The 57,671-nt window shown below is 35.2% G+C and carries 54 protein-coding genes, 1 pseudogene, 2 riboswitches and 1 other annotated feature; of the genes and pseudogenes, 16 read left to right on the top strand and 39 right to left on the bottom strand.

Annotated elements, in window-relative coordinates; all coding sequences use genetic code 11:
• Nucleotides 1–199: 199 nt before the first annotated feature.
• The 5 genes from ACTXGU_RS14865 to ACTXGU_RS14845 all read right to left on the bottom strand — a co-directional run bounded on the left by ACTXGU_RS14865 (nucleotide 200) and on the right by ACTXGU_RS14845 (nucleotide 6,418).
• Nucleotides 200–2,656, bottom strand: coding sequence for a DNA translocase FtsK (locus tag ACTXGU_RS14865; RefSeq protein WP_443482307.1), 2,457 nt, complete (start codon nucleotides 2,654–2,656; stop codon nucleotides 200–202).
• A gap of 388 nt (nucleotides 2,657–3,044) precedes the next feature.
• Nucleotides 3,045–3,848 (bottom strand): DUF1444 domain-containing protein, encoded by an 804-nt coding sequence (locus ACTXGU_RS14860; RefSeq protein ID WP_443482362.1) that lies wholly within the window; start codon nucleotides 3,846–3,848, stop codon nucleotides 3,045–3,047.
• A 176-nt stretch (nucleotides 3,849–4,024) separates the two neighbouring features.
• Nucleotides 4,025–4,342, bottom strand: a complete 318-nt coding sequence (locus ACTXGU_RS14855) for a thioredoxin family protein (RefSeq protein ID WP_443482306.1) — start codon at nucleotides 4,340–4,342, stop codon at nucleotides 4,025–4,027.
• A 467-nt stretch (nucleotides 4,343–4,809) separates the two neighbouring features.
• Nucleotides 4,810–5,328 (bottom strand): DUF84 family protein, encoded by a 519-nt coding sequence (locus ACTXGU_RS14850; RefSeq protein WP_443482305.1) that lies wholly within the window; start codon nucleotides 5,326–5,328, stop codon nucleotides 4,810–4,812.
• 19 nt (nucleotides 5,329–5,347) lie between these two features.
• On the bottom strand, nucleotides 5,348–6,418 hold the full coding sequence (locus ACTXGU_RS14845; RefSeq protein ID WP_443482304.1) for a M42 family metallopeptidase: 1,071 nt from the start codon (nucleotides 6,416–6,418) through the stop codon (nucleotides 5,348–5,350).
• A 318-nt stretch (nucleotides 6,419–6,736) separates the two neighbouring features.
• Here ACTXGU_RS14845 and ACTXGU_RS14840 point away from each other — a divergent pair, with 318 nt between their 5' ends.
• Entirely contained in the window at nucleotides 6,737–7,054 is a 318-nt protein-coding gene (locus tag ACTXGU_RS14840; protein WP_443482303.1) for a PepSY domain-containing protein, read from the top strand.
• A gap of 373 nt (nucleotides 7,055–7,427) precedes the next feature.
• On the opposite strand, the gene ACTXGU_RS14835 is transcribed toward ACTXGU_RS14840, so the two are convergent.
• From ACTXGU_RS14835 to ACTXGU_RS14820, 4 genes and pseudogenes are all read right to left on the bottom strand, one after another.
• Entirely contained in the window at nucleotides 7,428–8,279 is an 852-nt protein-coding gene (locus tag ACTXGU_RS14835) for a YtnP family quorum-quenching lactonase (protein ID WP_443482302.1), read from the bottom strand.
• 86 nt (nucleotides 8,280–8,365) lie between these two features.
• Nucleotides 8,366–9,004 (bottom strand): tRNA (guanosine(46)-N7)-methyltransferase TrmB, encoded by a 639-nt coding sequence (gene trmB, locus ACTXGU_RS14830; protein ID WP_443482301.1) that lies wholly within the window; start codon nucleotides 9,002–9,004, stop codon nucleotides 8,366–8,368.
• A 163-nt stretch (nucleotides 9,005–9,167) separates the two neighbouring features.
• The gene (locus ACTXGU_RS14825; protein WP_443482300.1) at nucleotides 9,168–10,286 is read right to left on the bottom strand and encodes an RNA-guided endonuclease InsQ/TnpB family protein; all 1,119 of its coding nucleotides are present in this window, start codon (nucleotides 10,284–10,286) and stop codon (nucleotides 9,168–9,170) included.
• 47 nt (nucleotides 10,287–10,333) lie between these two features.
• Nucleotides 10,334–10,435, bottom strand: a pseudogene (locus ACTXGU_RS14820) (IS607 family transposase); the annotation flags it as partial.
• A gap of 305 nt (nucleotides 10,436–10,740) precedes the next feature.
• Between ACTXGU_RS14820 and ACTXGU_RS14815 the strand changes: the two are divergent.
• The gene (locus ACTXGU_RS14815; RefSeq protein ID WP_443482299.1) at nucleotides 10,741–11,019 is read left to right on the top strand and encodes a YtzH-like family protein; all 279 of its coding nucleotides are present in this window, start codon (nucleotides 10,741–10,743) and stop codon (nucleotides 11,017–11,019) included.
• Here ACTXGU_RS14815 and ACTXGU_RS14810 read toward each other — a convergent pair whose 3' ends face one another.
• From ACTXGU_RS14810 to thpR, 4 genes are all read right to left on the bottom strand, one after another.
• Complete coding sequence (locus ACTXGU_RS14810) at nucleotides 11,020–11,793, bottom strand: phosphotransferase (RefSeq protein ID WP_443482298.1); 774 nt, start codon at nucleotides 11,791–11,793, stop codon at nucleotides 11,020–11,022.
• A gap of 476 nt (nucleotides 11,794–12,269) precedes the next feature.
• Nucleotides 12,270–14,420 (bottom strand): type I pullulanase, encoded by a 2,151-nt coding sequence (gene pulA / locus ACTXGU_RS14805; protein ID WP_443482297.1) that lies wholly within the window; start codon nucleotides 14,418–14,420, stop codon nucleotides 12,270–12,272.
• A 689-nt stretch (nucleotides 14,421–15,109) separates the two neighbouring features.
• The gene (locus ACTXGU_RS14800) at nucleotides 15,110–16,093 is read right to left on the bottom strand and encodes a nuclease-related domain-containing protein (RefSeq protein WP_443482296.1); all 984 of its coding nucleotides are present in this window, start codon (nucleotides 16,091–16,093) and stop codon (nucleotides 15,110–15,112) included.
• Between the two features lie 33 nt (nucleotides 16,094–16,126).
• Complete coding sequence (gene thpR, locus ACTXGU_RS14795; RefSeq protein ID WP_443482295.1) at nucleotides 16,127–16,687, bottom strand: RNA 2',3'-cyclic phosphodiesterase; 561 nt, start codon at nucleotides 16,685–16,687, stop codon at nucleotides 16,127–16,129.
• Between the two features lie 286 nt (nucleotides 16,688–16,973).
• Here thpR and cysK point away from each other — a divergent pair, with 286 nt between their 5' ends.
• Together cysK and ACTXGU_RS14785 are read left to right on the top strand one after the other, a co-directional pair.
• Complete coding sequence (gene cysK, locus ACTXGU_RS14790) at nucleotides 16,974–17,900, top strand: cysteine synthase A (protein ID WP_443482294.1); 927 nt, start codon at nucleotides 16,974–16,976, stop codon at nucleotides 17,898–17,900.
• A 616-nt stretch (nucleotides 17,901–18,516) separates the two neighbouring features.
• Complete coding sequence (locus ACTXGU_RS14785) at nucleotides 18,517–19,149, top strand: vWA domain-containing protein (RefSeq protein WP_443482361.1); 633 nt, start codon at nucleotides 18,517–18,519, stop codon at nucleotides 19,147–19,149.
• 170 nt (nucleotides 19,150–19,319) lie between these two features.
• Here ACTXGU_RS14785 and dat read toward each other — a convergent pair whose 3' ends face one another.
• The 4 genes from dat to ACTXGU_RS14765 form a co-directional block, all read right to left on the bottom strand.
• Nucleotides 19,320–20,177, bottom strand: a complete 858-nt coding sequence (gene dat, locus ACTXGU_RS14780) for a D-amino-acid transaminase (protein WP_443482293.1) — start codon at nucleotides 20,175–20,177, stop codon at nucleotides 19,320–19,322.
• 72 nt (nucleotides 20,178–20,249) lie between these two features.
• Nucleotides 20,250–21,665 carry a dipeptidase PepV gene (gene pepV / locus ACTXGU_RS14775; protein WP_443482292.1) on the bottom strand — a complete coding sequence of 472 codons (1,416 nt, stop codon included), beginning with the start codon at nucleotides 21,663–21,665 and terminating at the stop codon, nucleotides 20,250–20,252.
• Nucleotides 21,666–21,753: 88 nt separating this feature from the next.
• Nucleotides 21,754–22,896 (bottom strand): ABC transporter permease, encoded by a 1,143-nt coding sequence (locus tag ACTXGU_RS14770; RefSeq protein ID WP_443482291.1) that lies wholly within the window; start codon nucleotides 22,894–22,896, stop codon nucleotides 21,754–21,756.
• A complete protein-coding gene (locus ACTXGU_RS14765; protein WP_443482290.1) occupies nucleotides 22,889–23,599 on the bottom strand; it encodes an ABC transporter ATP-binding protein in 711 nt (236 codons plus the stop codon). Before ACTXGU_RS14765 ends, ACTXGU_RS14770 begins: the two co-directional genes overlap by 8 nt.
• A 103-nt stretch (nucleotides 23,600–23,702) precedes the next feature.
• Between ACTXGU_RS14765 and ACTXGU_RS14760 the strand changes: the two genes are divergently transcribed.
• Nucleotides 23,703–24,158, top strand: coding sequence for an NUDIX hydrolase (locus ACTXGU_RS14760; RefSeq protein ID WP_443482360.1), 456 nt, complete (start codon nucleotides 23,703–23,705; stop codon nucleotides 24,156–24,158).
• A gap of 261 nt (nucleotides 24,159–24,419) precedes the next feature.
• Here the strand turns inward: ACTXGU_RS14760 and ACTXGU_RS14755 are convergent, their stop codons facing one another.
• Entirely contained in the window at nucleotides 24,420–25,703 is a 1,284-nt protein-coding gene (locus ACTXGU_RS14755; protein ID WP_443482289.1) for a M48 family metallopeptidase, read from the bottom strand.
• A gap of 431 nt (nucleotides 25,704–26,134) precedes the next feature.
• On the opposite strand from ACTXGU_RS14755, the gene ACTXGU_RS14750 reads away from it, so the two are divergent.
• On the top strand, nucleotides 26,135–26,356 hold the full coding sequence (locus ACTXGU_RS14750) for a DeoR family transcriptional regulator (RefSeq protein ID WP_016202849.1): 222 nt from the start codon (nucleotides 26,135–26,137) through the stop codon (nucleotides 26,354–26,356).
• A gap of 352 nt (nucleotides 26,357–26,708) precedes the next feature.
• Here ACTXGU_RS14750 and ACTXGU_RS14745 read toward each other — a convergent pair whose 3' ends face one another.
• The 3 genes from ACTXGU_RS14745 to ACTXGU_RS14735 form a co-directional block, all read right to left on the bottom strand.
• Nucleotides 26,709–27,554 (bottom strand): polysaccharide deacetylase family protein, encoded by an 846-nt coding sequence (locus ACTXGU_RS14745; protein ID WP_443482288.1) that lies wholly within the window; start codon nucleotides 27,552–27,554, stop codon nucleotides 26,709–26,711.
• Between the two features lie 357 nt (nucleotides 27,555–27,911).
• Entirely contained in the window at nucleotides 27,912–28,631 is a 720-nt protein-coding gene (locus ACTXGU_RS14740; RefSeq protein WP_443482287.1) for a pseudouridine synthase, read from the bottom strand.
• A 37-nt stretch (nucleotides 28,632–28,668) separates the two neighbouring features.
• Nucleotides 28,669–30,297: a putative polysaccharide biosynthesis protein gene (locus ACTXGU_RS14735; RefSeq protein WP_443482286.1), complete on the bottom strand. Its 1,629-nt coding sequence runs from the start codon at nucleotides 30,295–30,297 to the stop codon at nucleotides 28,669–28,671.
• Between the two features lie 256 nt (nucleotides 30,298–30,553).
• On the opposite strand from ACTXGU_RS14735, the gene ACTXGU_RS14730 reads away from it, so the two are divergent.
• On the top strand, nucleotides 30,554–31,831 hold the full coding sequence (locus ACTXGU_RS14730) for an NAD(P)/FAD-dependent oxidoreductase (RefSeq protein WP_443482285.1): 1,278 nt from the start codon (nucleotides 30,554–30,556) through the stop codon (nucleotides 31,829–31,831).
• A gap of 120 nt (nucleotides 31,832–31,951) precedes the next feature.
• On the opposite strand, the gene ACTXGU_RS14725 is transcribed toward ACTXGU_RS14730, so the two are convergent.
• The 5 genes from ACTXGU_RS14725 to ACTXGU_RS14705 form a co-directional block, all read right to left on the bottom strand.
• Nucleotides 31,952–32,134 carry a sporulation protein Cse60 gene (locus ACTXGU_RS14725; protein WP_443482284.1) on the bottom strand — a complete coding sequence of 61 codons (183 nt, stop codon included), beginning with the start codon at nucleotides 32,132–32,134 and terminating at the stop codon, nucleotides 31,952–31,954.
• Between the two features lie 394 nt (nucleotides 32,135–32,528).
• Complete coding sequence (locus tag ACTXGU_RS14720) at nucleotides 32,529–32,831, bottom strand: rhodanese-like domain-containing protein (RefSeq protein ID WP_443482283.1); 303 nt, start codon at nucleotides 32,829–32,831, stop codon at nucleotides 32,529–32,531.
• A 186-nt stretch (nucleotides 32,832–33,017) separates the two neighbouring features.
• Entirely contained in the window at nucleotides 33,018–35,438 is a 2,421-nt protein-coding gene (gene leuS / locus ACTXGU_RS14715; protein ID WP_443482282.1) for a leucine--tRNA ligase, read from the bottom strand.
• 64 nt (nucleotides 35,439–35,502) lie between these two features.
• Nucleotides 35,503–35,726 (bottom strand) — a binding site (T-box leader).
• A gap of 159 nt (nucleotides 35,727–35,885) precedes the next feature.
• Nucleotides 35,886–37,055, bottom strand: a complete 1,170-nt coding sequence (locus ACTXGU_RS14710) for an amidase (protein WP_443482281.1) — start codon at nucleotides 37,053–37,055, stop codon at nucleotides 35,886–35,888.
• 44 nt (nucleotides 37,056–37,099) lie between these two features.
• On the bottom strand, nucleotides 37,100–37,669 hold the full coding sequence (locus ACTXGU_RS14705) for a histidine phosphatase family protein (protein WP_443482280.1): 570 nt from the start codon (nucleotides 37,667–37,669) through the stop codon (nucleotides 37,100–37,102).
• Nucleotides 37,670–37,872: 203 nt separating this feature from the next.
• On the opposite strand from ACTXGU_RS14705, the gene ACTXGU_RS14700 reads away from it, so the two are divergent.
• Complete coding sequence (locus ACTXGU_RS14700) at nucleotides 37,873–38,244, top strand: DMT family transporter (RefSeq protein ID WP_443482279.1); 372 nt, start codon at nucleotides 37,873–37,875, stop codon at nucleotides 38,242–38,244.
• Between the two features lie 46 nt (nucleotides 38,245–38,290).
• On the opposite strand, the gene ACTXGU_RS14695 is transcribed toward ACTXGU_RS14700, so the two are convergent.
• Both ACTXGU_RS14695 and ACTXGU_RS14690 read right to left on the bottom strand, forming a co-directional pair.
• Nucleotides 38,291–38,470, bottom strand: coding sequence for a glycogen biosynthesis protein GlgD (locus ACTXGU_RS14695; RefSeq protein ID WP_443482278.1), 180 nt, complete (start codon nucleotides 38,468–38,470; stop codon nucleotides 38,291–38,293).
• A gap of 15 nt (nucleotides 38,471–38,485) precedes the next feature.
• Nucleotides 38,486–38,749 carry a YtzC family protein gene (locus tag ACTXGU_RS14690; RefSeq protein WP_443482277.1) on the bottom strand — a complete coding sequence of 88 codons (264 nt, stop codon included), beginning with the start codon at nucleotides 38,747–38,749 and terminating at the stop codon, nucleotides 38,486–38,488.
• Between the two features lie 203 nt (nucleotides 38,750–38,952).
• Here ACTXGU_RS14690 and ACTXGU_RS14685 point away from each other — a divergent pair, with 203 nt between their 5' ends.
• Both ACTXGU_RS14685 and ACTXGU_RS14680 read left to right on the top strand, forming a co-directional pair.
• The gene (locus tag ACTXGU_RS14685) at nucleotides 38,953–39,918 is read left to right on the top strand and encodes a TIGR01212 family radical SAM protein (protein ID WP_443482276.1); all 966 of its coding nucleotides are present in this window, start codon (nucleotides 38,953–38,955) and stop codon (nucleotides 39,916–39,918) included.
• The gene (locus ACTXGU_RS14680) at nucleotides 39,915–40,487 is read left to right on the top strand and encodes a class I SAM-dependent methyltransferase (protein ID WP_443482275.1); all 573 of its coding nucleotides are present in this window, start codon (nucleotides 39,915–39,917) and stop codon (nucleotides 40,485–40,487) included. The genes ACTXGU_RS14685 and ACTXGU_RS14680 overlap by 4 nt, the downstream gene beginning before the upstream one ends.
• Nucleotides 40,488–40,617: 130 nt before the next feature.
• Here the strand turns inward: ACTXGU_RS14680 and thiH are convergent, their stop codons facing one another.
• The 3 genes from thiH to ACTXGU_RS14665 all read right to left on the bottom strand — a co-directional run bounded on the left by thiH (nucleotide 40,618) and on the right by ACTXGU_RS14665 (nucleotide 44,305).
• The gene (gene thiH / locus ACTXGU_RS14675) at nucleotides 40,618–41,724 is read right to left on the bottom strand and encodes a 2-iminoacetate synthase ThiH (protein WP_443482274.1); all 1,107 of its coding nucleotides are present in this window, start codon (nucleotides 41,722–41,724) and stop codon (nucleotides 40,618–40,620) included.
• A 257-nt stretch (nucleotides 41,725–41,981) separates the two neighbouring features.
• A riboswitch (TPP riboswitch) is annotated at nucleotides 41,982–42,079 on the bottom strand.
• A 313-nt stretch (nucleotides 42,080–42,392) separates the two neighbouring features.
• Complete coding sequence (locus tag ACTXGU_RS14670) at nucleotides 42,393–43,487, bottom strand: tetraprenyl-beta-curcumene synthase family protein (protein ID WP_443482273.1); 1,095 nt, start codon at nucleotides 43,485–43,487, stop codon at nucleotides 42,393–42,395.
• A gap of 14 nt (nucleotides 43,488–43,501) precedes the next feature.
• Entirely contained in the window at nucleotides 43,502–44,305 is an 804-nt protein-coding gene (locus tag ACTXGU_RS14665; protein ID WP_443482272.1) for a lysophospholipase, read from the bottom strand.
• Nucleotides 44,306–44,652: 347 nt separating this feature from the next.
• On the opposite strand from ACTXGU_RS14665, the gene ACTXGU_RS14660 reads away from it, so the two are divergent.
• Nucleotides 44,653–45,501, top strand: coding sequence for a C39 family peptidase (locus ACTXGU_RS14660; RefSeq protein WP_443482271.1), 849 nt, complete (start codon nucleotides 44,653–44,655; stop codon nucleotides 45,499–45,501).
• Here ACTXGU_RS14660 and asnB read toward each other — a convergent pair.
• The 5 genes from asnB to ytkD form a co-directional block, all read right to left on the bottom strand.
• Nucleotides 45,491–47,389 carry an asparagine synthase (glutamine-hydrolyzing) gene (asnB, locus tag ACTXGU_RS14655; protein ID WP_443482270.1) on the bottom strand — a complete coding sequence of 633 codons (1,899 nt, stop codon included), beginning with the start codon at nucleotides 47,387–47,389 and terminating at the stop codon, nucleotides 45,491–45,493. The two genes, ACTXGU_RS14660 and asnB, sit on opposite strands and share 11 nt — an antisense overlap.
• Before the next feature lie 680 nt (nucleotides 47,390–48,069).
• The gene (metK, locus tag ACTXGU_RS14650) at nucleotides 48,070–49,272 is read right to left on the bottom strand and encodes a methionine adenosyltransferase (protein WP_443482269.1); all 1,203 of its coding nucleotides are present in this window, start codon (nucleotides 49,270–49,272) and stop codon (nucleotides 48,070–48,072) included.
• Nucleotides 49,273–49,565: 293 nt separating this feature from the next.
• Nucleotides 49,566–49,759, bottom strand: a riboswitch (SAM riboswitch).
• Between the two features lie 69 nt (nucleotides 49,760–49,828).
• On the bottom strand, nucleotides 49,829–50,071 hold the full coding sequence (locus tag ACTXGU_RS14645; RefSeq protein WP_443482268.1) for a DUF2584 domain-containing protein: 243 nt from the start codon (nucleotides 50,069–50,071) through the stop codon (nucleotides 49,829–49,831).
• Nucleotides 50,072–50,100: 29 nt separating this feature from the next.
• Nucleotides 50,101–50,889: an alpha/beta hydrolase family protein gene (locus tag ACTXGU_RS14640; RefSeq protein ID WP_443482267.1), complete on the bottom strand. Its 789-nt coding sequence runs from the start codon at nucleotides 50,887–50,889 to the stop codon at nucleotides 50,101–50,103.
• Between the two features lie 117 nt (nucleotides 50,890–51,006).
• Complete coding sequence (ytkD, locus tag ACTXGU_RS14635) at nucleotides 51,007–51,483, bottom strand: RNA deprotection pyrophosphohydrolase (protein WP_443482266.1); 477 nt, start codon at nucleotides 51,481–51,483, stop codon at nucleotides 51,007–51,009.
• A 312-nt stretch (nucleotides 51,484–51,795) separates the two neighbouring features.
• Between ytkD and ACTXGU_RS14630 the strand changes: the two genes are divergently transcribed.
• Nucleotides 51,796–52,053 (top strand): DUF6154 family protein, encoded by a 258-nt coding sequence (locus ACTXGU_RS14630; protein WP_443482265.1) that lies wholly within the window; start codon nucleotides 51,796–51,798, stop codon nucleotides 52,051–52,053.
• Between the two features lie 70 nt (nucleotides 52,054–52,123).
• On the opposite strand, the gene ACTXGU_RS14625 is transcribed toward ACTXGU_RS14630, so the two are convergent.
• Both ACTXGU_RS14625 and ACTXGU_RS14620 read right to left on the bottom strand, forming a co-directional pair.
• The gene (locus ACTXGU_RS14625; RefSeq protein ID WP_443482264.1) at nucleotides 52,124–52,891 is read right to left on the bottom strand and encodes a sulfite exporter TauE/SafE family protein; all 768 of its coding nucleotides are present in this window, start codon (nucleotides 52,889–52,891) and stop codon (nucleotides 52,124–52,126) included.
• Between the two features lie 143 nt (nucleotides 52,892–53,034).
• Entirely contained in the window at nucleotides 53,035–53,508 is a 474-nt protein-coding gene (locus tag ACTXGU_RS14620) for an S-ribosylhomocysteine lyase (RefSeq protein ID WP_443482263.1), read from the bottom strand.
• A 247-nt stretch (nucleotides 53,509–53,755) separates the two neighbouring features.
• Here ACTXGU_RS14620 and yidD point away from each other — a divergent pair, with 247 nt between their 5' ends.
• Nucleotides 53,756–53,998, top strand: coding sequence for a membrane protein insertion efficiency factor YidD (gene yidD / locus ACTXGU_RS14615; protein ID WP_443482262.1), 243 nt, complete (start codon nucleotides 53,756–53,758; stop codon nucleotides 53,996–53,998).
• A 3-nt stretch (nucleotides 53,999–54,001) separates the two neighbouring features.
• Here the strand turns inward: yidD and ACTXGU_RS14610 are convergent, their stop codons facing one another.
• Complete coding sequence (locus ACTXGU_RS14610; RefSeq protein ID WP_443482261.1) at nucleotides 54,002–54,571, bottom strand: beta-class carbonic anhydrase; 570 nt, start codon at nucleotides 54,569–54,571, stop codon at nucleotides 54,002–54,004.
• Nucleotides 54,572–54,845: 274 nt separating this feature from the next.
• Between ACTXGU_RS14610 and ACTXGU_RS14605 the strand changes: the two genes are divergently transcribed.
• The 3 genes from ACTXGU_RS14605 (at nucleotide 54,846) to ACTXGU_RS14595 (ending at nucleotide 57,564) form a co-directional block, all read left to right on the top strand.
• Nucleotides 54,846–56,207: a cytochrome ubiquinol oxidase subunit I gene (locus tag ACTXGU_RS14605; RefSeq protein ID WP_443482260.1), complete on the top strand. Its 1,362-nt coding sequence runs from the start codon at nucleotides 54,846–54,848 to the stop codon at nucleotides 56,205–56,207.
• 12 nt (nucleotides 56,208–56,219) lie between these two features.
• Nucleotides 56,220–57,260 (top strand): cytochrome d ubiquinol oxidase subunit II, encoded by a 1,041-nt coding sequence (locus ACTXGU_RS14600; RefSeq protein ID WP_443482259.1) that lies wholly within the window; start codon nucleotides 56,220–56,222, stop codon nucleotides 57,258–57,260.
• Between the two features lie 148 nt (nucleotides 57,261–57,408).
• Entirely contained in the window at nucleotides 57,409–57,564 is a 156-nt protein-coding gene (locus tag ACTXGU_RS14595) for a DUF1540 domain-containing protein (RefSeq protein WP_443482258.1), read from the top strand.
• The last annotated feature ends 107 nt before the right edge of the window (nucleotides 57,565–57,671 follow it).

Below are 57,671 nucleotides of genomic sequence, written 5' to 3'. Positions count from 1 at the left end.
TTTCGCTATGTTAGCTGTAAGATGATTTAACTTTTTTTTCCTGTTGTATTCGCATTTATTCATTATACCATCTTTTATAAAGAAAAACTATGCAACAATTTTTATCATCCTCAAATTAACTTTCACTCTCACGTTTCCCCCGTTATTAACGGGCAAAAACAGGCTACATTTGAAATAAAACTTGATGTGAATGATTTTATTATACATTTTCTTGCATTTGAAGAAATTCTCCTTCTGTAATTAAAACATCTCGAGGTTTCGTACCTTTCGCTTCTGAAATAAACCCTTGTTTTTCCATCATATCAATTAATCTTGCGGCACGATTATAACCGATTTTAAACCTTCTTTGCAGACTAGAAGTAGAAGCTCCCCCTTGTTCAATAATAAATTCACAAGCTTCGTAAAATAACTCATCTTCTTCTTCTGTCATTTGTACCTTTTTCAGCAGCTCTTCTTGTTCAAATAAATATTCTGGTTTTTGTTCATTTCGTACATGACGAACTACATCATCTATTTCTTCATCGGAGACAAATGTTCCTTGCAATCGAACAGGCTTAGACGTACCATTTTCTAAAAAAAGCATATCTCCTTTTCCTAATAGTTTCTCTGCACCACTTATATCAATAACGGTTCTAGAATCAATCTGTGATGAAACAGAAAAGGCAATTCGGGTTGGCACATTTGCTTTAATAAGTCCTGTAATAACATCTACAGATGGTCGTTGTGTTGCAATAAGCAAATGAATCCCACAAGCCCTCGCTTTTTGTGCAATCCTGCTTATCGCCTCTTCCACATCAGCTGGTGCCATCATCATTAAGTCGGCTAACTCATCAATAACAATCACAATGTATGGTAGCTTGTCGGAATAACGCTTATGCTCTTCTGCCAATTGATTATATTTCGTTATGTCCCGAACACCTGAATGCGCCAGCAATTCATATCTGCGCTCCATTTCTTCAACCGCCCACTTTAATGCAGCAGTTGCAGCTTTCACATCTGTAATAACTGGACTGGCTAAATGAGGAATATAATTATACGGAGCGAGTTCCACCATTTTTGGATCGATTAATAACAGCTTTAATTCTTCCGGCTTTGATTTATATAATAAACTAACTAGCATCGTATTAATACACACACTTTTTCCAGAGCCTGTTGCACCTGCTATGAGCCCATGTGGCATCTTTCTTAAATCGGTCACAATCGGCTTCCCTGCAATATCTAATCCCAACGCAACGGTTAAAGGAGAAGCGGATTCTTTAAAAGCAGCACTATTTATGATTTCACTTATTAACACTGGTCTGCTTGAATGGTTAGGCACTTCAATGCCAATAGTGTGTTTTCCAGGAATAGGTGCTTCTATACGAATATCTTTTGCAGCAAGACTTAGTTTGAGATCATCGGAAAGATTCGTGATTTTACTTACCTTTACGCCTGGTGCAGGCTGCACTTCATATCTTGTTACAGAAGGTCCTTGCGTTACATTTACAACTTTTGCTTGCACATTAAAATTTGTAAATGTATCGTCTAACACGCTTGTTTGTTCTTGTATCCAATCATCGTTTTCTACTTTCATGATTGGTGGATGCAATAAATTTATTGCTGGAAAAGCATAATAAGGGATATCCATCTCTTCTATTTCAACAGGACGTTTTTCAATAGACTGTTGTTGTATCGATTTATTGGCTGAATTCTCTTCTAACTTCTTCTTTTGCATGTATTGTCGATCTTTATTTAACATGAGAACATTAAAAGGAAGTGGGCCACGTTTAATAGATGTTCCTTTTGGCTTAATCTCCTCAGTGTTTGTACAATTTTCTTTCTTATCACAAACATCATTCGAAGAAAGCATAATATTTTCTTTTTCTACTATTTCTACGATACTATCTTCTTCTGTTAATTCCGTTGAAGTAGGGTCCTGTTGCAAGATAGCTTCTTCTATTTCCACCGCCTCTTCTAGCAATCTATCTGTTGACTGTTCCATTTCTTCTTGGACTTCTTCTGTTATAACAAAATCATTTTTAGGATCAGTTTGCACCAAAATGTCTGCTTCTTCATCATCAAAAAAAGATTGCTTTTCATCTACTTTTTTGCTTATCTCTCTTTCTAGAGATACATCATCCTGTATCTGTAATCCAGCCGATATTTCCTCTTCAAACAACAGGAAATTTTCTTCTTGTTTATCTTTATCTTGTATAGAAGCGACATATTCCTTTACTGGTGCCACTATTTCCTTATTATTTTGGGTTTTTCCTTTTTGCACCGGTCTATTATATCCATATATAGGAGAGATTGTTTCTGTTAATCGAAACGGTTTTTTTATTTTATTCAGATTCTCCTTAGGAGTAGTATTTTTTAAGACTGGTTCATTTTGTGGTTGTTTCCTCTCTATATTAGATGTTTGAGAAACCGGTCTATTTCGTTCTTTCGTAAACTCTCGTTGTCTGTTTTCTCTTCTATTTTCTTCCGTTGTGTTATCTGGAATAACCGGGAAGCGAAACTTTCCTTTTGGATATTGATAAATAACCTTCGAATCGATTTCCTTTTTCCATTCATTCGAAGGGGCAGAATCCTTTTCTTCTATATAGGATTCCACTTGGTCCAATTCATTTGGATTATCTTTTATTATCTGTTTTAAAACTTTTTTGAACCAATTCAATTTAAATCACTCTTTCTGTACATTCTCTTTCCAATATTACCAATAAAAAAAGCAAATGGCGTACTAATTTTCATTTACTTTATTCCTTTATCGTACCATATTTTACGATTTTTTTATCATGATTCTAAACATATAAGAAAAGCGCAGGCGCCGGAGCTAGACACTAAACTAGGTCCGAAATTTTATGCTTTCTTATCTTTTTAAAAAAAGGATAACTTCCAAAAAAGTTTTTCCAAAAAGCAGGATGTATGACGCAAGAAGAATGTTTCTTCATGGAATACAACCTGTTTTGATAAACGATTATTGGAAGCCACCCTCATTTTAGTTCTCTTATATTACATTTTATTTTCAAAGTAAAATCTATTTCATTAAACTTTATAGACAAATTTTATTTCTTTTCTTGCTTTTTATTTTTACCAAGAATAAAAATAGGCTCTAAACTGCCTTCCTCGTATAAAAAGGATAATGCCGTTATAGGCACTCGACCACTAGCAAAAAAGCTCATTGTCATTTGCGCTAAAACATCATAGCCCGTATCATTTTGAACATCCGCTATAATTAATACGTCTTGATGAGGAACTGCAATCGCCATCGTTCCTTTTATCTTTTCACTCATTTCCTTTAAAAAAGCATCATTTAGTATTCTGCTTGCATCATATCCATCGTTGCTGTTAAGAAAATAAAAACGATTCCCCGCCACCGTATCTTCTTTTAGTACGGTCGATAACGATCTAGCATTAAAAAGGGCAATTTCTTTTATTCGATGATGCTCCCAATTTTCCTTTTTCATTAATTGTTCATCAATTAAACGGTATGTTGTCCCCATATCCAACGCATAATAAATTCTTGTTTCAGCTGTATGCTCATCTGTTACGAAAGGAATTTCTTCCTTTGATTGCACAGGGAAAGAAGTAGAACGAATAACAGGAAAAATATTCTTTTCTTTTCCTTTTAATTCCGTATCTTGTTCTATTGCCTGCAACCCTTGCTCAATATAATAAACTACTTCATCTACCGCCTTATCCTTTTCCACTTCCCATTTGGCAATAATACCTGGAAGTGTTACGGTTACACCTTTTCCAGTTTCTTTACTCTCGATGCGAATTTGATCTTTTTTGGCATCAAAAGTAAACGTCCTATCGCTTGTATCTAATCTTGTTTTTAATAACTCTTTCATTTTTTTACTATTCATTTTCATTTATGCACCATTCCCCTTTATAAGTTGGTGTCTAATAACACTATATAAAAATTTCACCAATACGATTTTTAGAAACACTTGTTTATTATAAAGGCTACATCCCTTGTTTTCAAAAGATGTAAGCAAAAAAAAAGCAATACCTATGAAGTACTGCTCTTTCCTACTATTTTTTATGATAACGATTCAATAAATTTTTCTATCTCTTCTTGTGTTTTGCGATCCTTGCTGACAAAGCGGCCTAATTCTTTTCCGTTTTCATAGGCAATAAAACTTGGAATCCCAAAAACATCTAATTCTATACAAGTATCAATAAATTTATCTCGGTCAACATGAACAAATGTGTAATCACTATATTTTTCTTCCACTTCTGGCATAAAAGGTTCAATAAAGCGGCAATCCCCACACCACTCTGCTGAAAAAAGAAATATATGTTTTTGATTACTGTTTTGTAAATCCTTTATCTCTTCTTGTGATTGCAATTCTTTCATTTCTGTTTCCTCCCTAACCATGCATTATTATCTTTTGATAGTATCAAATTTTTTTCTTACTTCCTAATAAAATGCTCCAGCTAATTTTGGATAGAAAATCTTACTATTGCTTTTACAATAAAAAAAACAAAACACTATTTATACAATAACCATCATATCAATTAGCATCTTCCTTATTATTGCCTTGTCCATTATTAGTGTTTATCTATTAAAAAATATTACAAAAGCAGCAACTGAGCTTAATCAAATTTCCAATGAACTTCACAATGAAGTAAATCATTTTAATTTACAAAACGATTCTGACTATGATAGTATGACAAGTTTTTCGCCAAAAAAAATAAATTTCTTATCCGCTTTAAAAAAGCTTATTTCCACTAAAAATAAAGCTTTCCTCCAAAGATAAAACGCAAAAATCATTGATTATGCAACAAAGGCTGTCCAAATTGGACAGCCTTCTCTCTTTAACCTTATTTTTTATGTTTAAAATATTCATACTGTCCAATTAATACATGAATGACATGCAAAAACATGGAAGTACGCGAGACTTTTCCATTTGTTAAAATTCCAATAGCACCCTCATGATGACGGACATTATGCTTATTGGCATATCGATCCATAACCGGCCCCAATTCTTCTCCTGCCAATAAATATTCCGCCAATTCACTAGGCAGAGGCAATCGTGCACCTCCAACTATAAAGGACTGCCCCTCTTTTGTAACAAGCGCTCCCCAATTGCATAAAAGCAAACCATCCTTTGTGCGATGCACACCACCTTCCAAGCCGATGCCAACATCGCCATTCCCTTCAAGAACTGCGCCTTTGGCTCTATTTATCGCTCCTTGAATCGTTTCTTCATCCGAAAACGGCTGTTCCCTTACACCAGAAGAAATATTTAATGCAAGGAAAGTCGTATCTTCATATGATTGAAAACCTTCCTTTACTGCAGACACTTTTGCAGGATTTTTTGTACCTATACATATTTTCATCTTTCATTTCTCCACTTTATTACAGCGATATAATTGAATCGACTGTTGCTTTATCGGTTGATTTTACAAGGTTGATTAATAATTCTTTTGCCGCGGCATAATCATCAATGTGAATAATAGATGCACTTGTATGTATATATCTAGAGCAAATTCCAATTACAGCACTTGGAACCCCTTCATTAGACAGATGCACTCTTCCTGCATCCGTACCACCTGGTGAAACAAAATATTGATATGGGATATCATTACTTTCTGCCGTATCCAAAACAAATTCTCTTATTCCTTTATGCGTTACCATTGTTCGATCAAATATACGAAGAAGTACACCTTTTCCAAGCTGGCCAAACTGCTTTTTATCCCCAGATGTATCATTTGCAGGACTGGCATCTAATGCGTAAAATATATCTGGTTTAATCATGTTTGCTGCAGTTTGAGCACCTCTTAGGCCAACCTCTTCTTGAACAGTCGCACCAGAATATAAATTATTCGGTAGATCTACTCCTTGCAGCTCCTTCAGCAATTCAATCGCAAGACCGCAACCATAACGATTATCCCATGCTTTCGCCATAATTTTCTTTTTATTTGCCAACGGAGTAAAAGGACAAATCGGCAAAACTGCCTGCCCTGGTTTAATGCCAATCGATAATGCATCCTCTTTATCATCTGCCCCAATATCAATTAACATATTTTTTATTTCCATCGGTTTATTGCGCTGTGCTTCATCTAAAAGATGGGGAGGAATAGATGCAATAACCCCTATAATTGGTCCGTTATAAGTCATTACTTGCACTCGCTGTGCTAATAATACTTGATTCCACCATCCCCCTAAAGGCTGAAAACGCAGCATGCCGTTATCTGTAACAGAGGTTACCATAAATCCAACCTCGTCCATATGCCCTGCTACCATTACTGTTGGATCGTCTTCTTTTCCTTTTTTGACGCCAAAAATACTACCAAGTTTATCTTGAATAATTTCATCGCTGTACAAACTTAATTGTTCACGCATAAAATGGCGAACTTCATGCTCATTTCCAGAAGCACCTCGCAGTTCCGTTAACGTTCGAAATAACTCTAAAGTTTGTTCATTCATCTTTACAGCTCCTTCTTTCCTATGATTTTTATGTATATCTTTTTAAACTATGATGAGTCAGAAAAGTGCATGCGCCTTGCTCAGCGCCGAAGCTAGACAGTTAGCTAAGTTGAAAAATTTTATCCTTCTTAGCTTTTTAAAAAAGGTTATTCTATTTTTAGTAACCGTAGGAAGTTATCCTTTATTTTACCGAAATATTAAATTGGTTACCACTATTTGCTTTTTTAGACCAATAGCATATATGATTTTTATTGTTTTATTCACTTGTCTATACAATTTTGGCTATAATAAAAGAAGGGAAATGGAGGGAATATCATAATGAACTGGAAGTCTTTTTTAGCAGGAATTGGAGTCGGCATCACGACTGCTTATATTGCAACAGAAGTAGTCGCAAAAAACAATTCCCTTTCTAGCGATGATGTTTTAAATATGGTAAAAAAACAATGGAAAGAGCAAGCTCCAATTACAGGTTCTTGGATTAATATGCAAAAGGAACTTTATGAACAAGCTAATGCTTCTTACTATGTGTATAAAGGCGGCATTACCACAAAGAAACAAAATGGAGTGGAACAGATTGAATTTATTGCCGACAGTAAAACAGGTCGTATTCTGGATTATCATCCGATTACTGACTAAGAATAAAAAACAGCTCTTTTTTTTGTTTGGAGAAGCGTTCGCTCGACTCCTGCGGGAAAGCGAAGCAGGCGAGACCCTTCAAGAGTGCAGCAATGCGAAGCTTTTAATAGGGTTTATTTTTAAGGTAAGACACCCATGCTAATAAAATTCGCACCATGGCGCATGGAAAGAAGCAGTCTTCACATTTATAGCGCAGAGCAGCGTGAATACACGAAGACTCCTGCGGGAAAGCGAGACAGACGAGACCCTGCAGGAGCGTAGCGACGAAGCGGCTCGACGCTCGCTAAGCAAGAAGCGTAGTGTATTCACACTGCGGAACTTCTTTTCATGGTAGCCTAATTCTAAAAAAAGAACTATTTTTTATTTCAAATAATCATTTCGACATTTTGCTATTTATTAAAAAACTGTCTGCAATTTTCCCATCAACATCCCACTTCAATGCACGATATACAGCATCATGATAAAAAGTGAACCAAACTTTTTGTTCCACTCCCCATTTTATCCATTTTTGTTTTTGGCTGATAGAATCCAATGGATAATCATCATATGCTGTTACCCATAGTACATTTTGATGGGCATGTGTCGGCAATATGTCTCCCATATGTAAACAGATTTGTTTCTCATCCTTAATGATTAGTATGGAGTGGCCATCACTATGTCCGCCCGTATGGATAAGCTGAAACGGGCCAAATGTCCATTCTTTTTCAAAGGTTTCTACTTGATGTTCAATCGCTTTCCAGTTTTGTTCCCAATACGTATTTTTTGAACGAATATTCGGATTTTTCATTTCGTTCCATTCTTTTGCAGAAGTAATAATTTTCGCATGAGGAAATGTTGATGTATAAGATTCACCTTTTAAAGTGGTCAATCCACATGCATGATCAAAATGCATATGTGTCATTAGGACATAATCAATATCTTCAGGAACAAGCCCCAATGTTTGTAATTCTATTTCCAGTTCTGACTCTTCTGTTACTCCGTAATTTCTAAGCTGTTTTTCTGTTAATTTGCCTTTTCCGATTCCTGCATCAATTAAAAAGTTTTTCCCATTCCATAAGACAAAAATCGGATCTGTTCGAATTTCCACTTGATTTTTTTCATTATATGTATACTTTTTAGACCATAACGGTTTTGGTACGACACCAAATATTGCACCACCATCCATCCCCGTATTTCCACCATTTAACCAAGTTAATGTAATCGTATCTAATTGTAAAGAATCCATATTTAGTCTCCCTCCATTCGTTTTCATTATACCCAATAAAAAAACGAGTATCTATAAAAGGTACCCGTCCATCTAATACTAATTATTTATTGAAATTGAACTTCACTTCGATATATTCTATTTCCTTTATTAGAAAATTTCTCTTCATATTCCGTCATAATATTCGCTTCGAAATCACTTCGATGAAGATCAAGACTAATATACTTCAACAATAAACCATATTCTGAAAAACTTTGTAATGAATACTCAAACAACCCTTGATTATCTGTTTTAAAATGAATTTCTCCATTTTTGACAAGAATTTCTTCATATGTTTTTAAAAATGTTTTATACGTTAATCTTCTTTTTTCATGCCTTGTTTTTGGCCAAGGATCAGAGAAATTTAAATAAACACGGTCTACTTCTCCATCAGCAAAAAATGTGGTTAAATCAGCTGCATTGCTATTCATTAATTTGACATTAGGTACATCTGCTTCAATTAATCGATCTAACGCAGATACAATGACACTTTCCTGTAATTCAATTCCGATATAATTAACTGTTGGATTTGCTTTTGCCATTTCGCTGATAAAACGGCCTTTTCCTGTTCCAACCTCTATATGAATGGGTCCTTCTTGTTCAAAAATATGTTGCCATTTCCCTTTATTTTCTTCAGGATTTTGGACAACATATTGTGGATATGAACTTAGCTTGTCCTTCGCCCATGGTTTATGTCTTAATCGCATTTTGACTCTCCGTTGCCAAAACCTTATAAAAATCTATAAAGTTTGTTTATTTCCCTGTTCTTCGTGCCCAATTTTGCCGAAGCTACTTTCGTTTGATATGACACTCTGAGGGCGTAAATTCGGATACAACGAACCCTACATATTAGCAAGTAACGTTTTGGTGTTAATTTGCTAATTGATAATGTGACAAGTTGATAGATGCATTCAAATCCCTATCCACTATAAGACCACAATCACATTGATACACTCGGTCAGATAGCTTTAGGTCTTTTTTAACACTTCCACAACATGAACACATTTTAGAAGATGGATACCATTTATCAGCCTCCACAAATTCAATGCCATGCTTCTCACATTTATACTGGATTTGCTGTTTGAATTCGTATAAGCTTTGTTTGGCAATCGCTTCTGCCAAATATTTATTCTTCATCATTCCTTTAATATTCAAGGTTTCCATTACAATTCGATATGGTTTGGTTTTCACGATATCGTTTGTCGTTTGATGAAGATGATTGGTTCTGATATTCGATAATCTTCTATATAGGTTCCGCACTTTCCTTTCGATTTTTATAATGTTGCTGGTTTTGACGAAACGGTCTCCCTCCTTATTCATCTCATATTTCCGAGAAACTTGACGCTGTAACCTGCGAAGGCGTTTCTCTGCCTTCTTTACTGCTTTTGTTTTGCTAATACTTTTAAATTTTCTACCATCTGAACATACTGCTAGTTCTTTTACACCTACATCAATTCCAAGTGAAACATCTGTTAATTCTGTTGGTTGTGTTTCTTCTTCCATCCCTACAGACAGATACCAGTACTTACCATCAAAATTGATTCTTGGGTTGAAGTACTTTACACCTATTGGCAAAAGTTCAGATGTTTTAATCCAGCCAACTTTTTCAATTAATACTTTATTCTTTTTGACTTTTAACTTGATAGGGTCATTATAAAAAGATGGTTTTGATTTCTTCCTGCTTTTGAAACGTGGTTTATTTGCTTGATTATTAAAGAATTTCTTATACGCATCACAAGCATCTTTAATTGCTTGTTTTGTAATATTATTTGATACATCATACAACCAAGCATATTCTTCCGTTTGTTTTAAAACAGTCAATTCTTTACGCAGGGTATCATTAGATATAAATTTACCACCGTTCTTATAATGTTCTTCTTGTTTCCCTAATGTCCAGTTATACGCCCAACGAGCTGTTCCTGCTGAATTCCAAAGCTGATGTTCCTGCTTCTTAGTTGGTTTTATCCTTATTTTCTTTGCAAGGATCACTTTCCATCAACTTCTTGTTTTAAACTAATGGTACAATCCCCTTCTATCACATGATGTAGTTTGAAAGTATTTTGTTTATCCCATTTACTTAATGTCTGTGCTGTTTTTCCTATCCATTTAGTAAACTCATCTATTGAATAGTATCTCATTTATATCACCTCTTAGTTTTATTATAAAAATAAAGAATATAATAAAATAAGAAGTTTTTATGAACTTTTATAAACTACCTTTAACTGTTCTTTTGCCTTCTTCCACTTATCGTTCAAACAATAACATGCTTCTAAGTTTCATGCAAGTCCCTTTTTTTCCCCATTAAAATAAGCAAGGATAATTTTACAAATAATAAAAAAGTATAAAGAAAAAAAGAATTCACAACCTATAAGTGAATTCCTTTACTCGTAAATTTGAATTTGCAACCCATTTTATATGAACCTGCAGAAAGGGTGTTTAAAGCATGCCAATCAATCATGAAGATCAAATAAATTTATTAAAAGATATTTTAAATAATCATCAATCTGATTGTTGCGGATCTGTTTCCGAATGTGAACAATTAGAAAGACTCATTACTTCTTTAAAAGAAAATGGAAATATCGATCAAAACATTCTTCCAACATTGGAAGAAATCCATCAATACAGTCAAAAAGGAATTCAATCTTCCAATATTAATGATCATATTGGCTCTTACCAAGGACAGCTTTCACAATGGGTAGATAATATTAATGCATTATCTTAATTAATCCATATCATGTAAGAACTGAATCCATTTTTCCATTTCCGTAAAGCGAGCTTTCTTTTTATACCATTGAATAGAGTTAAGTGTTTGAGCAACAACATACCATTTCATTCTAAGCAGCAACTGCTCGTTTAGCTCATATCCATATTTCGTCAACCAATCTTCCCATTTTTCTTTCGGAATATACCAATACAGCAGCATCCCTACATCAATCGCCGGATCTGCAATCATAGCTCCATCCCAATCAATCAAATACAACTGGTTGTCTTCTGACAGCAGCCAGTTGTTATGATTTACATCACAATGACAAACAACATGCTCTTCCATTTTCATAAAAGGCAAATTTCTTTCTAAATAATGGATGGATTCGCTAATGATAGGCTGATTTAAAAGTTCTTCATCTAACTCCGCATTAATCACTGCAAAAATCATGCTTGGCAGCAGAGATGTTTTACCGAGTCTTTTTAACATCTCTAATAACGGCTTAGAAGTATGAATTTTTTTTAACAGCATCGCTACCCGTTCATCCGTCATATCAGAATGACTAAACTCTCTGCCAATAAGCCACTGTTGAGCTGTAAATACATCTCCATTTTCAAACCTCTTTGTCCAAACAAGTTTTGGGACAATTCCTTCTGCAGATAACACAGCTAAGAAAGGAGATGAATTTCTCTTTAAAAATAATTTTTGTCCTTTATTTTGGGCAAAAAATGCTTCACCTGTTTCTCCGCCTGCAGGGGTTATTTTCCATTCTTGTCCTAATAAATGTTCCAAAATTGTTCACCTACTATATATTATGCTCCCTAGTTTGATAGGGTTAAGGAATCCCTGTTTGAATCTTTTGTACCCTATGTTGTAGGAAGAACAAACAAAAATGGTGTGTCTTATTAAGAGGTTGTTCAAAAAGTCCAGGAACCCAAGCTTGCACATCTCTTCATCCAGTGGCACTTCAGTCCTCGTCAATGTACCACCTACGCTCGAAGCTTATGACTTCCACACCTCGACCTTCTCCGCTCTGTTTACCTCTTTTTTGAATACGCACTATAAAGCACCATTTTATACATCATCAATAAGTAAAATTACACTATGTCATCCATGATTAATCATCTTTTTTATGAATAAAAGTAAAAAAACAGCTATTCAATCAGTAACTGAAAACAATAGCTATCACTTTAAATATTATCTCTTTTTTCATTTTATAGTCAAGTGAATCTGTTATTTAATATTATTTTTCAAAAATTTCTTTTTATTTAAGATGATAATTTTCCAATTACTGTAACGCTAATAGGATAAATAATGATCTTTTCATCTATTTCCATCGGATTATGATCATATACTCTTTCGTCTTCTATCAGCTTTTTCCATTTTCCAGATGGGGCAGGGCATTGGACTTCGTTATCATTTGCATTAATATAGACAATGATTTCTTTCCAATAACTAAATTTCTCTATATTCTCTAATTTATATTCGATCACGTCATTAGACGTTTGGGAAATTTTTATATGCTTTCTTATTTGTTCAGCTGTCTGCATACGAAAGGCACTATTCGCTTTTCTAAATGCAATAATCCCTTTTATATACTCCACATTTTTTCGGTACCTTATCATTCGATCCCAATCTAACTGATTAATATTATCTGGTGATTGATAACTATTTTCCACTCCTTGTTTTGTACGGAAAAATTCTTGGCCACTGTGTAAAAAAGGAATTCCTTGACTTAGCAGCACAAGGGTAGTCGCTAATCGATGTTTTTTCTGCTTTTTTTCCTCTAACAAATCTGGAAAAGAAATATTAATTTTATCCCATAATGTGTGATTATCATGTGACTCGACATAATTAACCGTTTGATCCGGTTCTGAGAAGAGACCATCTAAAGGACGCAAAAGACCAATACTGCCAGACAATAATTCATCGATGTTTTGTTCCACTCCACCTAAAGCAAACCCTTTATGACCTAATTGAAACGTGCTTCCCTTTATCTTATCTCTGAATCGATCGTTAAATTGTGCAATACGAGGCAGTTCTTTTTGATTAAGAATAATCGCTTTTTGCGATTCTGGCAGAGCGGTTTGTAAATTCCACCCTTCGCCAATTATTAAGAAATTTGCATCATACTGATCACAAAGCTTACGAATTTGGTTCATCGTTGCAATATCCAAAATACCCATTAAATCAAATCGAAGTCCGTCTACCTTGTATTCCTCCAACCAATACCGTACTGAATCCACGATAAACCTTCTTACCATTAACCGCTCTGATGCGATGTCATTTCCTACTCCCGTTCCATTCGAGGGCATGCCAAATGCATCATAGCGGAAGAAATAGCCGGGAACGATTTTTTCGAAAGAAGACTCTTCTTTTTTGTACACATGATTATACACCACATCTAAGATGACTCTTAATCCTTGTTGCTGAACTACTTGAATCATCGTTTTTAATTCATCAATTCTAGCATAAGGATTGTGGGGATTCAGCGAATAGCTGCCCTCGGGCACATTGTAATGGGATGGATTATAGCCCCAATTGTATTCTTTTACGTCTTTAAGTTCATCGATCTCTTCAAAATCATGAACAGGAAGAAACTCTATATGTGTAACACCTAGCTCCTTCACATAAGAAAGTCCTGTTATGTCACCTGCATCCGTTGTTGTATGCAGTTCTGCCGCTCCGAGATAAGTTCCTTTCATTTGAACGCCACTGTTTGCATGAATCGTAAAATCCCTGATATGTGTTTCGTATATAACACTATCGACTATGTGTGTTAATGGAGGTAAGCTTGGCTTTATTCTCATTGTTTTTGACAAATCAACAATTGCCCCTTTTAATCCATTCGCACTGACTGCAACTGCATATGGATCAACCGCTTCTCTCCATTCTAAATTGATCAGAACGAGATAAGTGTAATAAAAGCCCTCCAATTGTTCCGCAACAGTAGTCGTCCACACTCCCTTTTCTATTCGAATCATGTCTATTTCTTTTCTTTCATCAACTGTTTTTTGTGGGTCTTGGATGATTAATTTTACTTGTTGAGCGGTGGGAGCCCATAAAGAAAAATCACATTTATCAGGAGAATAATCTACACCTAAAGGTCCAGAATAATAAAAAAGTTCATCAAATTCCTTTGTTCGAATAACCGCACCAACCTGTAAATCTGTCTTTCCTTTATGTTCATCTTCAATCACATAGTTTTTCCCTATCTCAACATTAACCGGAACTTTGCATATGTATTTCAAAAAGTCCTTTATGCTTTCTTTTGATTCAATAGATATGGAGATTTTTCTATTGTCCTCTATTAGGAAAAAACAGGTTGATTCGCCGCTGTGATAAGAATAAGGAAGTAAAATCGTAATACTGGTTAGTTCATCTAAATAAGCAAAAAATGTACGCTTTATCGATAACAACAGCTTCAACTCCTTTAGATATAACCTAAATTCTTCATATTGGAACAAAAACCGAATTTTTTCTGTTTAGTTTTTCCTCTTAGGAGAAAGACTACTGTTTTTTAGTAAGGCTGTTTTCGTGTAGATTGTCGCTTTTAAACTCGCAGCCCGAATACACTTCGCTTTCCGTGGGCGAGCGTCAAGCCTCCTCGTCGCATACGCTGAGGCCACTGAAAAAGTGAATGCTATAAAATATAGGTAATGACAATCCAAGCAACGAAGAAGTTTTCGTTCGTTTTTCCGAGGCTTACCACACGCTTTCCGCGGGGCGAGCGCCGAGCCGCTTCGTCGCTACGCTCCTGCAGGGTCTCGCCTGTCTCGCTAATCCCGCAGGAGTCGTGCGGACGCCTCTCCTAACCAAAATGATGGTCGTTTTCAAACTCTCTATACCATTTTTACCCTAATAAATTTAAGTGTTTCACCTATAATTTATCTAATTAAACACTTTTTCAGTGCCGTCGCATACGCTCCTGTGGGGTCTCGTCTTTCTCGCATTCCCACAGGAGTCTACGTGTATTCAGCCTGCTGAGTACTTCTTCTCCCATTTTTTTACGTAAAAAACAACAAACTTTGAGAAAACAGCTTTTAGTAATGTAGATTCTGCCCTGTTTCCTGCAGTTTCTGCTTGCCAAAAAAAGTCCCTTCAAACTTTACTCTTCACTACTATCCCACTCATATCTTTTCATACAAGTTGTTAAGCAATGATGCAATAGACTTTCTGCTGTTTTTAGCTGGATGGCTTTTATCGGTGAGCGATTGTTGCGCATCATTTGAAACCACTCATCATAATTGCGTTTTTCAATGGTTTTTATATCAAATGGAGACATTGGATAATCAATATAGCCATTTCTTGAAAGAATCGCTTTTTGTACAGGTAAATGAATGTCGTATTTTTTTAAAATGCTTTTTATAATCTTTTCCGTTCTGTTAATAGTTATGACAGGACTAAGGATTTTTTTCTCATTTTCTTCCCTTTTTTTTGTCCAGAACTTTTCATTAGAACCAACAAAAACAGCTGAATCTTCTGCTTCTAGCAGTGTAATGCACCATATTTCCGTAGGTGTAATAATAATGGTATCCAACTCAACTGGAGCTTGCTGCAGTAAAAATACTGGCTTATAAAGGACTAAATATGTATCTGGAAATCGTTGCAGATAATATTTTAATACTTCGTCATAGTACATTTCTTTTTTTACTATCGATTTTTCTGTTAATGTCGAACTTGCCCATTTCATTTGAAATTGAAAAAGTTGATTTAAAAATTGCCTTTTTACTTCTTCAATATTTTTTGGTGCAAAATAATTATTTGGTTGATAATCAAATGCCAACTCATCTTCTTCTAATTCCTCTAGTTGATTTTCTTTTATTTCTCTTTTTTCCAACCATTCATCGGCGTTTGTATTTCTTTTCATAATTCCTTTTAGCTTTGAGAAAATAGATGTTTTTTCTTCATTCGATTTTGCTCCAATTAGAGAAGGTTCTTCTACATATTCAGACGCTCGTTCTCCTGCTTCAAAGGAAGTTTTTACCCCTTCCCATTTTTGCTTTTTTAGACGAACAAACCGTGATGGATAGACAATAATATTTTGTTCATATCGCGAAATATAATCTTTTAGTTTGATTAACTGTGCCAACCCTTTTCCCCCTTTGCTGTCCACCTTCTTTTTTTAAAAGTTAAAAGTATGAATGGCCTCGTATTTCGGAACTTTGTCAAGATGTGTTTGGAATAGCTGAATGCTTTTCACTTCAAATAATAATTCTTTCTCTAGAGAAAGAGCTTCTTCGTCTAGCAATTGCTTAGGAAAATCTCCTTCACTCCATTTTCTTGCTAATGTAATGTGTGGATGAAAGGCTCTTGATTCTAATATATATCCAGCACTTTTGCATACATCATATACATCGTTTCTTAGCATATGTAATGGTTTGCTCTCGTTTACCCCTAACCAAAATATTTTTGGTTTATTTGGATTCCCGAAAATCCCTAATTTATGAATCTGTAAATAAAATGCTTGTTTTGATTGAATTTGCTTATTGGTCAGATTGATTAAAGTTTGCAATTGCTCCATAGAAGAAGATCCTAGGAAAGCTAAGGTAAGATGATAATCAGATGGGTGTACCCACTTCTTAAAGGGAAAAGAACGCTGCCATTCTTCTTTCGCTTCATTTATTTTTTCTTTTACTTCTGAAGGCAAAATCACTGCTATAAAATAATGAGGCTGTTTAGACATATAAACACCTTTCCTTTATTTTCTTCACATTATTCATATCGTTCATTTAGTGCACAAGTTATAATGCTATTATATATCCATTATCGTTTATTTTAATCCTTTAATCGTTGCTTTATTTTTTATCATTAACATCAGCCATAACTATATTAATGGTTAAAGGGCGTTTTCCTTTAACTGTAACTATGATTTTAGTAGTTTTTTCTCTATTCGTCTATTTATGGATGTATCAAAACACGCATTTCTAATGCTCTGCTACTTTATATTTTTAAAGGAAAGGAAGCTTATCATGAAAATTTATGAAAATATCGCTCAATTAATCGGCAATACTCCATTAGTAAAACTGAACTCTATTGGAAAAGAAGGGGGTGCAAGCATTTATGCAAAGCTAGAATATTTCAACCCAAGCAGAAGTGTAAAGGATCGGGCAGCCTATCATATGATTGCCGAAGCAGAAAAAGAAGGAAAATTAATGCCTGGAGCAACGATTATTGAACCTACAAGCGGCAATACAGGCATTGGTCTTGCCATGAATGCAGCAGCAAAAGGATATCGAGCCATTCTTGTGATGCCGGATACGATGACAAAAGAAAGAATAAATATTTTAAAAGCATACGGTGCGGAAGTTGTTTTAACTCCTGGTGACGAAAAAATGCCTGGCTCTATCAAAAAAGCTTTGCAAATAGCAAAAGAGATTCCAAACAGCTTTGTCCCGATGCAGTTTAATAATGTACATAACCCAGACGCTCATCGACATACTACTGCTGTAGAAATTATCGAAGCGATGGAACAATTAAAGAAACCGCTGGCTGCCTTTGTTGCAACAGCAGGGACTGGCGGAACAATTACAGGAACTGGAGAAGTTTTAAAAGAACATTATCCAGAGCTTTCGGTTCATGTTGTAGAACCTGCTGGCTCTCCTGTATTATCCGGCGGAAAACCGGGACTTCATAAACTTGTTGGTACAAGCCCAGGGTTTATTCCAGAAATATTAAATCAAAATGTTTATGATAAAATTCATTTAATTAAAGATGAAGAGGCGTATGAGTATACAAAAAGACTAGCAAAAGAGGAAGGAATTTTAGTTGGCCCTTCTTCAGGTGCTGCTTGTTTTGCCGCAGCAGAAGTTGCCAAAACACTGTCTCCAGAAGATATTGTTGTTTTTATCGTATGTGATACAGGAGAAAGGTATTTATCGAGTGATGTGTTTATGTAATGGATTTCTCCAATTTTTTTAACAAACAAAAAAGAATAATTAAACCTTCCTAAGAAAATTAACGACTTTTCTCAATTAAAATTCTTTTTTATAAATGGCTCTGTTAAACTTGCCTGTTGATTTCCGCTCCAGGCGTTCGCTTTCCGCGGGCGGTCCGGGAGCCTCCTCGGCACTGTGCGGAGGCCACTGAAAAAGTGTTTTATTATATAAATTATAGGTGAAACACTTAAATTTATTAGGGGGAAATTGGTATAGAGAGTTTGAAAACGACCATCATGTTGGTTAGGAGAGGCGTCCGCACGACTCCTGCGGGATTAGCGAGACAGGCGAGACCCCACAGGAGCAAAGCGACGAGGAGGCTTGGCGCTCGCCCCGCGGAAAGCGTGTGGTAAGCCTCGGAAAACCGAACGAAAACCTCTGAGTTGCTTGAATTGTCACTACCTATATTTTATAGCATCCACTTTTTCAGTGACCTCACTGTCCGCCTGTGGGGTCTCCCTCTGACTCGCTTTTCCCGCAGGAGTCTCACGCCTTCCACTCCAATCAACATAGTGCCAAAATCAACAATGAGCTTTAAAATAGCCTTATAAATAAAAAAGAGTAAACTTCTGCTACAATCGTTTTGGAAAAAAAGAAGCTACAACATGTAAAAGCGAGAGTTGGACTAGTTTTGGATATTTCCGGTTCGATGCGATCACTTTATAAGAATGGAACGGTTCAAAAGGTTGTAGAACGAATTTTAGCAGTAGCAAGTCAGTTTGATGATGATGGTTCTCTTGATGTCTGGGTATATGATAACGAATATTCCCGTTTAAAACCAGTTACAGAATTAGATTTTACAGACTATGTTAATACTTATATACTGAATAATCCACTTATTCATAAATTTGGACGCAATGATGAGCCTCCAGTAATGGAAGATGTTATTGCAAAATACACAGTAGACGATAGAAGTCCGGATCCGGCATTTATCGTATTTATTAATGATGGCGGCTGTAAACGTACGATTAAAAAACCAATTGTTTCTTCTTCTGATAAAGCTATATTTTGGCAATTTGTCGGTATAGGAAACAGTAATTTTGAAGTATTCGAAAAACTCGATACAATGGAAGGGCGCTATGTGGATAATGCTAATTTTTTTCATATAGAAGATATAGAAAAGATTCAAGATAACGAATTGTATGATAAATTATTAAATGAATTTCCAGCATGGATAAAAGAAGCAAATGAAAAAAACATCCTCTTATAATTAAAATGGGGTTACTTGTGGGGGGAAAATCAGGAATTACAAAAATAAATCACTTGTTCATTCACAAGTTTTTTCACCCACAAATCACCGAAAAACTCGAATGAAGATTTGTCCTTCATCACTCTGATGAAGGACATTTTTCTTAAAATCCAATAAAGCTTACTGAATTATTATTCTAACTCTCCACATTGTGCTATAATTTCTTCTTTGAAATAATCTTGCAATCTTCTAGTTATTTCTCCTACTTCACCAGTTGCCACGGGAACATTATTTATCGTTATGATCGGCGTTACTTCTGAAGTTGTACTGGAAAGAAACACTTCATCTGCGTCGATTAAATCTTCAATAGAAAAAGCTTCTTCCTTTACTTCCATTCCTTGTTTTTGGCATATTTCCACGATTTTTTGTCTTGTAATTCCGTTTAAGATATATTGATTTGCTTCATGTGTTCGAATCACTTGATCTTTTACAACCCATATATTCGAGGAGCTTCCTTCTGTTACCGTTAAATCACGGTATTGAATGCTTTCAAAACAACCGGCTTCTGCCGCTTTTTGTTTTGCCATGATATTTCCAAGTAAATTTAAACTTTTAATATCACATCGAAACCATCTAATATCTTCTACAGTAATTGCCGTAACACCATTGCTTAAATTAGTTACAGGACGGTTTAATTCTTTTGTATAAGCAACAAAAGTTGGTGCAATCTCCTTTGTTGGAAACGCATGATTTCTTGGACTAGTTCCTCTTGTAAATTGCATATAAATAATCCCATTATGTAAAGCATTTCTTTTTATTAACTCCTCTAATAAAAACGTTAAATTATCGACAGTAAAAGAAATTGGAATATTAATTTTTTCACAGCTTGCTTGCAATCGCTCAAAATGTTCTTTAGCAGTAAACATTTTGCCATTATAAACACGAATCACTTCATAGATTCCATCCCCAAATTGATAACCTCGATCTTCTATATCTACTTTTGCTTCTTCTCTTGGAATAAATACTCCATTCATTAATACAGTACTCATTCTCTCTCCCCCTTTAGTCTCTAGATGTATTCTACTCTTGACAGCAAGACCCTCACTGATAGTAGTTTCACCTTATTTAGCCAATTCATATATTGCTTGAGCATAAATAGCGGTTGCTTTTACGATATCCTCAATATACATGTACTCATCTTTTTGATGGGCAATATCTTCTCTATTCGGAAAAAGTGGTCCAAATGCTACACCTTTTTCTAAAGAACGGGCATACGTTCCTCCACCAATTGATATTAATGCCGCTTCTTCACCCGTTTGTTCCTCATAGACCTTGCTTAAAGTTTTAATTAACTGCGAGTCTTTTTCGACATAATGCGGTTTTGAATTTGAATAATGTTCAATCGAAAATCCATCTCTATCTAATAATTCATCGAGATAACGTTTTGTTTCGTCCATATTATTTGTGACTGGATAGCGTAAGGAAAGACCTAATCTTCCACCGTTTTCATTTGTATAATGCAATTTCCCAACATTTATCGTTAAATCCCCTGTTATATCATCGTGAAACGCTATTCCTAATTTACTCCCTCTTGTTTCGTCTGTAAAGTAATCAGCAAGAATAGTAAAAAAAGGTGCAGCCTTTTCATCAAGAGATAATGCCGCTAGAAATGCAGCAAGCTTCAACCCTGCATTCACCCCATTGTCAGGCTCTAAACCATGTGCGGAAACTCCATCCATCTCTAGTATCAATTCACCGTTCTCAACCATATCACGACCTGTGACATTTTGCTCTGTTAAATAGTCATGAAAACGCTGGATCACTTCCTGTTTATTTTTGCTATGTAAAACCGCTTTTGCATAATCTGGCACCATATTATATCTTCTTCCAGCACTAAATGACATAACTTCTATCAATGCTTCTTTTTCCAGCTCTGCCTTTTCTCGAACTTGCACAATATCAAAATCAGCAATACCTTTTTCTGCAAAAATAATCGGAAAATCAGCGTCTGGTGCGAACCCCATTGTCGGCATTTTTTCCTCTTGAAAATAAGCATCTACACAACGCCATTCACTTTCTTCATCCGTGCCAATAATCATCCTGACTTCTTTCTTTATAGGAAGATTTAATTCCTTTACTATTTTCATCGCATAATATGCTGCCATTGTAGGACCTTTATCATCCAATGCGCCTCTCGCATATATTTTCCCATCACGTATTTCTGCAGCAAACGGATTACTTGTCCAGCCATCACCTTCTGGAACAACATCGACATGACAAAGAATGCCTAAACTTTCTTTCCCTGTACCAAATTGCACATGCCCAGCAAGATTTTTTACATTTTTTACTTCAAAACCATCTTTTTTTCCTAATTCAAGCAAATAAGATAATGCTTGTTTTACGCCAACTCCCAGCGGTGCTTCTTCTGTCGCATTCTCTTCATCTAACACACTTTTGATTTGCAGCAGCCCTTGTAAATCTTTTATTAAATTATCTTTTCGACTATTTACTTCTTTTGACCAATCTATCGTATTCATTTTATCCTCCTAAAATAAGGTTTTCGAGTACAATTCAGTAAACATACCACAAATCGATTGTTAAGTGAAATGAGCGCTTTATCAACGGTCAAAAAAACAAAAACGTTCTGCAATAAAAAAAGAACAGTCCAATCAAAATTGCTAATACCGTTAATAAGGTGCTTGCCCATTTTTTTGCAACATAATAACTATCTTCGTTTTTATATCTGTTAAAAATAGGTGTTGCATTCATTATCTTTTCCCAAATTGTATGACACCAAATCGATAAAATGATAATAAAGAAAAAGAAAATACTTATTTTCAACCATAAAACAGGCAGCAGAACCATCGCTACTGATAAAGAAGAAATAATTTGAATATAACTAAACCAATAGGAAGGATTGCGAATCAACACTTTTATAAATAATTCTAAAAACCCTGTAACACCGGTACGTTTTTTAAATATTCTCCGCGAATTCCGATTAAAAAATGGTTTTTCCCTCGTAGAATAGGAAGGTTTCTCCACCTGCATAGAAAGCTGTAAAATCAGTGAAGTAAATCCTAATTTTGCTTTTTTCTCCTCTACTACTTCCTGATCAAAGGAGCTCTTTCTTTTTATTTGATAAAAATACAAGATTGGATGAAAAATAAACATCATTAATAGCAGCAATAACACGATTGGATGAAATGAAATAAATATATTCCAAATAGACAGTCCAATAAAAAAAGCAAAAATGGTGCAGACAATATTCAAAAATTTATTTCTTATCCGTAAAAGAAACAGCTTAAAAAGGATAATCCATAACCTTACAATATACACGGCGAGCAAAAGTTGTACTGCTTGTATCAAGCTCCAATGAGAAACAACAACAAAATAAGGAAGGAATAAACAGATGAATACTGCCGTTCCAATAAAATTCGTCAAGCAGGAATACAAATAGCCCCATTTTTTTATTCCATAAAAAAGCTGGGAATCCTTTATTAAAAAAACTTTGTCTGCCTCAAGTACAAATGTACGGATTTTTCCAAACCAAGTAAAACAATAAAAAAACAAAAAAACTAATGGTAATAAAATACTTTCCATCCATGATGGCGTAGCTTTCCACCACGATCGGTAAATAAATGCAAAAATGACAACGGATGGAACAACAAGGTAAAGAATAATCGTCCAATCCATAATTCTTTTTATCACATTGTATTGATAGCGACTATTTTTCCTAAAACGACTGAAAAAAAGGTGAAAACTATTCATGGACTGGCTCTCCCGCAATATGATGAAAGCAATCAAATAAAGAAGCATCTTCCAGTCCACATGTTTCTCTAAAGTCACTCAGTGTTCCATTGGCAACGATTGCTCCATTATGAATCATTAAAAACCGATTACAAATTTTCTCTGCTGTATCCAGTACGTGTGTGGACATAATAATGCCAGCACCCCTGTTTTTTTCTTCTTGTATATATTCCAATAGCAGCTTCATTGCCATTGGATCTAATCCCATAAATGGTTCATCAATGATGTAAAAGTCCGGTTTTGTAATGAATGCCAGCACAAGCATTGCTTTTTGCTGCATTCCTTTTGAAAAAGTTTGCGGAAATTGATGGATATGGTCCTGCAACGAAAACTTTTTTAATAATCGTTCTGCATCCGTTCGATAGGCTGCGTCCTCTAACTTTTCTACAGCAGCGATAAAGTCTAAGTGCTCCCATAACGTTAATTCATCATAAAATACTGGCCTTTCTGGTATATAGCTGTATGTATGGTCCATTATATCTATTTTTCCATCCATATGGGCTAATAGCCCAAGCATGCCTTTTATCGTCGTGCTTTTTCCGGCGCCATTTGAACCAATTAATCCGACCAGTTCTCCTTTTTGCAATTCAAAATTAATGTTATGAATGATATCTTTATTTCCTTCATAACCAGCCTTGTTAATGTTTACATTCAATACTTTCACTTATATCCCCCCTCCGTTTATATACGAATTACATTCAAAAAAGTTTTAAAAATTCCTTTTTTTATGTAAAATATGACAAAAGAGGGGGAAAGGAATGAATGGATTGGATTATATTAAACAATTAAGAAAATTAATCGGGAAAATGCCCGTCATTCTTGTCGGATCAGTTGTTATTATTTTAGACGAAAAAAAGAGAATCTTGTTACAGCAGCGAACACATCCACATGGAGTTTGGGGGCTTCCTGGCGGACTAATGGAACCTGGAGAATCAACAGAAGAAACGGCGATAAGAGAAGTGTATGAGGAAACAGGATTAAAAGTATCTGGCCTACAATTACTGCAAGTATATTCTGGAAAACAATATTATACCGTTGCCGCAAATGGCGATCCTTTTTATTCTGTCACAGCTGCCTATTACACCAATACATACAGCGGTTCTCTGCAGCTAAATAAAGAGGAGGCAATAGATTTAACTTATTTTGCCCAAGACGAATTACCGGAAAAAATGGTTAAAAGCCACCGCCAGTTTTTAAAAGATTATTTTTCTCTAAATAAATAAGGCTGTTTTCTCAAAGTTTGTTGTTTTTCACATGAAAAATTGGAGAAGAAGTACTCAGCAGACTGAATACACGTAGACTCCTGTGGGAATGCGAGAAAGACGAGACCCCACAGGAGCGTATGCGACGAGGAGGCTCGACGCTCGCCCACGGAAAGCGAAGTGTATTCAGGCTGCGAATTTAAAAGCAACAATCTATACGAAAACAGCCATAAATAAAAAGAGGTTATCCCACTTTACAAGGGGACAACCTCTTTATTTCTACTAATTCTTTTCTTTCGAATCGCTATACTGTTTTAATATTTGTATTAACTCGTTGTCACCCGTTTCTTCCGCATATTCAAGTGCGCTGTAGCCATCAATATCCTCTATTTTAATATCTGCACCATTTTCTAATAAAAGAGTAATAATTTCCGTATCTCCTTCGTAATTGTACACAGCATCATGTAAAACAGTACTGCCTAAATATTCATCTTTTATATTTGGGTTTGCACCGTTCTCCAGAAGATATTGAACAGCATCCGCATCATATGAATTTACAGCGTAATGTAATGGAGTCCATCCATCTGCATCTTTTTCATTGACCGTTCCGCTTTCCACGATAGCATCATAATCAGGAGTTTCTGTCTCCTCAAATGAGGTTTCATAATCATTAAGCATCGAAAATAAGTCTAACTTCTTCACCAATTTTAATGCACCGGCAACTAAACCAATGAATAGAAGCAAAGCAATAACAAATAAAATAATCCCTCTTATGACCCCGTTTTTTGGTTCTTTTAAAACTTGTCCTTCGTTGAAATTGTAGAAGCTTTCAATAGCGTATATCCGTTTAGGTAAATGCGGATGAGTGGACAATTTTTCATGAAACCATGTAAAAAAACCGCTTTCGTTTTCCAATTGCTCCATATACGCTTGTTTATTCACTTTTTTATACACTTCAGGTCCAATAGCAAGCATTGTTAATGCATTTTTTGCTGCCTCATATGATTGTACATAATAGGCAGCCGTTCGATCACATGTATATTCACACGCACGTAAATAGGCATTTCCTAAAAACGGTATCCATAAAGCAGGCAAAACAAAAAAGCCCATTTGTATATGTTTTCGTTTTAAATGAGTAAACTCATGTGCAAGAACAAATAATACTTCCTTCTCCGCATCTTTTTCTATACATTCAAAAATGCTTGCATATAAGACTACCATATTTTTTCTGAAAAACTTTGTAGCAAATGCGTTTAGTATTCCTTCTGATTCAAGAATATAAATATCCGGCATTTTTTCTAACCCTAAATCTTTTGCTGTTTTAACCGCCTTTTCATAGAGATCAGGAAATTGATTTTCTCCTAATTTTACGCCGTTTCTTCTAATTCCCCCTAGCATAATGCCATGAAAAAATAAAGATAAAACTGCCAATAATAAGATAATCACTATCCCAATAACAGAAAATAATAAAAATATATATCCAGAAATACTAATTAATAGAATAATAGCAAAATATATATTTTCTTTTTTGTAAACTAGATTTTCTTTTTTTATATTATTCAACATGTATCCCCTCCTGCTGTAAAGTCTTTTTGATTATAATAGATAAGCCTTTATGTTTAAAGGAAATTATCAGAATACAGGAAAATAGTAGCAATTGACGACTATTTGCGCATAAACACCTTATAAATCCCATAGTATGTACCATATGAATATTAGTAGAACACAGAAGCTGGGGTGCTACAGCCCTAAATACATACAAACCAGACCATTTAAAGCAAATATTTTGTAAATTTCAGCAAATGATGTAGAATTAATCACAAAATAAGGGTACAATGATACTAAGGATTTGACATTCTATTGTGTTCACTATTAGCCTGTCGAAAAGGAGTTGTCTGTGGAAAAGAAAATTACATACGCTTGAAGAATATTCTTCAAATAAGCTGTCGGTCGTAGGAATTTGCCAAAGGTTTGAAAAAAGGATAGGGAGTGGTTTATTGAAACCTTCAACTAACCGGATGTTAAACCGTATCAAATCCGTCTACATGTTTATTAGTAAGCGTGGAACTGTAACAACACAAGAGCTAGTGGAGGAATTTGGTATTACTCCTCGAACGATTCAAAGAGATTTGAATGTTTTAGCTTATAACGACTTAGTACAAAGCCCAAGTCGTGGTAAATGGACAACAACAAGAAAAAAAGTTAAAATGACTTCTTGAAATAGTGAAATGAACATTGTTTACGTAAAATATAAATTGGCTTATCATACCTGCTTTTTTAGCATTCTACCATAAAGAGAAAACATAAACAGGTGTTAAGCTATCTCCATGGAAACTCAGTCATTTGAATTTCCATTATCATTTAAAATGAATATATGAATAGAATTAAACTGCCCAAAGTGTTATATGGGCGTTTTTTTTGGCGAAAAAACTAAAATTGCTAATCTCCCTCTGTCCTCACTAAAACCTTCCTTTCCATCGAAATTTTTTCAGATAAAATAAAAGACCTCAAAATAAGAGGTCAATCGTGTGTATATTCAATTGAAGAACTTGTTAGTAGCCTATTTAAAGATTAAAACTGTATTGGCATCATTTCTTCTGTTATCGCTTTACAATCATATCCTTCTTTATCTAAATAGTTTAATAGCAGACTTAAATATTGTGCTGTCGCTTGTCGTTCATGTAAAAGGATAACGGGTTTTTTATGGCCAATGTTTTTTAATTGGTTAATTGTATTGTCCACATATCTTTTATCTTTATAATACCAATCTTGACTATCTATATCCCAATCCCATAAAATATACCCAGCCTGTTTTACTTTATTTAAGGACTCTTCATTCATATGTGGTTTACTGCCATAGGGTGTTCGAATCAGCAGACTTTTTTGATGAATAATTTGTTCCAGCTCTTCATTCGTACTGTTCATCTCATGAACAACTGAATTGCTTGTTGCATACACTTGTTTCACATCATGTGTAACACCATGCAAACCGATAGAATGGCCTTCTTTATGTACTTCTTGCACAATTTCAGAATATACTTCCATGTTTGGTTCTAAATAAAAAAACGTAGCTTTTGCATGATAATCTCGTAATTGCTTTAGTATGGCGGATGATACAGCTGATGGACCATCATCAAATGTTAAATAAACGATTTTTTTATTACGGTCTGCTGCTTCTGCCTTCGCTTTGAGTTGTTCTTTAATCTGTTGTTTCTTTTGTTGAAAAAGCGGATTATTCTCTTGTAACGGGGGACGATATATTTTCTTTTCCTGTAATACTCCTACTTGTTTCCTTGTACTTCCCTCAGTTTCACCAGCAAAAATATTCCAGAAAAAAATACTAAATAAAGAAATACATAGAATACTAATAACATAGATTTGTGGTTTTACTATTCTTTTTTTTCGTTTTTTTCTCATCTTGCTGCACACCTTCTATAACGATTCTTTATTAAGTATAACAGATAACAAGATGTTTGTTTCAAAAAAATTACAATTATTACAATAAAGATTTTAGAAAAGATAATAATAAAAGGCTGTTTTCTCAAAATTTGTTGTTTTTCACATAAAAAATGGGAGAAGAAGTACTCAGCAGGCTGAATACACGTAGACTCCTGTGGGAATGCAAGAAAGACGAGACCCCACAGGAGCGTATGCGACGAGGAGGCTCGGCGCTCGCTAAACGGACGAAGTGTATTCAGCCTGCGAGTTTAAAAGCAAAAATCTTTACGAAAACAGCATAATAAAAAAACGTCCATCATAATCTGGACGTTTTGATTATTTCACTTCATAATTTTGTAAAAGTTCGATTTCTTCATCAGTTAGTTCCCGATATTCTCCAAGTTCTAATGTCTCATCAAGCGTTAACGGGCCCATCGAAATTCTTTTTAAATACATCACTTTTTTGCCGACACTTTCAAACATTCGTTTTACTTGATGAAACTTTCCTTCTGATATTGTTAATTCGATATCTGATGTTTCACCAGATTTTAAAATCGTTAATTGTCCAGGCTTTGTCACATACCCATCATCTAATACCACCCCGTTTTTAAAGGCGATTATATCTTCTTCTGTGACTTCTCCTTTGATTACGGCAAAATACGTTTTCGGAACATGCTTTTTCGGCGACAAAAGACGGTGGGAAAGCTTCCCATCATTTGTAATAAGCAGCAGCCCTTCTGTATCCTTGTCTAATCTCCCTACCGGAAATGGATTATACACAGAATCTTCAATTTGCAATAAATCAATTACTGTTTCTTCTCTTGTGTCTTCCGTTGCTGAAATAAAACCAGGTGGCTTATTCATCATTAAATAAATAAATTCTTTATATTCAACAATATCGCCATAAAGTGTGACAACATCTTTAAATGGATCCACCTGCTGCTTAGCATCCTTTACAAGGACATCATTTATTTTTACTACTTTGTTTTTTAAAAGCATTTTTACTTCTTTTCTACTGCCGTAGCCAAGATTAGCCAGCATTTTATCAATTCTCATTTTTTCACAACCTAAACTGAAATTATATAATGCCCTCTTAAAAAGGAAGACGTAATTTTTGTTTTATCCGTTTTGCTCTATCGCCAAACAAAATATAGATTAATTTTGTCCGGTATGCTAAATAAGCATACGTAACGCCTCCTACAATACCTACCATTATAACTAAAAGCAATGACGCAACAAGAGAGTTTACAGATAAAAACAAATTTAATAGTTGATAAACCAATTCTGCACTTATAAACATAATAAAATTAAATGCCATAATAAGGACACTTCTTCTAAAAACTAGTTTAAAGGAAAAATTGGCATATACTTTAATAACCACTAAATTAATAACAATAGAAACAGTATAGCCTAATGCAGTCGCTAAAATCGCCCCCATCGTTTCCCATTTCTCAATAAGTGGTATATTTAAGCTTAACTTCACCAATATCCCTACTAATAAACTAAGAATCGTATAACGCTGCTCATTAATTCCTTGCAGAATGGCAGCCGTTACTGAATAAAGAGAAAATAAAATAGCAACTGGTGCATACATTCTTAAAACTTCTGTACCTAATTGTAAATCTGCAGTTGCTCCATAAAACAGCCTATATACTGGCTCTGCTAATATAGATAATCCAATGGTTGCCGGAAGGGTGATAAATAATAACACCTGAAATGTTTGATTTAAGTGATAGTTTACATTTTGTTGATCTTGATTCACAAAAGCTTTTGTGATCATTGGCACTAAAGCTAATGAGAAAGCAGTTGCCAACGAAACAGGAATAATGACAATTTTATGTGTTTGATAGTTAAAAATAGATAATGCCGTTTCCGAAACAGTACTTAAACCGATATTAGCCATAGCCCTATTAAAGGTAACAGTATCAATGAGCTGGAAAATTGGATTGGCAATACCTACAAAAACAAAAGGTGCAGCAGATATTAGAATTTCTTTATACATAGAATTTAAAGAAATATGCGACATCTCACTTTTATCTTCTAATAATAATTTATTTAAGTTACCTTTTCTTTTTTTCCAATACCATAAGAGGACGACCAATCCCCCGATGGCACCTATAAAAGCGGCAAATGTAGCTATACTAACAGCCGTTATTAATTTTCCTTTTAGCACATAAATGACAAGTGCTGCTCCACCAAGTAAAAATAAGATCCTGACAACTTGTTCAACAACCTGTGAAACAGCTGAAGGGCCCATAGATTCATGACCTTGAAAAAACCCTCTGATTAAACTCATTATTGGTACAACAATGAGGGCGAAACTGACTGCCCGAATTACTGTCGTAACATCCTTCACAGACGAAGTTAAATCCTCAGCAGGGATAATGATTTCTGCAAGAAATGGTGCTATTAAATAAAGCACTAGAAAAGAAACAAATCCAGTACATGCCATTACAAGCAAACCTGATTTAAACAAACGCCTGCCTACTCCGTATTCTCCTAATGCATTATATTTAGAAATAAACTTGCTGACTGCAAGGGGAATTCCAGCTGTTGCAATACTAATAACAATTGTATACGCTACATAAGAGTACTGATACAGAATCGTGCCTTGCGTTCCAACGATCATATTAAACGGAATAACATAGAATAATCCTAACACTTTTGATATAATCGTTCCTAATGTTAATATAAATGTACCTCTTAACAGTTTTGATGACATAAAATCCCTTCCTTAAATGGATCTAAGGTAAAACTTTAAATAATAGTAAGTATTTTTCTATATTTAGTTCATATGTAAATTTTAAAAAATTCTCTGACATAACAAAAAATTTTACCATGAAAATATCATTATACAAACAATAAATTAAGAAAATTTCATGAACATTTTTAGACACACTTATATTAGTGTACCCTTTCTTCATAAGAAACGCTACTTAGTACATTAGAAAATCATAAAAAAGAGAGTTGAATTTTGCATGCATTATGATGTAATTGTAATCGGTGGAGGACCATCTGGACTGATGGCAGCTATTGGGGCAGCCGAAAATAAAGCGAAAGTATTATTAATTGATAAAGGAGATAAACTAGGCAGAAAACTTGCTATTTCCGGCGGAGGAAGATGTAATGTAACGAATCGCTTGCCTGTAGAAGAGATTATTAAACATATCCCTGGAAATGGCCGGTTTCTATATAGCGGATTTTCGATTTTTAATAATGAAGATATCATTGCTTTTTTTGAAAATCTTGGCATTGCGCTTAAAGAAGAGGATCACGGCAGAATGTTTCCTGTCTCCAACAAAGCACAATCAGTTGTAGATGCGTTAATAAAGGAGCTGGATCGCCTAAAGGTGACAAGAAAAATAAATACACCTGTTAAAACGATACAATACAACGAAGATAGTAGTAAAACAGTCGTATTAACAAATGGAAAAACAGAATCTTGTACTTCCTTAATCATTGCAGTTGGCGGAAAGTCTGTTCCCCATACTGGTTCAACAGGTGATGGCTATGCTTGGGCGAAAAAGGCCGGACATACGATAACAGAATTATTCCCAACGGAAGTTCCAGTAACTTCCAAAGAACCATTTATTAAAGACAAGGTTCTCCAAGGTTTATCCTTAAAAAATGTTGCATTAAGTGTATTAAATCCAAAAGGAAAACCGCTGATTACGCATCAAATGGATATGATTTTCACTCATTTTGGCATAAGTGGCCCAGCGGTGCTGCGCTGTAGTCAATTTGTCGTAAAAGCATTAAAAAAGTGGAATTTATCAGAAGCAACGGTGTCTATTGATTCCTTTCCCACTATTAAAGAAGACAAGCTTCTCGAAGATATTAAGCAGATGATAAAAAAAGATGCAAAAAAAGCTATAAAAAATACATTAAAAGGCTTTTTAGTAGAACGCTATTTATTGTTTTTGCTGGAGCTAGCACAAATTGATCCAGCCGCACAAGGAGCTACTATTTCTTTAGAAAAATTAAAACAATTTGCTGGCTATTGTAAATCCTTTTCATTTAAAGTTAATGGTACATTGCCGCTGGAAAAAGCATTTGTTACTGGCGGCGGTGTATCCATTAAGGAAATCTTTCCGAAAACAATGGAATCAAAGCTAATGGAAGGCCTGTATTTTTGTGGAGAAATATTAGATATTCATGGCTATACAGGTGGATACAATATTACTTCTGCCTTTGTAACAGGACGACTAGCTGGTGTTAATGCAGCTTTATTTGCTAAACAAATACAGGTGGATTGAAAAGCGTAAGCGCCAGAGCTAGACACCCGTCTACATTCAAAAATCTTATGCTTATCTTTTAACAAAAAAGCTAAACATTCTTTTATCTTTTCAAAACGATAAAAGAATGTTTAGCCTCACTTAGCTCCTATAAATAATCATCGAAGAAAAACAATAAATTTGTTCGTCTTCTTCTTCCGGCATAGCTGCCACATTATATTTAATATCAATAAGTTTCTTTTCCTCTATCTTTTCTAAAAACTTATTCATTTCCAGCTCTAAATCTTTTTCATGCTCTTGATCAAATAATTTCACTTTTATCATTGTTTATCCTGCTCCCTTTGAGAAAATAACCGCTTTCTATTATCATCATAGACAAAATAAACAATATTCATCCATTCTACTTTTAATCTAAGTATCTTTTGGCTCCCCTGAAAATAAGCTCTGTTAAAAGGGGGTTTCCGAAGCTTATCGCTCGCTTTCCGCGGGGCGAGCGCCGAGCCTCCTCGTCACTTTGCTCCTGCGGGGTCTCGCCTTTCTCGCAAATCCCGCAGGAGTCGAGCAAACGCTTCTCCAAACCAACATCATTCTTAGCCCTAACTCCTTCTATCTTCACGCTGAATGAAAAGGAAAATATGTTTAAACAGCAAAATCATTTTGCTTCTGACTACAAAAAAAGCCCTCCCACTATTTATAAACCATGGAAGAGCTTCCCCTACTAAATAGTACTTCCTTTCCAATCAAGCATGCCACCAAGCATGTTTACAACATGATAGCCTTGATCCTGCAGGTAATAGCATACATTTTCGCTTCTTACGCCAGATCGGCAAATAAAAACATACTCTTTCTCTTTAGAAAAATACTCTAAATTCGCTGGGATGTCATTCATTCTAATATGTTTTGCACCTGGAATCATTCCTTCTGCCACTTCCTGATCTTCCCGCACGTCTACTAACTCCACTTTTTCCCCATTTTTCAATTTTTTCTCTAATTCATCTGTTGTTATTTCTTTTATCTCCATCTTTTTTCCCTCCATCTATTTGCAAAAATAAATTTCATTTTCACTATGCATATACTTATTTCTCTTTGTAATATAGAATAAACCATTAGAAGATGCAAATCGTATGATTGATTTCTACATAACAACAAAAAAAGGTTCAACAATGGATTTTTTCACCATGCTGAACCTTTTCTACAAAAGAACTTCTTAATTAGCTACTATATTTACTAATTTACCTGGAACGGCAATTACTTTTCTAACCGTTTTGCCGTCAATTTGTTCTTTTACTTGAACATCATCCATTGCAATTTGTTCTAAAGCTTCTTTATTTGCATCTGCAGGAACCATTAGCTTCGCTTTCACTTTTCCATTAATTTGCACAACGATTTCCACTTCATCATCTACTAATTTTGCTTCATCATATGCTGGCCAAGCTTCATAAGCAATAGTAGAAGATTGTCCTGTTAGCTTCTCCCAAAGTTCTTCAGCAATATGTGGACAAATTGGTGAAAGTAATTTTACAAAACCTTCTACATATGCTTTCGGCAATGTATCTGCTTTATAGCACTCATTAATAAATACCATTAGTTGAGAAATGGCTGTATTAAAACGAAGACCTTCAATATCATCTGTCACTTTTTTAACCGTTTGATGATATAGTTTTTCCAATGCTTTTTCTCCTTCCGCATTTGCAATTTTAGCAGAAAGTGCACCATTATCCTCTACAATTAAACGCCAAATGCGGTCAAGGAAACGTCTTGCACCATCAAGTCCTTTTGTCGACCAGGCAATTGATGCGTCAAGTGGTCCCATAAACATCTCATACAAACGTAAAGTATCAGCACCATGTGTTTCCACAATTTCATCTGGGTTTACAACATTTCCTTTTGATTTACTCATTTTTTCATTATTTTCCCCTAAAATCATTCCTTGGTTAAATAATTTTTGGAATGGTTCTTTTGTTGGGACGATTCCTATATCATAAAGGAATTTATGCCAGAAACGAGCATAAAGCAAATGTAATACCGCATGCTCTGCGCCTCCGATATAAATATCTACAGGTAGCCATTCTTTAATTTTTTCAGGATCTGCTAGTTTTTCGCTATTTTTTGGATCAATATAACGTAGATAGTACCAGCAGCTTCCCGCCCATTGTGGCATTGTATTTGTTTCACGACGCCCTTTTTTCCCTGTTTCAGGATCTACAACATTTACCCATTCTGCAATGTTGGCAAGTGGAGATTCCCCTGTTCCAGAAGGCTTAATTTCTGTAGTTTTTGGAAGAGTCAACGGCAATTGTTCAACTGGAACACCTGTCATTGTGCCATCTTCCCAGTGAATAATCGGAATTGGCTCACCCCAGTAGCGTTGACGGCTAAATAACCAGTCGCGCAATCTGTACGTAACTTTTTTCGCTCCTATTCCTTTTTCTTCCAACCAAGGAATCATTTTTGCAATCGCTTCTTCTTTTTTAAGCCCGTTTAAGAAATCGGAGTTAACATGCTCTCCATCGCCAGTATAAACTTCTTTTCCTAAATCTCCTCCTGCGACTACTTCTTTGATTGGAAGATTAAATGTTTTTGCAAATTCATAGTCTCTCTCATCATGTCCAGGAACTGCCATAATGCTGCCAGTTCCGTAGCTGACTAGCACATAATCTGCAATCCAAATTGGCAGTTTTTCTCCATTTACTGGATTAATCGCATAGGCGCCAGTGAAAACACCTGTTTTTTCTTTTGCAAGATCCGTTCTTTCCAAATCACTTTTGCTTTTGACTTTATCTAAATAAGCTGCAACAGCGTCTTTTTGTTCACTTGTTGTAATTTTTTCTACAAGTGCATGCTCAGGTGCTAATACAGCATAGGTTGCACCAAAAAGTGTATCCGGTCTTGTTGTAAACACAGTAAATGTTTCTTCATGATTGTCGATTTGGAATGTTACTTCTGCACCTTCAGAACGACCAATCCAGTTTCTTTGCATTTCTTTAATGCTTTCTGGCCAGTCTACATCCTTTAAATCGTCAATTAAACGATCAGCATACGCTGTAATTTTTAACATCCATTGTTTCATTGGACGTCTTTCAACAGGATGTCCTCCACGTTCACTTTTCCCATCAATAATTTCTTCATTTGCAAGCACTGTTCCTAGTGCAGGACACCAGTTCACCGCAACTTCATCTACATAAGCAAGTCCTTTTTCAAATAACTGTAAAAAGATCCATTGTGTCCATTTATAGTATTCAGGATCTGTTGTATTAATTTCACGATCCCAATCATAAGAGAATCCTAATGATTTAATTTGACGTCTAAATGTGTCTATATTTTTTTGAGTGAAAACCGCTGGATCATTCCCAGTGTCTAATGCATATTGTTCTGCCGGCAAGCCAAATGCGTCCCACCCCATTGGATGCAGTACATTAAAATCTTGCATTCTTTTCATACGGGACAGAATATCTGTTGCCGTGTAGCCTTCTGGATGCCCTACATGCAAACCAGCTCCTGACGGATACGGAAACATATCAAGTGCATAAAACTTTTTTTTGCCTTTTTCTTCACTTGTTTTATTCGTTTTATTTTCTTCCCAATGATTTTGCCATTTCTTCTCTATCTGTTGATGATTAAAGCTCATCTTTTTTCCTCCTACTGTAAAAATATCTTTATGTTAATTTACAAATAAAAAACCTCTCATCCCAAATAGGGACGAGAGGTATTATGTATGTTCTCCCGCGGTACCACCCACATTAGTGAAAAATCCACTCGCTTCATTAACCCTTAACGCGGTGGACGGCAAGCATTACTGCTAGTTCACACTTGCAACTCAAAGGCGAGTTCAAGATGTTTTTTGGCATGACTTTCACCAACCGTCAGCTCTCTATTGCAAAAAATCATCTTTACTATTCCTTCTCGATGTTTTTCCCTATATCTTTTACTTATTGTATTGTATTTCTTGTAAGGATGCAAGTAGGCTAACAGAATATATATTACGGCTAAAAAAGTGCTGAATTCCTAAAAAGGTACTTTAATATATGCTTACTTGACCATTATGTACCTTTATCTGAAAAAGAAATATTTTCCCCTATTTATTCTTGCTGAAATGATCAACAACCCATTGCAATAGTTTTAAATCTTGATTTTTTCCTGCTATAAAGGATAATCCTACTGGCGCCCCGTCTACCTCAGCAACTGGAACATTCACTTGCGGCAACCCTGACAAGCCTGCGATACAACATAATTGTAATGTTTGGCTGCGGCGAACCTCTAAAGCTTCATTTGGTAAATTTAATAATGGGGCTACATCAGGTGCTGTTGGAATCACTAGTATGCCATCTTCTTGTAATAGCTGCTCCATATCGCTTCTAATTTTCTTTCTTTTTGGAAGACATGCTTCCACTTCACTTGTTGTGACATTGCTTGCCATTTCAAAACGTTCAGCAATTCCTGGTCCAAATGTGGGATTTTCTTTTTTAATCCATTCTCCATGCTCTGTCCAAATTTCATTCGCTTGAAGGATACGGAATACTTCTTTCCATTCTTGCAGCCCTTCTTCTGCAACGATCACAGGCTCGGGATTATCGATAACCTTTTGCAGATGAGCTTCTAACACTGTTTTCACCTTTTCATCTGTTAACTCCCAAGCATCCTTTGCTTGCAAAAAACGAGTAAAAGGCTTTTGCTCTTCTTCCTTTTGATCGATTAATACTTTCCCTACTTTGAGAAGAACTTCCGCTTCTCTTGCCATCCAGCCAACTGTATCGAAGCTTTTTGCAAGCGGAATTACACCTTCAATTGGAACTAGTCCATGTGAAGGACGAATGCCAAATAATCCGCAATAAGACGATGGAATTCGAATGGAACCGCCTGTATCTGTACCAATAGAAAAATCGGATAATTCAGCTGCAACCGTAACAGCAGAGCCGCATGAAGATCCGCCTGGAATTCTTCGAGGATCCTTTGGATTTACTGGCGTTCCATAATGAAAGTTTTCCCCATTTAAACTATACATGATTTCGTCTGTTATCGTTGTCCCTTCTAGAATTGCCCCTTCTTGCAATAAACGATTAAGAGCTGGTGCCGTTTTTTTGGCTGCTTTATGTGTTTTCAGCCAATCCGGATTTCCAGCTGAAGCGATATGTCCTTCAATCTCAAAAACGTCCTTTACGGCAAAACGCATATTATGTAATTCTCCGTCACCTAATCCCTTGATTGTTAAATCTTTATCCATGTATGCACCATAATTATTTGTCATCTTACAATTCCCCCATTGTTGTACCGTCTTTTTCATTCTTTTTGTTACGAGAGGTGATCGACTACATTATAATCTTTAATTGTCCATTTATTATCATTATAATGAATATTACTGATACAAGCATTCATTAAATACGTATTTTCTAATGTAATTTGATTTTCTGATAAGGTGTTTAGAATCGTATGGATCACTGCACCATGCGCTACTAATAACACATTTTTATTCGGATAATCTAATACAACCTTTTGAAGACCTTTTAAAATTCGATCAATTAAATCTTCTCGAGATTCCTGGTTAGGATATTGTAAATCAGGGTATAACTTTTCTCTTTCTTCTCTTGTTTTCCCTTCCGCTTCACCAAAGCTTCTTTCCATAAACTGCTCCATTTCTACAAGTGGCAAGTTTAAAGCTTCATTAATGATGGTTGCTGTTTTTTTCGCCCGTATTAATGGACTAGTCACCATAACATTCCAATTAGATCCTTTTAAGTGATCCCGGCAATTTTCAGCTTGTTTTATTCCTTTTTCATTTAAGGGAATATCCGTTTTCCCTTGAATCTTCCCTAAAGAATTCCAGTCCGTTTCTCCGTGTCGGATTAAACATATATTCGTCATGACTCGTTTCCTTCCTAAATAGGTAGTTCAAAAACATTTTATCCTATTTATTAATTTAGTCGAAAAAGTCTTATTTTTCAATTAAATTTAATAAAGAAACAAAGTATTCTCAAATGTTTTGCATCGTTAAACTTGATATTCTATGTAAGAAATTTTATTATAATGGAGGTTTTTTAAAAAGATAAAGAAAGAAGGTATTTTGTATGCATTGGCTGTTCTTGTGTCTCGCTATACTTTTTGAAGTGGCTGGAACTGTTACGATGAAGCTTTCTTATGGGTTTACAAAGATTCTTCCTAGCATTTTATTTATTATTTTTTATCTTGCGGCATTTGGTTTTCTTACCTTAACATTAAAATCAATGGATATTTCAATTGCATACGCTATTTGGTCTGGCCTTGGAATTGTACTTTTAAGCGTTATTGGTTTTTATTTTTTTCAAGAGAACTTGAATCCACTTAAAGTTTTTTCCATCGTTCTTATTATTGTAGGAGTAATTTTACTTAATTTATCCAGCAATCATGGTTCGAGTAAACAACTAGATGAAAAGCAAGCGTATTCCAAATCTAACTATTAAATACTTCCCCATCTTATAGGATGGGGAAGTATTTTGTTTAAAAAGTCTACTTTGACTGTTCCGGCTCTGGTCTGAATTTAGATTTCACAGGTTGTCCTCCTGTTTTTTCGTATTGCTTTTTTGACAATTTGACCTGATCAAACTCTGCACCCAGTTCTAAGTCTTGGTTATTGATGCCATTGCGCGTTTTTTGTTCTGGGTTATTTTGTTTCGAACGTTTTGTCATTATTATAATTCCCCCTTAATGCATTTCTATCGTCATTGCAGCCTGCAATTGCTCTAGCTGTATTCTCATTCTATTCAGCTGTTCCCGCTGCTGCGGATTTGCACTGTGCGCCATCACAATTAAGTCATTCGTAACTTCTTCTAATTTTAATTGTGATTCGGTGAATTCATCCTTGTTATAATGTTCTTGCAGACTTCCTATTTTACATTGCTCTTGTGCATCATGTATGACCTCATTGCATCTTTGCAGAAGTTCCTCTACTGATTGTCGAGTTGCCATTTTATTAACCTCCCCAAATATCACCATTAGAAGCATAAAGCTTCTTTTTTATTATTCGTTTGTTCTACTATCTTATAACTTCCTTTTCTTAACTTTAACGTCTTTTAGCTACTCATTAGAAAATCTGGTTGGAAGATGCTCGTATCTCATGATAAAATTTTTGTTATGGAAAAAATTAAACTTCATCTAAGGAGGTTACTGATATGAATCAGCTTAACCCTTTCCCATATGCATCAGATAATAAACGCTACCATACTTGGAATTACCATTTACGAAATGAATTTGGTCATAAAGTTTTTAAAATTGCGCTGGATGGCGGTTTTGATTGCCCAAATAGAGACGGCACTGTTGCTCACGGCGGCTGTACGTTCTGCAGTGCTGCTGGTTCTGGTGATTTTGCCGGAAATCGGGTCGACAGTTTAGAAAAACAATTTCATGATATAAAAAATAAAATGCATACAAAATGGAAAGATGGAAAATACATGGCTTATTTTCAAGCCTTTACGAATACGCATGCTCCTGTTCATGAACTGCGTGAAAAATATGAAACAGTGCTGAAGCAAGACAATGTCGTTGGCCTTTCTATTGCTACAAGACCTGACTGCCTCCCAGATGACGTCGTTGAATATTTGGCTGAACTGAATGAACGCACCTACTTATGGGTTGAATTAGGATTGCAAACAGCCCATGATAAAACAGGCGATTTCATTAATCGTGCCCATGACTTTGCCTGCTATGTTGAAGGTGTTAATAAATTAAGAAAACATAATATCCGGATATGCTCCCATATCATTAATGGCCTGCCATTAGAAACAAATGACATGATGATGGAGACTGCTCGTGCGGTTAGTCAGTTGGACGTTCAAGGAATCAAAATTCATTTGCTTCATTTATTAAAAGGGACACCAATGGTGAAACAATATGAAAAAGGCATGCTGAAGTTTCTTGAATTTGAGGCATATGTATCATTAGTATGTGATCAATTAGAAATTTTACCACCTGAAATGATCATTCATCGTATCACCGGAGATGGACCGATTGAATTAATGATTGGTCCAATGTGGAGTGTAAATAAATGGGAAGTACTAAATAGCATTGATGCAGAGTTAAAGCGACGAAACAGCTGGCAAGGAAAATACTACAAAACAAACAAGAAGGTATCTATATGAAGTTAGAAAGAATCCTCCCATTTGCTCGATCCTTATTGGAGAAAAGCATCACAACGGGCGATATTGCTGTTGATGCTACGATGGGAAATGGCCACGACACATTATTTTTAGCAAAGCTTGTTGGCGAAACAGGAAAAGTGTTCAGTTTTGATATTCAACAAGATGCACTAGCCGCAACGGAAAAAAGATTAACAGAAAACAACTTAAATGAAGTTGCGACCCTTTCATTATGTGGGCATGAACAACTAAAAACAATTATTCCAGCAATCCATCACGGAAAAGTAACCGCTGCGATTTTTAATCTTGGTTATTTGCCAGGAGGAGATAAATCGATTGTAACAACAGCCAACAACACAATTTCTGCAATCGAACATTTGCTGGATATAATGGCACCTGAAGGCATTATTATATTGGTCATTTATCATGGCCACCCAGAAGGTCAGCTGGAAAGGGATGAGCTTTTATCCTATGTAGAAACAATCGACCAGCAAACTGCCCATGTCTTGCAGTATCGGTTTATGAATCAAGTGAACAATCCTCCGTTTATAATTGCTATAGAAAAAAGGTAACAATACAAAAGGTGTTTTCCTATTTAGATTTAGGCAACACCTTTTTCTATAGTTCCACTTTTTAATGGAATTTCTATCCGAACAATTCTCTCGTTCATGCATAGCAAACAAATATTCAAATGCAGAATAATTATTTCACCTTTTCCCAATCTTTCACAACTGGTTGATAGCCGCTTTTTTTTAATAATTTTTTTATTTCTTCTACAGAACGGTCATCTGAAATCTCAAATTGACTTTTTCTCGAATCTTTTTTTGTATATCCACCTACTACCGTTGAGGAAGCTGCTGACATTTTTGTTACACCTAATGGTATTAAGTAATTGCGAAGTTCTGAAGTTTCACGTGTAGACAACGCAATACCTGCTCGAGGCAAAAATAATCGCATAGCAAGCATTGCTTGAACCAGGTTTTTATCTGTGACGATATCATTCGGTTGATAATCTCCTGCATGCGGCCGCATTCTTGGAAAAGAAACTCCCACTTCGGTTTCTAAATAGTTATTTTGTAAATAGTTTGCATGCAATCCAGTCATATACGTTTCAAATCTCCAATCATGCAGGCCGAGCAGTGCACCAATATTTACATTTCGAAAACCAGCCATTGCTCCTCTTTCTGGTGTATCTAAGCGGTAACGAAAATTTCTTTTTGGCCCTTTTAAATGAAGCTCTCGATAAATTTCTTCTTGATACACTTCTTGGTACACGGTTAAACTATCTATGCCGCAATCCGCTAATTCCTGATAATCTTTCGTTTCAAGAGGTTGAATTTCTATCCCTATAGAAGAGAAATATTTTTTTAACACGTTTACACTTTCTTTTAAATACGAAACAGAAGAATGAATTAGCGATTCTCCCGTTAAAAGAATAATATGTTTAATCCCCATATCAGCAATCGCTTTCGCTTCTTTTTCCACCTCTTCTAGTGTTAATTTACGTCGCGGAAAATCATTATTAAAGCTAAAGCTGCAATACTTACATGTATTTACACAATAATCAGATATATATAACGGGAGAAATAGCTGCATCGTTTTGCCAAAATGCTGAACAGTCAATTGATGAGCTTTTTGTGCCATCCTTTCTATATATTTTTCCGCTGCAGGTGAAAGTAATAAAAAGAAGTCTTTTTCTGTTAAACAATCTTTTTTTAAAACACGCTCCACTTCAGCTGATGTAACGTTTGTAAACAACTGTGAATAAGGTAAATCCTTTACTTTTGTAAAAACATCATAAAAGCTCATTTTAATACACTCCTATCCCATTTTTTTAAATTAAAGGCTCTGTTAAACTTGCCTGTTGATTTCCGTTCTAGGCGTTCGCTTTCCGCAGGCGGTCCGGGAGCCTCCTCGGCGCTTTACGCCTGTGGGCCTCTGACTCGCTTTTCCCGCAGGAGTCTCACAATCAACATCGTGCCAAAATCAACAATGAGCTTTAACATAGCCAAATTAAAAAATGCCCGCCTGCATGTGCATAGGTGAGCATAGATAAATAGAGTCATTCTTTTCATCTAATGCTTCCCTACGTTGGTTTTAACCAAATCAGGTTCAAAGGGTCGGTTTTCTACCTCTCAGCCAATCAGCACCCCTAGCATTTTTGTTAAATTATATTTCAATTATATCAAATAAACAGAATTTTTGTAATTTTTAAACGAAAAAAATACAAAAAAGAACAAAAGCGCAAGCGCCTTGAACAGCTCTGAAGAAAAATGTTCACATGACTCAAAAAGTGCTTTTTACTTTTAGAGGCATGGGGTTATTTTTCACAAGAGCTAGGCGCTGGAGCTAGATGCGGACACAACCGCCGAGTTATCCACATCCCATTTCGTTTATAATTTCCTAGACGAAAATAAATGAACCTTCCATTTGAGGATGAGAAAATCCTCAAATGGAAGGTTCACTTTATAAAAGTTTTACTTTATCATCGCTTTCACTATACTTGCAGGAACTATTTTCTGGAACTTCCGATAGGCTCTTCCATTTAAATAAAAAAAGTAACCGATTGGGCCAGATGTTTTAATTATTTCTTTTGCCAGTTTTCGGATATTCTGTTGTTTATTGACTTTTTCATCTGATAAATAAACGCCTAATAAGCCTCTGTTTATTAATTTATGAAACTGCTGATGAGGCAGTGTGTTTGTGTGTTTATCTGCTTCGGCAACAAAATATTTTAATCGACTAAATAGTTCTTTTTCATCTTTATAATAAAAACAAAAGTTTAAATCTCCACCAATTCTATCTTCTTCTTGGTCGATAAAATAATCTAATAATATATGTAAACCTTGAATATATGGAAAATAGCCATCACGAATAGATAATGCATAAGCTGGTTCAAAATCTTTTCGGTACGCATAGGAAACTAAACAAAATATTCCTAAAGTAGACCCAGAGCAAGCCGAGAATTCATACCATTCCATTTCAGGGATTAGATGCTTATTTCGCTCAAACCAAGACCGTAATCTAGGAATTCTTTCTTCCACGATAACATGCTTATGAATTTGCAGATCACAATAGTAGCCGCAAAGCTCTAGTAAATGGTCCTTTATATGTATATAATTATCAAGCTTCGATAGAGCGTCGCGACATGTTTTTGCTAAATCATATAAATATCCGCCATCATCTTGATCTTCTCTCAAACGATAATAGTTATTAGGATTTGCATCCAATGTTAACGCATGCCTCATCGATTCATGCAGCGCGGAGAAGTCTTCCGGATCTAACGATGTACTGCGGTCACATAAATTGTCTAAATAATCACTGATTGTCTGATAGGCAACAATAAATTTTATCGCATCTTTATAGTTTTCCTTTGCAATAAGTGCCATAATCGATCCGCCTTCACAATGAAAGGTCTTTTGTTCAATACTTGCTAAAGCTTGTTTTCGAAGCTCTATGTTTGGTATTGAGCTTGCTCTATCAGTCCAGTATTTTAACTCTTTATGGACGACAGGAAACACTTTCAAATATACTTTTGACAGTAAAGATAGTGGCATAATTGGTACTGACATATAAAAAACCTCACTTATACAATATACCCAATAGATTTTAATTGACTAATAATAAAATCCTTTGCATATTCAAATACTTCTTCTCTTTCCGGTTCATTAAAAATTTCGTGATAACATTTTGGCCATTCTTTATATCTCTTTTCAGATAATGGTACCATATTAAACCAGTTCTTTACCATTTTTTTATCTACCACTAAGTCTCCTCCTCCTTGCATTAACAATAAAGGGAGATCTTGTGTTTTGTCCACTTCTGTAAAGGCAAACTTAATAGCAGTAAGCATTTCTCGATACCATCTAACCGAAACTTTTGTAATATATAATGTATCATTGTTGTCGATTTCACGGATTGATTCATTCCTAGTAGCTATATCAATCGTTAAGCCTGTCTTCAAACGAAAGGTAGGTATTATTTTATTTAAAACCAAGGAAAGACCGTTTAAAAGCTTATTTGGATATTCAACTAGCCCAAGACAAGGCGAAGATAAAATTAACCCTGCCACCTTTAATTTTTCTTGCTGCAGCAATCGTACAGATGCTAATGCCCCTAAACTATGACCTAATAAAAAAACTGGCAATTCAAATTGATATGCTGCTTGAATCCAATCCTTTATCTCTGTTGTATATTCATCAAATGATTCAATATGGCCTCTTCTCGATCTTGTTGTCATTCCTTGCCCAGGGAGGTCACCCATCACAACATGAAAGCCAGATAATCGATACATTTCAATTAGCCAGCCATATCTTCGATGATGCTCCATTGCACCATGAACAATAACGATGACCGCTTTTGCTTCGCCTTCTGCTTCCCATTTCCACATAACTGTCCCCCATTCCAATTCTTCCATTTTCTCTTTTTTTTATTATGTAGCAGGTCCTATACTTTTACAAACAGGAAGAACCTATGGACTTTATCTCTCTATCTTTCCCTAAGATTTAATAAATTATTGCAATAATACAATCGAATATTATTAACTTAATTGACGTTAACACATGATTGTTCTTCTACTAACTGCTAGAATATTATTTTATTTACAAACTTCAAAAAAAGAAGGTATGATTACATTGACGATTTATGTGAGAATGCCATAGGTAACTTTGCCTATTTACTTCAACATTTTCGTCCATAAACCGAAATAATTTTATAAAAAACTAAATAGGTGAAACGATGAACTCAAATGCAATTATTTTATATTCTATGATAGGATTATTGGTCCTTCTATTTTTATATATTCAAAAAAAGCTGACCATATTGTTAAAAGGGATTATTTTCTCATTAATTCTTCTCGTAACAGCTGCCAGCATCTACGTGCTTAAATTCAAAGACAAAAATGAAATTGCCTTCGCAAAAGAAATAACGATACAAGCAACAAAAGAAAATGAAAAAAAAGAAAGCACCGCTTCAGTAAAACCAAGTGTGCATTTAAACGCTCCCGTTATTCGTCAATTGCCAGAGCTTCCAAGGGGCTGTGAAGTAACAAGCCTAGCTATGCTGCTTCAATATGCAGGTATAGATGTCGACAAAATGACACTTGCGGAAGAAATAACAAAAGATTCTACTCCTTATAAACAAATAAACGGGAAAATATATTATGGCCATCCGAATAATGGATTTGTAGGCAATATGTATTCTATAAAGGAACCAGGCTTTGGTGTTTACCACAAACCGATTGCTAAACTAGCCAATAACTATTTGCCAAACTTAATCGTAGATTTAACTGGCTCCGATTTTGACAAGCTAAAAACTCATCTTTCCGATAATCGTCCAGTCTGGGTTATTACTAATACAAAATATAAAAAGCTGTCGGATAATCAGTTCCAAACGTGGATTACACCAAACAGCACTATTAAAATAACTAAATCTGAACACTCTGTTTTACTGACCGGTTATGATGATGATTATATTTATTTTAATGATCCACTCACTGGTAAAAAAAATAAAAAAGCACCCATAAAAGATTTTCAAGAATCCTGGGTGCAAATGGGAAGTCAAGCTATTACCTATATTAATTCCTAACAGCTTGTACTTTTTTTACATATTCCTCTTCGAAGGAATATTTTTTTTCTATATAAATGCTATGCCATACCATAAACATTAATACTGTCCAAATCTTGCGGCTATTATCTGCTTTTCCTTGGCAATGGTCTTCTAACAACTGCAAAATAACAGCTTTATTTAATAGATGATCTGTACCACTTTCTTTAATGATATTTTTAGCCCAGTCATTCATTTCCGCTTTTAACCAATGGCGAATTGGAACAGGAAACCCTAATTTTTTACGGTTTAGCACATGTTCTGGTACAAAAGATTCTGCTGCTTTACGTAAAATATATTTTGTTGTTCCGTTGGCCGTCTTTAAACTTGTTGGAATTTTAGAAGCGACATCAAAAACAGCTTTATCTAAAAACGGTACACGTAATTCTAATGAATGTGCCATCGTCATTTTATCTGCTTTTAATAATATATCTCCACGCATCCATGTATGAATATCAATAAATTGCATTCTATCGACAGGATCATATCCTATGCTTTCGTTGTAAAGTGGTTTAGTAATATTCGTATAATGCAAGTTATGATGGTAAACGGATAATAATTGTTGCTTTTCTTCTTCTGTGAACATTTTTGCATTCCCAATGTAACGTTCTTCCATTGGCGTTACACCACGTTCAATAAAGCTTTTTCCTTTTACCCCTTCAGGAAGCATTGTTGCTATCGTACGCAACATTGATTTCCCGACTTTTGGTATTTTATTAAACATTTCCAAAGATTGTGGTTCACGATAAATATTATATCCACCAAATAATTCATCTGCCCCTTCACCTGACAGAACCACTGTCACGTGTTTGCGCGCTTCTCTTGCAACAAAATATAACGGCACACATGCAGGATCAGCTAAAGGATCGTCCATATGCCACATAATTTTTGGAATTTCATTCATGTATTCTTCTGGAGAGATAACATAATTGATATTTTCTACTCCTAGTTTATCCGCTGTTTCTTTTGCTACATCTATTTCACTAAAGCCATTATGCTCAAAACCTACAGAAAAAGTCTTAATGGCTGGATGAAATTCTTTTGCAATACTTGCAATGATCGATGAATCAATCCCTCCTGAAAGGAACGAACCAACTGGTACATCACTTCTCATATGTATTTTAACACTATCAAACAAAACATCTTTTATTTCTTTGACAAATTCATCTTCTGTTTTGTTAACAGGCTGGAAAGCTGCTCTCCAATAACGTTTGATCTCCATTGGCGATCCGATTTTTTTCGTAAAATAATGGCCTGGCTCTAATTTTTTTATTCCTTTTGACATCGTGTCAGGTTCTGGAACAAATTGATAAGTTAAATAATGTTGAAGTGATTCTTCGTTTAAAACATCCTTTTCTAATGCCATTAAAATGCTTTTCTTTTCCGATGCAAAAAATGTTTTTTCGCCATCATTATAATAAAAGAAAGGTTTAATGCCAAATGGATCACGAGCTCCATATAACGTTTCCTCTTGTTTATCCCAAATGACAAAAGAGAACATGCCACGCAGTTTTTCCACTGCTTTTTCTTTTTCATGGCTGTACAGCGCAATAATCACTTCTGTATCGGAATTCGTTTGAAATGTTAAACCTGCTTTTATAAGCTCTTCTCTAATTTCTAAGTAATTATAAACTTCTCCATTAAATATGATCCAATAGCGCTCATTTTCATATGTTAATGGCTGATGCCCACTTTCAATGTCAATAATGCTTAATCTTCTAAATCCAAACTGTATATGTTGATCATAATAGTACCCTTCATCATCAGGACCACGATGGGTAATAATTCTATTCATTTCTGCAAATAGTTCTTTTTGTTCTGTTTGAAAGTTTTGTGCTTTTTCATGTACGCAGCCTACAAAACCACACATACTGCTCACCTTCTCCATTCATTTGTTATCGTTGTTTTTATAGGATATTCCTGCTTTAAAAAATTGTCAGTATAAGTTTCTAAAAGCAATAATTGCTTCCTCTACTTTTATGCAACAACATTAATGTAAATAATTTACTTTACATTAACTATCTAGTGTTTTCTATTGTATCATAAATTATTCGGGATACCTATTAGAGGATGTTCACATAATATTAGACGCAAAATAAAAATAGGGGTTACACTGTATTAGTACAAGAAAAGAGCAGGGCGTCTTGTTCAGCCCCTATTTATTCCTTATTTCACCATCACTTTGTCTTTTATAAGCCGTCACTTGGACAAAACTTGGACTTTTTCCTTTATTTTGTTCTGCTTTAATGGAGACCCCACAGGAGCGTATGCGAGGCCCCTGAAGAAGTGTTTTATTAAATAATTATAGGTAAAACCTTATATTTAGTAGGATAAAAATGGTATAGAGAATTTGAAAACGACCATCATGTTGGTTAAGAGAGGCGTCCGCACGACTCCTGCGGGATTAGCGAGACAGGCGAGACCCCACAACGAGGAGGCTCGGCGCTCGCCCCGCGGAAAGCGTGTGGTAAGCCTCGGAAAACCGAACGAAAACAGCCTTTAAAAAAGAAGACGCACCTTTATGCATCTCCCTTTAAGTTTCTTGCTCTATTATTTAGCTACAACAGCATTTTTTAGAATATCCGCTTTATCTGTACGCTCCCATGGCAAGTCGACATCACTGCGGCCAAAATGACCGTAAGCTGCCGTTCGCTTATAAATCGGGCGACGTAAATCAAGCATGTTAATAATTCCAGCAGGACGCAAATCAAAATGTTCACGAACAGCTTCAATAAGACTATCTTCTGAAACGGTTCCAGTACCAAATGTATCAATTGAAATAGACACTGGCTGCGCTACACCAATTGCATAGGCTAACTGTACTTCTGCTTTATCAGCTAGACCTGCTGCAACAATATTTTTTGCCACATAACGAGCAGCATATGCTGCAGAACGGTCCACTTTTGTTGGATCTTTACCAGAAAAAGCTCCGCCGCCATGACGAGCATAACCACCGTATGTATCAACAATGATTTTACGACCAGTTAGACCTGCATCTCCTTGAGGTCCACCAATAACAAAACGGCCGGTTGGATTAATAAAATATTTTGTATGTTCATCAATTAATTCCGCTGGTACAACAGCGTTAATGACATGTTCTTTTATATTGCGCTGAATTTGTTCTAATGTTATTTCCGGATGGTGTTGTGTACTAATAACAATCGTATCAACCCGAACAGGTTGATTATTTTCATCGTACTCCACCGTTACTTGTGTTTTACCGTCTGGACGAAGGTATGGAAGTATTTCTTCTTTGCGAACTTCTGCTAATCTTCTTGATAGTTTATGTGCTAATGAGATAGGAAGTGGCATTAATTCTTTTGTTTCATTACAAGCAAATCCGAACATTAAACCTTGGTCACCAGCACCAATTGCTTCAATCTCTTCGTCTGTCATTTTTCCTTCACGTGCTTCTAGAGCCTGATCTACCCCTAATGCAATATCAGCAGATTGCTCATCTATTGATGTTAATACTGCACTAGTTTCTGCATCAAAACCATATTTTGCACGAGTATAACCGATTTCTTTCACCGTTTCACGTACAATTTTTGGGATATCTACATAAGTAGATGTTGAAATTTCTCCTGCAACCAATACTAATCCAGTTGTAACAGATGTTTCTGCAGCTACACGAGCATTAGCATCCTTTTCCAGAATAGCGTCTAAAATAGCATCTGAAATCTGATCACAAATTTTATCTGGGTGACCTTCAGTTACCGATTCAGAAGTGAACAAGCGACGTTTTGTTGACATCTGATTTCCTCCTTATTTATCGAAAAATAAAAGCGAGGTCTTTTCGTTTTGAGAATCCATCCCTACAAACCTCTGGTTGACACGGTACTCATCCCTAGATAGTATGAAGTAAACATGCTGTTTTTATCCCGAGATAGCCATTGTAAACATCCATTGGAAGAAACTCAGTTGCCCATCTCTTTGTAAAAACACACATCGAAAATATACATTTTATAAAAGATAGTTTATCAGATTGCATACAAAAAACCTTTTCATAGTGAAAAGGTTGAAAGCAAATCGATTCGCACCTTTCACTCTTATCGTTCAAGGAAATATAGTCCTTGCTTCAGGTTAGCACCTTTCCTAAGAGAATGTCTGTCACATCAAACATATCGAGGCTGTTCCTTATTTGAACAAGCACATATATTAAATGTTGCAGCCTATTTTCTTCACATAGTAGGTTGCTGGGTTTCATCGGGCCAGTCCCTCCACCAGCTCAGGATAAGAGAGTATCCGTTCAAATTAAAATAATATCGTATTCCTTTAATTTATGTCAATGATTTTATTTTAGATTATTTTAATTTGTTGAATTTAATGCAATGAGTTGATATAAAATAGTTGTTTTCCCATTTTCCCATTCTAATTTCTCAATGGTAGCTGTACCGATTCGTTCACCGGATTTTGTTTTTCTAACTTCTACAGGGATATGCATAGGGTACAAACGATATTCTTCTTTTTGTAAAATAAAAAAGTTATCTTTCACCCTTTGTTCCTTCCCTTTTGTGACAATCATTGTATTTAATTCTAAAGGCATCCCCATTTGATATTCTCCCTTCTATTACTTAGTTTTTATGATTCTTTTATTGTTTGTTTTTTCATCCATCTAGATAGATTCGTCACAACTTTTCTATTGATTGAAGGAGGAAAATAATGTGTATATTCAGGAAAATACCATGTTTCTACTTCTTTCCCCACTGTTTTCAGCCCCTTTTCTAATTGATAGCTATGTTCTATTGAAACATTTTTATCTAACATACCGTGTATTATCAAGGTTGGAGCAGCTATGTTATTTAAATGAAATAATGGTGTACGCTCTTTATATCTATCTGGATATTTAGTTGGCGTTCCGCCAATCACCCTTTTCATCATTCTTCGCAAATCTTTCCGTTCTTGATATGTAAGGACCATATCACTTACACCACCCCATGTAACAATCGATGCTGCCGGGCAATATAATCCAACATGCAGTGCCATTACACCGCCTCTTGAAAAACCAAATACGTGAACATGTTTAACGCGTTCGTGATTGTTTAATAAAGCAAATGCAGCAATCGCATCCATACGATCTTCTCCAGCAAAGTCTTCGTTGCCTTCTCCTCCTTGATTGCCCCGATAGAAAGGAGCGAACACAATAAATCCTTCTGATGCGAATTGTACAATTCTTCCAGGTCTTACTTTGCCTACATTTTTGATGCCACCTCTTAAATAAAGAAAGCCTTCATATGTATCCTCATTTTTTGGTTCTGCAAGTAATCCTTTTATTTTTAGCCCGTCTGCGTAATAAGTAACGATAAATAATTCTATAAATGGATGAGGAGAAGGAAATTTTAGTTTCTCTACAATATCTCCATTATTCATTAAAATACTAGCACCTCTTTTCCCTCTTTTAACATGTAGCTCTCATTTTATTTGGGCTAAAACATCTCTTTAACTTTTGTTTCCACGTACCAATTCTATTCATCTCCAAAATAACAGTTACAGCAAATAAAATTCTTCTTTTATTTTGCTCAAGCATAATTTCATAACATTATCTTTCATAATAAAACTAAATTGGTCATTCCATCGTTGTTCTAAATCAGAATCTTCTATTAAAATTGGGCCATTTGTTTCTAAATAATCTTCTTTTTTCATCAACTTATCGACCACTGCAAAATAAACAGCTTTTACAAAATAGTTATTTTTAAGGTGTACTTGATACTGAGCAATCCAATGCATGTTTTGGATGATTGCTCCCGTTTCTTCATACACTTCCCTTTTTGCTGCATCTTCTATACATTCTCCACACTCAACTTTACCTCCAGGAAATTCCAGTCCCCGTTTTTTATGTTGTGTTAATAACCACTTCCCTCTCATATAACAAATAACAATAACATGTTCAGCTTTTGTGGGAAATTCTTCTTTTTGAAAGGAAAAGGTCACCTTCGAACCATAAAAGTCATAAAATGTATCCATCAAGCTCCTCACATTCATCATGTTTGTTATATTTTTACACGATTCCATCTTAATTTCTATACAAATGATCGTAATTGTGTTAAAAAAAGAAAATGAATGGAACATATTTTCAATCAAAAGGGTTGTAACTATATTAACAAAAAAGGATATAATAAGGTGAAACTTCCATCAGCGGACATACTGCCCGTATGATTGGGATAATTTTAAATTGGTTGATACTACAATACTTATTTCATGATATCGTGATACAATAATTAAAACGATTACAAAAAAACAACTAATTATTCAGGGATGCATAAGGAGGTTAGAAGAATGAAGCTAGTTGAAGAACTTTACAATTTATATAAACATAAATTAACCGGTGATGAAGAAGATATTGATATGCTCGCTTTTGCTTTTTTAGAGGAAATGACAAGAGAGGATTTATTACATATCATTCAAGAATTAAATGAACAAGAACTTTATGACCTAATGGGTCTATATTTAATCGAAGGCTTAAAAGGAAAATTTGCCAAAGAAGATTATCGCGAACAAAGGAGCGTCGTATTTTCACCACGCAATTTACATTAATAAGTAATTATGTTCGATTTTAGCAGCAGCGTGATAGCTGCTGCTTTAAAACAGGATCACTCCAGCCAAACTAAGAAAAAAAGTGATCATAAATATTTTTCCCAATCAACACAATTGAAACAAGAACAAACAATCCTTTTACATAAGATGACCCCTTTTTAATGGCTACTTTTGAACCGATAAAAGCACCTGCAACCATTGCAAGCCCCATCGGTATTCCATATTGGTAATAAACCGAATCATAATAAAAAAATACGACTAATGCTGTTAAATTACTTCCGAAATTTAATATTTTTGCGTTTCCCGCAGATTCGACAAAGTCAAAACCCATTAATAAAAATACAAACAGAAAAAAAGAGCCTGTTCCTCCCCCTAGAAAACCATCATAAAATCCAATTAATGTAACCATTCCAACAGAAAAAATCACTTTTTTGATAGTCATGCCATTGAATGTAGAGGATAATCCCCAATCTTTTTTCGTTAACGTATAAATAGTTACAACAATTAATATGATTAAAATAATTGGCTTTAGTTTCTCTGAAGGAATTTTTTGAACAACATATACCCCTATCGCTGAACCAATAATGGATAAAGGCAATAATTTTATCATCAATGCTTTATTAATTTTCCCATGCCGAAAAAATGAAATCGAGCTTGTTAACGATCCCATAGTAGAAGCTAATTTATTTGTTCCTAACGCAATTTGTGGAGGTAGTCCCGTAAATAATAGCGCCGGCAATGAAATTAAACCACCTCCGCCAACAACTGAATCAATAAATGCTGCTATAAATCCAGCAATAATTAAAAAAAGCAGCATGCCAATATGTAGGTCTTCCATTTTATCTAATTCCCCTATCTCTCTTTATTCTTCCACTCCTACATTACCATATTATTCTATTTTTTTATATAACCTTTTTAATTCTAAAAAAGAGAGACAAAAAAATGAATGGACAGCGCAGCCGTCCATTCATTTTTTTTAGTTTAAGCAAATACTTGCTTTAAATCTTCTTTAGTTTGTTTTAACCAGAACTGCATTAATTTTTTAGCACCTTCTAGGTCATGAAGTTTCGCTTGGCCGCATTGCTTTTCATTGGCCGCAGGAATTTCGGTGATTTCAATTGCAGCGTTCATCGTATCTTCTAAAAGATCAATGATTTCTTCTACTGCAGGTTCGCCGCTCACTACTAAATAATATCCTGTTTGACACCCCATCGGAGAAATATCAATAATATCAAAATGATCATATTTTTCTACATGCTCACGAATATTAAAAGCTAATAAATGTTCAAGTGTATGGATTACATCCGGTTTCATTGCTTGTTTATTAGGCTGGCAAAAACGGATATCAAATTTATTTACTAGTCCATCGCTACCTACTTTATGGACTCCACAATGTCTAACATACGGTGCTTTTACCGCATTATGATCTAATTCAAAGCTTTCTACTGAAGGCATTCGAAAACAACTCCTTTTTTGTCTAGCGCAAGCAGCCTATCGTACTACGATGTGCAAGGCGCTTCTGCTTTTCTCATTTCATCACTTCATTATAACGCAAATACCAAGTAATTACATCAACTTAATTATTATTATATTTATTCTTATAGGAATCGTACTTATATTTTATTTATTATTTTTCTTATTAAAGCTAGCCATGATATACTCAGAGTGTTGAAACACGATTTATTTGGAAAGGAAAATATCCATGAAAAAAATATTTATCATCCTTATTCTATTTTATCAAAAAATAATTTCTCCCCTTACACCGCCTACTTGCCGCTTTTATCCGACCTGCTCTTCTTATGGATTAGAAGCGATAAGAAAATATGGCGCTTTAAAAGGTGGTTTCTTAACGATCAAAAGAATCGTAAAATGCCATCCTTTTCATCCAGGCGGAATCGACCCAGTTCCTGACGAATGGCCAAGAAAAAAACATCATCATTCGTAATATTTATTTTTTGCCTTTATATCCATCTACTACTAAATCTAATTTGCCTGTTTTCGGATCAATTACTAATCCATGTACCGGCACTTCACTAGGAAGTAGGGGATGATTTTTTATCATACTTACACTATGAAAAACACTTTCTGATACAGAATTGAATCCAGTTAACCATTTTTCTAAATTTACTCCTGTATTTTGAATCGTATTTAATGTATCCTCTGAAATTCCTCTGTCTTTCATCTTGCCTATCATATCATCTGCATTTAATGCACTCATGCCACAATCATGATGGCCGATAACCAACACTTCATCCGCCTTTAATTCATATACAGCGACAAGAATGCTTCTCATAATACTTCCTAATGGATGAACAACAACCGCTCCGGCATTTTTTATAATTTTAACATCACCGTTTGCAAGGTTTAACGCTTGAGGTAAAAGTTCTAATAGGCGAGTATCCATACATGTTAAAATAACCATTCTTTTATTCGGAAATTTTGTCGTAATATAGCGTTCGTATCTATGTTCACTAACAAATTTTTCATTATGAGTCAAAATCTCTTCTAAAATAGTCATCCATTCCATCCCCTTTATAAAAACCTATTCATTATTTAAGACCCTATTGAACTTTTTTCCATCCACTTATTAAAAGGATCTAAAAAACAATCTAAGTTTATAGTAAAAAAAAAATCGCTATTACACAACTTTAGAATAACTATTACACCAAACTTTTTCTTTAACAATACATTTTGTTATATTTTTCCGCTAAATTACAGGAAGAAATTACATAAATATTCAAATTCCTGAAAATACTTATAAATAGGAGAAGACATAGGAAGGGAAGATTTAAATGGATCATTTAGTTATAGCACGAAGTATGTTTGGCACGACAATGGGATTTCATATTATCTTTGCGACCATTGGCGTTGGATTACCTCTTATGATGCTGACCGCTGAATTATTGTATCAAAAAACAAAAGATTTAGATTATGTCATTATGGCAAAAAGATGGACGAAAACCTTTGGCATATTATTAGGTGTTGGAATACCAACAGGAACGATTGCAGGTCTGCAGCTTTCCTTATTATGGCCTGGCTTTATGGAAGTAATCGGAAAAGTGATGGCATTGCCGTTTCAGATTGAAATTTATGCTTTTTTTATCGAAGCGTTATTTATGTCTATCTATGTGTATGCGGCAGAAAGAATTCCTCCATGGGCACGAATTGCAAGTTTAATATTAGTTGCAACCGGAGCACTTGCATCAGCCATTTTGATTACAAATGTCCATGCCTTTCAAGGAACCCCTCAAGGTTTCCGGATGAATGGAAACGAGGTTACAGATGTAAATCCATGGAAAGCATTTTTCAACCCAACCTTTTTTGTATCTGCCGGGCATGTAGCAATGAGTGCTTATACTACTGGCGCTTTTGCTGTCGCATCTGTTTCAGCTGTTAAAATGATGAGACATACTTTTGGTTCTCGTGTTTTTCAATTCCATCAAAAAGCATTGATTTTAAGTTTAATTATCGGCGGAATCTTTTCATTATTAACTGCACTTAATGGACATGAAGCTGCTCAAAAGCTGTATGAGTATCAACCTGAGAAGCTCGCGGCGGCAGAAGGGCTTTTTGAAACACAATCACATGCTCCATTAGCTATTGGTGGGTTTACCGATAAAGAAAGCCGCGAAATAAAAGGTGCGATTGAAATTCCTTGGGCATTAAGTTTTTTAGCAGGAAATAGCTTTGATACCGTTGTGACAGGACTAAATGATTTTCCAGAAGAATTATGGCCACCATTATTTATTCATACACTTTTTAATGCAATGGTCGGAATTGGTTCCTTTTTAATTTTACTTGCTTTTGCATCATTAGCGTGGAAATTTCTATTAAAAAAAGAACGCTTCCCTAAATTTTTGTTGTGGATTTTTGTTTTTTCCGGCCCTTTAGCTTTAGTTAGCATCGAGTGTGGGTGGATATTTGCATGTACAGGTCGTCAGCCTTGGACGATTTATCGTGTATTGCCCACAGCAAACTCTGTTACTTCTTCTGGAAATTTAGCTTTATTATTTATTTTATTTTTAATCGTATATCTTATATTGGCGGTTTCCGTTTCCTTTGTCTTAATTTATTATTTCCGTAAAAACACTGTACTGAATGATTTACATGCGGCTAAAGACAAAGAAATTCCTCTGTTTGGATCTAACAGTTAAGGAGTGATCAAAATGACCGATTCATTATTAGCTATTACTGTCCTTTGGGGCTTTGTATTTATTTATAGCATCATGGCAACGATGGACTTTGGAGCAGGCTTTTGGTCCATGGTTTATATCAATAAAGAAAAAACGCGTGCGACAAATATCGCCAATCGTTATCTTTCTCCGACATGGGAGGTTACAAATACATTTATTGTAGCGATAGTTGTTGCTGTTTTTAGCATGTTTCCAACAGCAGCTTATACACTCGGAACCGTCTTATTAATTCCAGGAAGTGCTATTTTGCTTCTTTTAGCAATTAGAAGTGCCTTTCTCGTTTTTGCTAATATTGCCCATGAGTATCGAAAGCCGCTTACCTATATTTCAGGCGTATCTGGAATGTTGATTCCAGGCATTTTATTAAGCGTTTTGCCTATTACACATGGAGGATATGTCGACTTCTCTTCTGATAAACAATCGCTTGATTTAGTTGGATTGTTTACAAGTTGGAATGAGTATGCTTTTTTTGGTTTTGCTTTAAGCAGCACCTTATTTTTATCCTCCCTTTTATTAGCCGATTATTCAAATGTTTCATCTGAATTTGAGGCTTATCGTGTTTTTAGAAGAGATGCGATCATACTTGGACCGATTTCTATATTGATGGCTGTATTTACTTTGTTTACATTAAAGCAAGATGCTAATTGGATTTATCAGAAAATGATGGACGATTTTCTGATGTTATCATTATCCTTGCTCCTTTTTGTAATCGGTAGCATCGCACTATTTTTGCCTTCTCGTAAAAATAAAGGCATAAAAGGAATGCCAAGACTAGCCATTATTTCGATCACATTACAATATTTACTTGCTAGTTATGTATATGGCAAAGCACATCTTCCCTTTATTGTTTATCCTGAAGTAACCATTACATCAGCTTTTACTGACCCTGATTCTTTTCATGCTATATTTGCTACTTATATTGCAGGATTTATCATTCTATTTCCAGGATTTTATTTGTTTTGGAAGCTTTTTATGCATGATAAAAAATATTTACAAAAAGAAACAAAAAAGTAATCATTACGTTTGAAATTACTGTATGTATTTTATCCTTTTTACCTATACTATTATAGAATTATTCCTTCTAAGACCTTGGAGTAATTCTTTCCTTTTCGTTTTTCAATTTAAGAAAAATGAGCTAATTCAAATCTAGGAGATGATTACTTTGGCAAAAGACGTTTTATGCGAAGTGAATAACTGTTCATATTGGGCAGACGGAAATTTATGTGCAGCAGAAAAGATTTATGTAGTCAGTCATACTGGCAAACAGGCTGATAGCAGTCAAGAAACAGATTGTAAAACATTCGAGCCAACTTCATGAGAAAAGCGGAAGCGCCTTGCTCAGCCCCGAAGAAAAATGTTCTCTTGGCTCAAAAAGTGCTCTTTACTTTTAGAGACAAGAGGTTATCTTTCACAGGGGCTAGGCGC

Origin of the sequence: Niallia sp. 01092 (assembly GCF_052318935.1) — a bacterium.
GTDB lineage: Bacteria > Bacillota > Bacilli > Bacillales > Cytobacillaceae > Niallia.
The sequence above is the reverse complement of the archived record's forward strand: the minus strand, read 5'-3'. Positions and strand labels throughout refer to the sequence as shown.

Coding starts and splice junctions, on each gene's coding strand:
- ACTXGU_RS14625 (WP_443482264.1), bottom strand. CDS start 52,891: ATGGAAGACCTACATATTGGCATGCTGCTTTTTTTAATTATTGCTGGA.
- ACTXGU_RS14690 (WP_443482277.1), bottom strand. CDS start 38,749: ATGGCAACTCGACAATCAGTAGAGGAACTTCTGCAAAGATGCAATGAG.
- ACTXGU_RS14835 (WP_443482302.1), bottom strand. CDS start 8,279: ATGGATTCTTTACAATTAGATACGATTACATTAACTTGGTTAAATGGT.
- ACTXGU_RS14600 (WP_443482259.1), top strand. CDS start 56,220: ATGACCGATTCATTATTAGCTATTACTGTCCTTTGGGGCTTTGTATTT.
- ACTXGU_RS14740 (WP_443482287.1), bottom strand. CDS start 28,631: ATGAGAATTGATAAAATGCTGGCTAATCTTGGCTACGGCAGTAGAAAA.
- metK (WP_443482269.1), bottom strand. CDS start 49,272: ATGTCAACAAAACGTCGCTTGTTCACTTCTGAATCGGTAACTGAAGGT.
- dat (WP_443482293.1), bottom strand. CDS start 20,177: ATGAGTACTGTATTAATGAATGGAGTATTTATTCCAAGAGAAGAAGCA.
- thpR (WP_443482295.1), bottom strand. CDS start 16,687: ATGTCTAAACAGCCTCATTATTTTATAGCAGTGATTTTGCCTTCAGAA.
- ACTXGU_RS14630 (WP_443482265.1), top strand. CDS start 51,796: ATGAAGCTAGTTGAAGAACTTTACAATTTATATAAACATAAATTAACC.
- ACTXGU_RS14860 (WP_443482362.1), bottom strand. CDS start 3,848: ATGAATAGTAAAAAAATGAAAGAGTTATTAAAAACAAGATTAGATACA.
- ACTXGU_RS14720 (WP_443482283.1), bottom strand. CDS start 32,831: ATGGAGATAAAAGAAATAACAACAGATGAATTAGAGAAAAAATTGAAA.
- ACTXGU_RS14840 (WP_443482303.1), top strand. CDS start 6,737: ATGAACTGGAAGTCTTTTTTAGCAGGAATTGGAGTCGGCATCACGACT.
- ACTXGU_RS14605 (WP_443482260.1), top strand. CDS start 54,846: ATGGATCATTTAGTTATAGCACGAAGTATGTTTGGCACGACAATGGGA.
- leuS (WP_443482282.1), bottom strand. CDS start 35,438: ATGAGCTTTAATCATCAACAGATAGAGAAGAAATGGCAAAATCATTGG.
- ACTXGU_RS14745 (WP_443482288.1), bottom strand. CDS start 27,554: ATGAGAAAAAAACGAAAAAAAAGAATAGTAAAACCACAAATCTATGTT.
- ACTXGU_RS14645 (WP_443482268.1), bottom strand. CDS start 50,071: ATGGGGATGCCTTTAGAATTAAATACAATGATTGTCACAAAAGGGAAG.
- ACTXGU_RS14640 (WP_443482267.1), bottom strand. CDS start 50,889: ATGAATAATGGAGATATTGTAGAGAAACTAAAATTTCCTTCTCCTCAT.
- ACTXGU_RS14770 (WP_443482291.1), bottom strand. CDS start 22,896: ATGAATAGTTTTCACCTTTTTTTCAGTCGTTTTAGGAAAAATAGTCGC.
- ACTXGU_RS14845 (WP_443482304.1), bottom strand. CDS start 6,418: ATGAATGAACAAACTTTAGAGTTATTTCGAACGTTAACGGAACTGCGA.
- ACTXGU_RS14685 (WP_443482276.1), top strand. CDS start 38,953: ATGAATCAGCTTAACCCTTTCCCATATGCATCAGATAATAAACGCTAC.
- ACTXGU_RS14660 (WP_443482271.1), top strand. CDS start 44,653: ATGAACTCAAATGCAATTATTTTATATTCTATGATAGGATTATTGGTC.
- ACTXGU_RS14610 (WP_443482261.1), bottom strand. CDS start 54,571: ATGACTATTTTAGAAGAGATTTTGACTCATAATGAAAAATTTGTTAGT.
- ACTXGU_RS14680 (WP_443482275.1), top strand. CDS start 39,915: ATGAAGTTAGAAAGAATCCTCCCATTTGCTCGATCCTTATTGGAGAAA.
- ytkD (WP_443482266.1), bottom strand. CDS start 51,483: ATGGATACATTTTATGACTTTTATGGTTCGAAGGTGACCTTTTCCTTT.
- ACTXGU_RS14735 (WP_443482286.1), bottom strand. CDS start 30,297: ATGTCATCAAAACTGTTAAGAGGTACATTTATATTAACATTAGGAACG.
- ACTXGU_RS14665 (WP_443482272.1), bottom strand. CDS start 44,305: ATGTGGAAATGGGAAGCAGAAGGCGAAGCAAAAGCGGTCATCGTTATT.
- thiH (WP_443482274.1), bottom strand. CDS start 41,724: ATGAGCTTTTATGATGTTTTTACAAAAGTAAAGGATTTACCTTATTCA.
- trmB (WP_443482301.1), bottom strand. CDS start 9,004: ATGCGATTAAGACATAAACCATGGGCGAAGGACAAGCTAAGTTCATAT.
- ACTXGU_RS14700 (WP_443482279.1), top strand. CDS start 37,873: ATGCATTGGCTGTTCTTGTGTCTCGCTATACTTTTTGAAGTGGCTGGA.
- ACTXGU_RS14620 (WP_443482263.1), bottom strand. CDS start 53,508: ATGCCTTCAGTAGAAAGCTTTGAATTAGATCATAATGCGGTAAAAGCA.
- asnB (WP_443482270.1), bottom strand. CDS start 47,389: ATGTGTGGTTTTGTAGGCTGCGTACATGAAAAAGCACAAAACTTTCAA.
- yidD (WP_443482262.1), top strand. CDS start 53,756: ATGAAAAAAATATTTATCATCCTTATTCTATTTTATCAAAAAATAATT.
- ACTXGU_RS14725 (WP_443482284.1), bottom strand. CDS start 32,134: ATGATAAAAGTGAAATTATTTGATCAAGAGCATGAAAAAGATTTAGAG.
- ACTXGU_RS14705 (WP_443482280.1), bottom strand. CDS start 37,669: ATGACGAATATATGTTTAATCCGACACGGAGAAACGGACTGGAATTCT.
- pepV (WP_443482292.1), bottom strand. CDS start 21,665: ATGAATACGATAGATTGGTCAAAAGAAGTAAATAGTCGAAAAGATAAT.
- ACTXGU_RS14815 (WP_443482299.1), top strand. CDS start 10,741: ATGCCAATCAATCATGAAGATCAAATAAATTTATTAAAAGATATTTTA.
- ACTXGU_RS14755 (WP_443482289.1), bottom strand. CDS start 25,703: ATGTTGAATAATATAAAAAAAGAAAATCTAGTTTACAAAAAAGAAAAT.
- ACTXGU_RS14670 (WP_443482273.1), bottom strand. CDS start 43,487: ATGTCAGTACCAATTATGCCACTATCTTTACTGTCAAAAGTATATTTG.
- ACTXGU_RS14730 (WP_443482285.1), top strand. CDS start 30,554: ATGCATTATGATGTAATTGTAATCGGTGGAGGACCATCTGGACTGATG.
- ACTXGU_RS14855 (WP_443482306.1), bottom strand. CDS start 4,342: ATGAAAGAATTGCAATCACAAGAAGAGATAAAGGATTTACAAAACAGT.
- ACTXGU_RS14710 (WP_443482281.1), bottom strand. CDS start 37,055: ATGACAAATAATTATGGTGCATACATGGATAAAGATTTAACAATCAAG.
- cysK (WP_443482294.1), top strand. CDS start 16,974: ATGAAAATTTATGAAAATATCGCTCAATTAATCGGCAATACTCCATTA.
- ACTXGU_RS14695 (WP_443482278.1), bottom strand. CDS start 38,470: ATGACAAAACGTTCGAAACAAAATAACCCAGAACAAAAAACGCGCAAT.
- ACTXGU_RS14850 (WP_443482305.1), bottom strand. CDS start 5,328: ATGAAAATATGTATAGGTACAAAAAATCCTGCAAAAGTGTCTGCAGTA.